Annotated in this window: 40 protein-coding genes, 2 tRNA genes, 6 rRNA genes, 2 pseudogenes and 1 other annotated feature; of the genes and pseudogenes, 13 read left to right on the top strand and 37 right to left on the bottom strand. The window is 38.5% G+C overall.

Annotation, left to right across the window (positions count from 1 at the left end; all coding sequences use genetic code 11):
* Nucleotides 1-420 precede the first annotated feature (420 nt).
* The 3 genes from MHB44_RS00250 (at nucleotide 421) to MHB44_RS00240 (ending at nucleotide 3,889) form a co-directional block, all read left to right on the top strand.
* On the top strand, nucleotides 421-1,347 hold the full coding sequence (locus MHB44_RS00250) for an ATP-binding protein (RefSeq protein ID WP_341301115.1): 927 nt from the start codon (nucleotides 421-423) through the stop codon (nucleotides 1,345-1,347).
* A gap of 298 nt (nucleotides 1,348-1,645) precedes the next feature.
* Nucleotides 1,646-2,524: a response regulator gene (locus MHB44_RS00245; RefSeq protein ID WP_053995242.1), complete on the top strand. Its 879-nt coding sequence runs from the start codon at nucleotides 1,646-1,648 to the stop codon at nucleotides 2,522-2,524.
* A 90-nt stretch (nucleotides 2,525-2,614) separates the two neighbouring features.
* Nucleotides 2,615-3,889 carry a cation:dicarboxylase symporter family transporter gene (locus MHB44_RS00240; RefSeq protein WP_053995243.1) on the top strand — a complete coding sequence of 425 codons (1,275 nt, stop codon included), beginning with the start codon at nucleotides 2,615-2,617 and terminating at the stop codon, nucleotides 3,887-3,889.
* A 71-nt stretch (nucleotides 3,890-3,960) separates the two neighbouring features.
* Here MHB44_RS00240 and MHB44_RS00235 read toward each other — a convergent pair.
* The 3 genes and pseudogenes from MHB44_RS00235 to MHB44_RS00225 all read right to left on the bottom strand — a co-directional run.
* Nucleotides 3,961-4,362 (bottom strand): annotated as a pseudogene (locus MHB44_RS00235) (IS3 family transposase); the annotation flags it as partial.
* 447 nt (nucleotides 4,363-4,809) lie between these two features.
* Nucleotides 4,810-5,778, bottom strand: a complete 969-nt coding sequence (locus MHB44_RS00230; RefSeq protein WP_053995244.1) for an alpha/beta hydrolase — start codon at nucleotides 5,776-5,778, stop codon at nucleotides 4,810-4,812.
* Nucleotides 5,771-6,865 (bottom strand): MFS transporter, encoded by a 1,095-nt coding sequence (locus MHB44_RS00225; RefSeq protein WP_327037022.1) that lies wholly within the window; start codon nucleotides 6,863-6,865, stop codon nucleotides 5,771-5,773. The genes MHB44_RS00230 and MHB44_RS00225 overlap by 8 nt, the downstream gene beginning before the upstream one ends.
* Nucleotides 6,866-7,319: 454 nt before the next feature.
* Between MHB44_RS00225 and MHB44_RS00220 the strand changes: the two genes are divergently transcribed.
* The 7 genes and pseudogenes from MHB44_RS00220 (at nucleotide 7,320) to MHB44_RS00190 (ending at nucleotide 12,510) form a co-directional block, all read left to right on the top strand.
* Complete coding sequence (locus tag MHB44_RS00220) at nucleotides 7,320-7,907, top strand: hypothetical protein (RefSeq protein ID WP_341301114.1); 588 nt, start codon at nucleotides 7,320-7,322, stop codon at nucleotides 7,905-7,907.
* A 129-nt stretch (nucleotides 7,908-8,036) separates the two neighbouring features.
* Nucleotides 8,037-9,161, top strand: a complete 1,125-nt coding sequence (locus tag MHB44_RS00215; RefSeq protein WP_053994495.1) for an IS4 family transposase — start codon at nucleotides 8,037-8,039, stop codon at nucleotides 9,159-9,161.
* A gap of 231 nt (nucleotides 9,162-9,392) precedes the next feature.
* Nucleotides 9,393-9,794, top strand: a complete 402-nt coding sequence (locus tag MHB44_RS00210; protein ID WP_341301113.1) for a hypothetical protein — start codon at nucleotides 9,393-9,395, stop codon at nucleotides 9,792-9,794.
* Between the two features lie 62 nt (nucleotides 9,795-9,856).
* Nucleotides 9,857-10,895, top strand: a protein-coding gene (locus MHB44_RS00205) for an IS630 family transposase (protein ID WP_152927960.1) whose coding sequence is annotated in 2 segments (ribosomal slippage) — nucleotides 9,857-10,354 and nucleotides 10,356-10,895 — 1,038 coding nt in all. Because the reading frame shifts where the segments join, the coding sequence is not laid out codon by codon here.
* A 27-nt stretch (nucleotides 10,896-10,922) separates the two neighbouring features.
* On the top strand, nucleotides 10,923-11,255 hold the full coding sequence (locus tag MHB44_RS00200; protein ID WP_341301112.1) for a hypothetical protein: 333 nt from the start codon (nucleotides 10,923-10,925) through the stop codon (nucleotides 11,253-11,255).
* Between the two features lie 153 nt (nucleotides 11,256-11,408).
* A pseudogene (locus MHB44_RS00195) lies at nucleotides 11,409-11,771 on the top strand (cation:dicarboxylase symporter family transporter); the annotation flags it as partial.
* Between the two features lie 373 nt (nucleotides 11,772-12,144).
* Complete coding sequence (locus tag MHB44_RS00190; RefSeq protein WP_341301111.1) at nucleotides 12,145-12,510, top strand: hypothetical protein; 366 nt, start codon at nucleotides 12,145-12,147, stop codon at nucleotides 12,508-12,510.
* Nucleotides 12,511-12,565: 55 nt separating this feature from the next.
* On the opposite strand, the gene MHB44_RS00185 is transcribed toward MHB44_RS00190, so the two are convergent.
* From MHB44_RS00185 to MHB44_RS00150, 8 genes are all read right to left on the bottom strand, one after another.
* Nucleotides 12,566-13,186, bottom strand: a complete 621-nt coding sequence (locus MHB44_RS00185; RefSeq protein WP_341301110.1) for an RraA family protein — start codon at nucleotides 13,184-13,186, stop codon at nucleotides 12,566-12,568.
* A 125-nt stretch (nucleotides 13,187-13,311) separates the two neighbouring features.
* Complete coding sequence (locus MHB44_RS00180; RefSeq protein WP_341302894.1) at nucleotides 13,312-13,845, bottom strand: TIGR00730 family Rossman fold protein; 534 nt, start codon at nucleotides 13,843-13,845, stop codon at nucleotides 13,312-13,314.
* 68 nt (nucleotides 13,846-13,913) lie between these two features.
* A complete protein-coding gene (locus MHB44_RS00175; RefSeq protein ID WP_053995254.1) occupies nucleotides 13,914-14,582 on the bottom strand; it encodes a deoxynucleoside kinase in 669 nt (222 codons plus the stop codon).
* Nucleotides 14,579-15,217: a deoxynucleoside kinase gene (locus MHB44_RS00170; protein WP_341301109.1), complete on the bottom strand. Its 639-nt coding sequence runs from the start codon at nucleotides 15,215-15,217 to the stop codon at nucleotides 14,579-14,581. Before MHB44_RS00170 ends, MHB44_RS00175 begins: the two co-directional genes overlap by 4 nt.
* Nucleotides 15,218-15,490: 273 nt before the next feature.
* Complete coding sequence (locus MHB44_RS00165; RefSeq protein WP_341301108.1) at nucleotides 15,491-17,902, bottom strand: heavy metal translocating P-type ATPase; 2,412 nt, start codon at nucleotides 17,900-17,902, stop codon at nucleotides 15,491-15,493.
* A gap of 81 nt (nucleotides 17,903-17,983) precedes the next feature.
* Nucleotides 17,984-18,190 (bottom strand): copper chaperone CopZ, encoded by a 207-nt coding sequence (gene copZ / locus MHB44_RS00160; protein WP_341301107.1) that lies wholly within the window; start codon nucleotides 18,188-18,190, stop codon nucleotides 17,984-17,986.
* 14 nt (nucleotides 18,191-18,204) lie between these two features.
* The gene (locus MHB44_RS00155; protein ID WP_341301106.1) at nucleotides 18,205-18,537 is read right to left on the bottom strand and encodes a metal-sensitive transcriptional regulator; all 333 of its coding nucleotides are present in this window, start codon (nucleotides 18,535-18,537) and stop codon (nucleotides 18,205-18,207) included.
* A gap of 78 nt (nucleotides 18,538-18,615) precedes the next feature.
* Nucleotides 18,616-18,909, bottom strand: coding sequence for a hypothetical protein (locus tag MHB44_RS00150; RefSeq protein ID WP_053995259.1), 294 nt, complete (start codon nucleotides 18,907-18,909; stop codon nucleotides 18,616-18,618).
* Nucleotides 18,910-19,176: 267 nt separating this feature from the next.
* On the opposite strand from MHB44_RS00150, the gene MHB44_RS00145 reads away from it, so the two are divergent.
* Nucleotides 19,177-19,653: a hypothetical protein gene (locus tag MHB44_RS00145; protein WP_341301105.1), complete on the top strand. Its 477-nt coding sequence runs from the start codon at nucleotides 19,177-19,179 to the stop codon at nucleotides 19,651-19,653.
* 260 nt (nucleotides 19,654-19,913) lie between these two features.
* Here the strand turns inward: MHB44_RS00145 and MHB44_RS00140 are convergent, their stop codons facing one another.
* The 4 genes from MHB44_RS00140 to MHB44_RS00125 form a co-directional block, all read right to left on the bottom strand.
* Nucleotides 19,914-20,855 (bottom strand): cation diffusion facilitator family transporter, encoded by a 942-nt coding sequence (locus MHB44_RS00140; protein ID WP_341301104.1) that lies wholly within the window; start codon nucleotides 20,853-20,855, stop codon nucleotides 19,914-19,916.
* Nucleotides 20,856-20,869: 14 nt separating this feature from the next.
* Nucleotides 20,870-21,175 (bottom strand): metalloregulator ArsR/SmtB family transcription factor, encoded by a 306-nt coding sequence (locus MHB44_RS00135; protein ID WP_053995262.1) that lies wholly within the window; start codon nucleotides 21,173-21,175, stop codon nucleotides 20,870-20,872.
* Nucleotides 21,176-21,560: 385 nt separating this feature from the next.
* Complete coding sequence (locus MHB44_RS00130; RefSeq protein ID WP_341301103.1) at nucleotides 21,561-22,583, bottom strand: beta-carotene 15,15'-monooxygenase; 1,023 nt, start codon at nucleotides 22,581-22,583, stop codon at nucleotides 21,561-21,563.
* Nucleotides 22,580-23,011 carry a MarR family transcriptional regulator gene (locus MHB44_RS00125; protein WP_341301102.1) on the bottom strand — a complete coding sequence of 144 codons (432 nt, stop codon included), beginning with the start codon at nucleotides 23,009-23,011 and terminating at the stop codon, nucleotides 22,580-22,582. Before MHB44_RS00125 ends, MHB44_RS00130 begins: the two co-directional genes overlap by 4 nt.
* Nucleotides 23,012-23,130: 119 nt before the next feature.
* Here MHB44_RS00125 and tadA point away from each other — a divergent pair, with 119 nt between their 5' ends.
* A complete protein-coding gene (gene tadA, locus MHB44_RS00120; RefSeq protein WP_341302893.1) occupies nucleotides 23,131-23,658 on the top strand; it encodes a tRNA adenosine(34) deaminase TadA in 528 nt (175 codons plus the stop codon).
* 148 nt (nucleotides 23,659-23,806) lie between these two features.
* On the opposite strand, the gene serS is transcribed toward tadA, so the two are convergent.
* From serS to pdxS, 3 genes are all read right to left on the bottom strand, one after another.
* Nucleotides 23,807-25,087 (bottom strand): serine--tRNA ligase, encoded by a 1,281-nt coding sequence (gene serS / locus MHB44_RS00115; RefSeq protein ID WP_053995266.1) that lies wholly within the window; start codon nucleotides 25,085-25,087, stop codon nucleotides 23,807-23,809.
* A gap of 56 nt (nucleotides 25,088-25,143) precedes the next feature.
* Nucleotides 25,144-25,358: a binding site (T-box leader), on the bottom strand.
* A 49-nt stretch (nucleotides 25,359-25,407) separates the two neighbouring features.
* Nucleotides 25,408-25,971, bottom strand: coding sequence for a pyridoxal 5'-phosphate synthase glutaminase subunit PdxT (gene pdxT / locus MHB44_RS00110; RefSeq protein WP_053995267.1), 564 nt, complete (start codon nucleotides 25,969-25,971; stop codon nucleotides 25,408-25,410).
* A gap of 1 nt (nucleotide 25,972) precedes the next feature.
* Entirely contained in the window at nucleotides 25,973-26,857 is an 885-nt protein-coding gene (gene pdxS, locus MHB44_RS00105) for a pyridoxal 5'-phosphate synthase lyase subunit PdxS (RefSeq protein ID WP_341302892.1), read from the bottom strand.
* 104 nt (nucleotides 26,858-26,961) lie between these two features.
* Here pdxS and MHB44_RS00100 point away from each other — a divergent pair, with 104 nt between their 5' ends.
* On the top strand, nucleotides 26,962-28,386 hold the full coding sequence (locus MHB44_RS00100) for a PLP-dependent aminotransferase family protein (protein ID WP_341301101.1): 1,425 nt from the start codon (nucleotides 26,962-26,964) through the stop codon (nucleotides 28,384-28,386).
* Nucleotides 28,387-28,409: 23 nt separating this feature from the next.
* Here the strand turns inward: MHB44_RS00100 and asnB are convergent, their stop codons facing one another.
* The 19 genes from asnB to dnaA all read right to left on the bottom strand — a co-directional run bounded on the left by asnB (nucleotide 28,410) and on the right by dnaA (nucleotide 57,671).
* Nucleotides 28,410-30,245 (bottom strand): asparagine synthase (glutamine-hydrolyzing), encoded by a 1,836-nt coding sequence (gene asnB, locus MHB44_RS00095; RefSeq protein ID WP_341301100.1) that lies wholly within the window; start codon nucleotides 30,243-30,245, stop codon nucleotides 28,410-28,412.
* A gap of 101 nt (nucleotides 30,246-30,346) precedes the next feature.
* On the bottom strand, nucleotides 30,347-31,678 hold the full coding sequence (locus MHB44_RS00090) for a D-alanyl-D-alanine carboxypeptidase family protein (RefSeq protein ID WP_341301099.1): 1,332 nt from the start codon (nucleotides 31,676-31,678) through the stop codon (nucleotides 30,347-30,349).
* 141 nt (nucleotides 31,679-31,819) lie between these two features.
* The gene (guaB, locus tag MHB44_RS00085; RefSeq protein ID WP_341301098.1) at nucleotides 31,820-33,283 is read right to left on the bottom strand and encodes an IMP dehydrogenase; all 1,464 of its coding nucleotides are present in this window, start codon (nucleotides 33,281-33,283) and stop codon (nucleotides 31,820-31,822) included.
* A gap of 232 nt (nucleotides 33,284-33,515) precedes the next feature.
* Nucleotides 33,516-33,631, bottom strand: a 5S ribosomal RNA gene (rrf, locus tag MHB44_RS00080).
* A 69-nt stretch (nucleotides 33,632-33,700) separates the two neighbouring features.
* Nucleotides 33,701-36,629: ribosomal RNA gene (locus MHB44_RS00075) — 23S ribosomal RNA — on the bottom strand.
* Between the two features lie 281 nt (nucleotides 36,630-36,910).
* Nucleotides 36,911-38,462 (bottom strand): 16S ribosomal RNA (locus MHB44_RS00070).
* Together the 16S, 23S and 5S rRNA genes form the textbook arrangement of a ribosomal RNA operon.
* A gap of 310 nt (nucleotides 38,463-38,772) precedes the next feature.
* Nucleotides 38,773-39,666, bottom strand: a complete 894-nt coding sequence (locus MHB44_RS00065) for a patatin-like phospholipase family protein (protein ID WP_341301097.1) — start codon at nucleotides 39,664-39,666, stop codon at nucleotides 38,773-38,775.
* Between the two features lie 1,487 nt (nucleotides 39,667-41,153).
* Nucleotides 41,154-41,269: ribosomal RNA gene (rrf, locus tag MHB44_RS00060) — 5S ribosomal RNA — on the bottom strand.
* 69 nt (nucleotides 41,270-41,338) lie between these two features.
* A 23S ribosomal RNA gene (locus MHB44_RS00055) occupies nucleotides 41,339-44,267 on the bottom strand.
* A 212-nt stretch (nucleotides 44,268-44,479) separates the two neighbouring features.
* Nucleotides 44,480-44,555, bottom strand: a tRNA-Ala gene (locus tag MHB44_RS00050).
* A gap of 12 nt (nucleotides 44,556-44,567) precedes the next feature.
* Nucleotides 44,568-44,644 (bottom strand) — tRNA-Ile (locus MHB44_RS00045).
* Between the two features lie 99 nt (nucleotides 44,645-44,743).
* Nucleotides 44,744-46,295: ribosomal RNA gene (locus tag MHB44_RS00040) — 16S ribosomal RNA — on the bottom strand.
* Between the two features lie 1,502 nt (nucleotides 46,296-47,797).
* Entirely contained in the window at nucleotides 47,798-48,880 is a 1,083-nt protein-coding gene (locus MHB44_RS00035) for an HD-GYP domain-containing protein (protein ID WP_341301096.1), read from the bottom strand.
* 142 nt (nucleotides 48,881-49,022) lie between these two features.
* Nucleotides 49,023-51,488: a DNA gyrase subunit A gene (gene gyrA, locus MHB44_RS00030; RefSeq protein WP_341301095.1), complete on the bottom strand. Its 2,466-nt coding sequence runs from the start codon at nucleotides 51,486-51,488 to the stop codon at nucleotides 49,023-49,025.
* Nucleotides 51,489-51,512: 24 nt separating this feature from the next.
* Nucleotides 51,513-53,450, bottom strand: coding sequence for a DNA topoisomerase (ATP-hydrolyzing) subunit B (gene gyrB, locus MHB44_RS00025; RefSeq protein ID WP_341301094.1), 1,938 nt, complete (start codon nucleotides 53,448-53,450; stop codon nucleotides 51,513-51,515).
* Nucleotides 53,451-53,542: 92 nt separating this feature from the next.
* Complete coding sequence (gene recF, locus MHB44_RS00020) at nucleotides 53,543-54,658, bottom strand: DNA replication/repair protein RecF (RefSeq protein WP_341301093.1); 1,116 nt, start codon at nucleotides 54,656-54,658, stop codon at nucleotides 53,543-53,545.
* Between the two features lie 3 nt (nucleotides 54,659-54,661).
* Nucleotides 54,662-54,886 (bottom strand): S4 domain-containing protein YaaA, encoded by a 225-nt coding sequence (gene yaaA, locus MHB44_RS00015; RefSeq protein WP_341301092.1) that lies wholly within the window; start codon nucleotides 54,884-54,886, stop codon nucleotides 54,662-54,664.
* 128 nt (nucleotides 54,887-55,014) lie between these two features.
* Nucleotides 55,015-56,151, bottom strand: a complete 1,137-nt coding sequence (gene dnaN, locus MHB44_RS00010; protein WP_341301091.1) for a DNA polymerase III subunit beta — start codon at nucleotides 56,149-56,151, stop codon at nucleotides 55,015-55,017.
* 170 nt (nucleotides 56,152-56,321) lie between these two features.
* The gene (dnaA, locus tag MHB44_RS00005; protein ID WP_341301090.1) at nucleotides 56,322-57,671 is read right to left on the bottom strand and encodes a chromosomal replication initiator protein DnaA; all 1,350 of its coding nucleotides are present in this window, start codon (nucleotides 57,669-57,671) and stop codon (nucleotides 56,322-56,324) included.

The following is a 57,671-nucleotide window of genomic DNA, read 5'->3' as shown; positions in this document are numbered from 1 at the left end:
TACTACTGAATAGGATGTCTTAATTTAGCAACAATTGATTTATACTAACAAAGGAGGGATTAGATGCATCTACCTAGAATATTTCTATCAAAAGCTTCCCTATTGTGGATAGTAATAATTGCTGTATTATGTGCTATTGCTGGAGAATTGAAATTTTATCCATTCAGCACTACGACCCTTCGATTCGGTCTCGGCAGCATTATGTTTTTTTTATGTATTTTAATTAAACCAACACCCATATTGGTTGCTGGTTTTGTTACAGGTGTGAGTACAATTCTATTTCGTATGGGGCTTGATTACTTTACACACTCTAGCTCTGTGTGGGCTAGTTTCTTGTCTCACTTACCTTCAGCTGCTTTTTATATCCTATTTTCTCTTTGTTTACATCTCTTAAAAATTGAGAAGAATCGGGAAAAACCTTTGAAGTTAGGAATTCTTGTTGCACTAAGTGAAGTTAGTAGTAATATCACTGAACAATTGGTACGTTTTTTTATCCAAACTCATACGTTCCTAACAATGTTTGACTTGCTTATTTTTTTTGTCGTTGCCTTTTTAAGAAGTTTTTTTGTTGTAGGAATTTACAGCTCTATTCTAATCGCAGAACAGAAAAAGCGTGTACGTGAAATGTTAAATATAGGATCAGACTTATATGTAGAAACACTTTATTTGAAAAAATCCATGAACCATATTGAAGCAATTACAGCTAATGGTTTCGATCTATATCGTCAATTAACAACTCAAGGGTTACGCAAAGAAGGATTACAAGCACTTCATATTGCCCAGGAAATTCATGAAGTAAAGAAGGATTCTCAGCGTATTTATGCTGGGATTTCTAAAATTGTTGGTGAAAAAAACTTTGGCACCTTTTATTTATCTGAATTATTACATTATATAGAGGATGGCAATCAAAAATATAGTGCTTCACTTGGTAAAGAAATTGATTTTGATATTAAATATGATTATGACTTTCAAACGAATGAACATATTTCCTTACTTGCCCTTTTAAACAATTTAACCGCTAATGCCGTTGAGGCTAGTACTGGACATGGTACGATCTCTATTGAGGTTCAACATAGAGACAATAACACCACCTTTATAGTTTTAGATAATGGACAAGGGATTCCACAAGAAGAGCAGTCTATTATTTTTGAGCCAGGCTATACCACAAAATATAGTGCTGAGGGTGTTGCCGCAACAGGTATCGGCCTTTCACATGTTGCGACATTAGTTGCAAAACTAAATGGTACTATTTCTGTCCAATCTACTTTTGGAAAAACAATATTTACTGTTCATATTCCTACAAAGGCCATTCATTTAGGAGTATCAGCATTAGAGGACTTGAAATAAAGGAAACCCTCTAGTATGATGCTTGAGTGTAACAGACAATTGACTCATACATTTCCAGAAAGTGCTTATGTTACGAGCTCTAGTAGGCGACATCAGCCATATTGCCAAGCATAAATATAGCGCTTGCACTATCGATGATTGAAAACCTATGCTTAAAAATCACTTCCTTATATTTATCCGCTATGCGTTGCGAAAGATTATTAAATCAATTCATGTAAAATTATAATGGATGTACATGTTGAAAAAAATTTTCTGATACTCAAAAAATGTATCAGCATTTATAAAGGGAGAGACTTAAATGAGGTATTTTATTGTAGATGATGATCGTGCAAGTCGTGTTATGCTAAAGCAAATTATTGAAGATAGCGGATTAGGCACAGTGATTGGTGAGGCGTGTAATGGTGAAGATGCCATACCGCAGATTTTAATGACACAGCCAGAGTTTGTGTTAATTGATTTACTTATGCCAAAGCTTGATGGAATTGCAACAGTTGAACAGCTTATGCAAAATCGCTTTGAAGGGTTATTTATTATGATTTCCCAGGTTGTCAACAAGGAAATGGTTGGCGAGGCATATGAGAAAGGAATAGAATTTTTCATTCATAAGCCAATTAATCGTATTGAGGTTGAAAATGTGTTAAAAAAAACAACTGAGCAATTTCGCCTTAAAAATTCCTTGTTAGTCATACGTCAATCACTTACCAATATTGAGCTAAGTGAACAAAAGGCTCATAAAGCAACAGCGCGAGACCATATTCAATCTATTTTAAATGATATGGGGATTGTCGGTGAAATTGGTAGTGAGGATATTGTTGCCATTATTGAAACATTACTAGCGCACCAACACAAAATTGCACCACTCCCTCCTTTAAAGGAGCTTTATGAGGAAATTGCTGCTATTACAAAAACAACACCCGATGAAATATTAAAGGAAAGTAAGGCTATCGAGCAGCGTATTCGTCGCACAATATTAGCTGCTATGATTAATCTTGCTAACTTAGGCGTTGTTGATTATACAAACTCAGAATTTGAATATTATGCCCCTCGTTATTTTGATTTTAAAGAAATTCGTCAGCTCATGACTCAGATTGAAGATCATAAAAATCGTAAAGCAAAGGTAAATATTAAGAAGTTTATTCAAGTATTATATTCAGACATTTTAACAAAAGTAAATTAATTTTATCGGATTTTGTCGGATTCCATAAGTCCTCCGTATTATTAAAATAAGGCATGTCCTAAAAATTTAATAATAGGGGGTACGAGGGACTTGAAAAAGAAATTTAAAATTAGTTTAGCCACTCAAATTTTACTTGGTTTAGTTTTAGGGATCATCGTTGGTGGTATCTTTTATGGAAACCCCAAGATTGAAACATATTTACAGCCATTAGGGGATATCTTTTTACATCTAATTAAAATGATTGTTGTACCGATTATTATTTCAACACTAATCGTTGGTGTAGCTGGTACTGGGGATATGAAACAGCTTGGACGACTGGGCGGAAAATCAATTATTTATTTTGAAATTATTACAACAGTAGCGATTGTCGTTGGACTACTTTCCGCCAACTTATTCCAACCTGGTGCAGGGCTAAACATGAACGAACTATCTCAAGGGGATATTTCAAAATATGTCACAACAACAGAGGAAGTTCAGCATGAGGGACCCTTTGATATTATTGTAGGCATTGTGCCAACAAATATTATTCAATCTATGGCTGAAGGCAATATGCTTGCGATTATCTTCTTCTCTGTTATTTTTGGTTTAGGGGTTGCTGCAATTGGTGAACGAGGAAAGCCAGTCTTAGATTTCTTCCAAGGGGTAGCAGATGCAATGTTTTGGGTAACAAACCTTGTGATGAAATTTGCTCCATTTGGTGTATTTGGGTTAATTGGTGTAACCGTTTCCAAATATGGGTTTGCTTCATTAATACCACTTGGTAAACTAGCGATTCTTGTTTATGCAACAATGCTATTCTTTATCTTTGTTGTGCTTGGACTTGTAGCAAAATTTGCTGGCATTAGCATCTTCTACTTAATTAAAGTCTTGAAGGATGAGTTAATTCTAGCCTTCTCAACAGCAAGTTCTGAAGCTGTATTACCACGTATTATGATGAAAATGGAGAAATTAGGTGCACCAAAGGATATCGTTTCCTTTGTTATACCAACAGGGTACTCCTTTAACTTAGATGGTTCAACGTTATACCAAGCCATTGCCGCATTATTTATTGCGCAAATGTACGGTATTCACCTAAGCATTGGTGAACAAATTACGTTAATGCTTGTATTAATGGTTACATCTAAAGGTATTGCAGGTGTACCAGGAGTGTCATTCGTCGTTCTTTTAGCAACATTAGGTACTGTTGGCATTCCACTTGAAGGTTTAGCATTTATCGCAGGTATTGACCGTATTCTCGATATGGGACGTACAGTCGTTAACGTAATTGGTAACTCATTAGCATCATTAGTGATGGCTAAATGGGAAGGCCGTTTCGATCAGGAAAAAATGAAAAATTACTTTAAAGAGAATGAAAATTTAGCGTAATTTAAAAAAATCCTCAAGATGTTGGATGGCATCGTGAAGTGATCCCTAAAAGTTAGACACGGTTATTTCATTTAGGCTGCTTGGGTAAGCTGAGTTCGGTATTGTACCGGACTCAGTTTTAATTTTGCCTTAATTCGTTTCGTGTTGTAATACGTTATATAGTTTTCGAGTTCCAATTTAAAATGCTCAACACTTTCGAACTCCTTCAAATAAAGGAATTCCGATTTCAAAATCCTAAAGAAATTCTCCATCACTGATTTGTCATAACAGTTGCCTTTACGTGACATACTTTGCACAATGCCTTTTCATGCAAGTGCATGACGGTATTGCTTCATTTGATAATGCCCGCCTTGATCGGAATGCATCAGTAATTGGCGTTCTTCTGGTAACTTCTCTAATGCTTTCTCCAACATTTCTGAAACAAGTGAATACGTTGGTCGATAACCAATTGTGTAAGTAATAATCTCTCCGCTGTTTGTAAATATCATATGTTAAAGGCGAAAATATGAATAAACTTTGCATTGTAAAATCAATTTAATTCAAGTGATCCGTTAATTTTCATTGAAAAATCATATTAGAATGTATTTTAGATGGTACGAAAGAGTTAAAAACCTATATCCTCATTTTTCGGTCCTATAACATGTTCATCATTTTCTTCTAAAATTTCTACGGGAATAGTATTAATCATAAATATATCTCCTAAAATAATATTTATATTAAGTTCTCTCACATATATGTTTTGTCATTCTAATAAGTTTTTCTTCAACTATAAAACCAGACTTACTAAAAAGTCTTTTGGTCCTTCATCACTTCTAATTGTTGATAAATACATTTGATTTATCTCAATGTTGTTTAAATTTTTTCTAATTCAAATTGAACAAAAAAGATAGTGGCAATATTTCTTTTATAAAATACACTCTTTAATTGAAGCTATCAGCCTCATGTGTTGATTGAATAAAATTAATCAATGCCTTTAAAAATTCTTTTGGTTGATCCGTCATTGCTTTGTGTCCTGCATTTTCTAAAAGAACTAGCTCCTTTTTAGGTGCGCTAATATCGTTAAAGAAGTTAATTTGATGTTGAACAGGAACAACCCAATCTTTTTGCCCCAATATTAAACAGAATGGAATCCTATAATTTAAAGAATAATTATAAGCACTGAACATTCCTAAAAATTTAAAAATTTCATCTTGATTAGAACTAACTCTTTTTTGAATTGTCAAATCTTCAGGAATATATATTGGACTGTTAAGTAATTCTTCCTTCTTGCTCATTCCGGAATTGGAATTTTCAAAAAACATTCCGTAGTCTTCTATATACTGATGAAATTTATCTAATTTCTCTCTAATATTCGATAAATTTTTACCTGGATAATCCTTTCCTAATTCAGATAATTTTTTTAATCCCTCTGCATTTTTTTCTTTAAGTAATCTTTTATGCAATTCTTGATAAACAACGTGTTCGTCTTTCTGAGTATCTATGAGTTGTCCAGTTCCACAATAAAATAAAATATCTTTAGGAAAATGATTTACATAATATAACCCCGGAACAGTCCCCCAAGATCTTGCTATAATTCCTATCTTTCCCTTATTAAACTTTCGCTTTAAATATTCAATAAGTGATTTCAAACTATCAATAATGTATTCAAAAGTTGGAATAAAATCTGGATTTTTTATAGCCGTCCTTCCAGCACCTGGTTGGTCCCAAAACACTACGTTAAAATGCTTAAACCACTCTTTAAATATATATGAGCGTGTACCATATGCAGCTCCTGGCCCCCCATGTAAAAATATAATTAACGGTTGTTCACTATTTTTACCATTGATTGAAATAAATTGTTCTATTCCATTTAATCGTATGTATTTATTTTCATTAATAGTATTATCCAATTAAATTCCCTCTCTTTGTATCCCATATTTTTATAATTATAACTGTAACTAATCCGAAGGCTCCTATTACAAATAAGGCATATTTAACTAGTGATGCTAGTATCAAAGGAAATAAAAGCTGTCCGAGTGGTGTTAAAACACCAGCAATTAAAAAAACAACCCCAAACACTTTGCTAATATTATCCTCTTCAACACTCAATTGTAATTTTGTGAAAAATTCAACATCAAAAATTGTTGTACTTAACCCTATAATAAATCCTCCTGTTATACAACCAATCATAGAAAAAGAACTAATAATAATACCGGTCATTATCAATAATACTGGAGTCCATAACGGAATAGATATTTTTTTCTTATCAAAAAATTGAAGTAATAAAGGAGCTATTAAAGCACCAATAGCAGTAGTTGTAAGAATCATACTATACCCAAAATCAGAACCCATATACTCAATAACAAACATAGGCATAAAAATGTCATACCCTCCAATAAAAATATTGGCGATGCTAACTAATATTAATGTGTTGATAATCAAAGGGCTATTTTTAATTACTAAGAAACCTTGCTGTAATTGCTCTATAAAAGTTGAAAAACTTAACTTACTTTTAATCTTATTACTAGTAGAATACTTAAAATTCATTTCGAGAATTGCAGAAACTAAGAAAGAAATACCATTAAATAAGAAAAATAATTCCGGTTTAATATATAAAATTAATATATTTGCTAAAACTGGAGATATTAACTTAATTATTTGTTTTAGTATCGCTTGAACTCTATTAATAGATTTTATTTCTGAATTTTCGAAAATATTCTTGAAAATTCCTTTACTAGCTATAGCATATAATGATTTAATTAATCCCAAAACTAAGCTAGTAATAGCAATAACTATTAAAGAAAAGCCATATTCAATTAATATTAGAAATGCTGCAAAACATGCTGCAGAACTAATTAAATCTGTAATAATCATTATTTTCTTTTTATTGAAGATATCAGCTAAAACGCCTGGAATAAAGGATAATATTGCTATAACCATAGCAGGTATACCTATAATCGCACCCAGAATTTGAGCATCGCCAGTTTCTTTTACAATCCACTATTTCACAACGAAATCAAACATTTGAGTTCCTATCATTGTAATAGAAAAGGCCAAAATAAAATATTTTCTATTCATAAAAAGCTCCTTTAATATTGATTTATAGAATTTTACCATAAAAAACGTAAGAATTTTTATTTATTTAAAAAAATTCCAAAAAAAAATATAAATACTAAAAAAAGTATTTACTTTTTTCGTAAATTATTGGTTAAATTTTAATTAAGAGAATTATTAAAGTAATTTTCTGTATATTTAAAAAGGGGGTTGTCGCTATGTCTTTCGATAATTTATTAGAAGATTTAAACAAAGCTTCAGAAACTACATTAGAACAAACTGCTTCGCTTTGTTCAGTCTAACTATTAAAGTTAGTCAACTAATCTAAAACAAAAAAGTACCGATTCAAGGATGTCTTCACTTTGAATCGGTTTCTTATTGTAGAAAGGAATAATATATGACATCTAATATAGAGAATGAAATCGGTTTTATTCTTCCAGATGCTAATTTTTTTTCTGAAATTTGTGATTGGAAGGGAGAGGAATTCGGAGGCTGGATTTCACCTTTTGTTGTTCAAAGATCTTCGGTATTTTTAGACACAAAAAATTTCAAATTATATAGAAATAACAAAGTTTTATCTTTAGTTACAAACGCTAGCTTAAAAGAGCCTAATATGAATAAAGTTATGTTTAAAATCGGTAAATACGAAGACAATTTCAGGAAAGAATTTAATGTTTTCTTTAAAAGAGGTAAGGACATAGACGACTATTTAAATGAAATTTTTTTGCTTGCTGGAGAAGAAAATTTAACTAAAAATTTAATTTCTCAACTTGTTATGAAACAGAAAAGGTATAAAAGATATTTCATTGAAGATAATACAAAAATTTTTATAAGCATAGATTCCATTTCTTATTTTAGGCCTGAGGATTTAAATAATATCATCGGAACTATATATATTTGTGAAATAGAAACCGCTGAGATTTCTGTATCTGTATTCGTTGAAGAAAAAATTAAAGAGCTTATAAATATTATAAAAACTCACTAGTGTCGCATTAAAATGATTCACCTTTATTGAATAAATTAAATTTTCTGTAATTTTATTTATGCACAAAAAAATCCTTTATAATGGTTGGGCGGTAGTAAACCATCCAAATCCAAAATAAAGGACATACGCATGGATAAGTTTACACGAAAAACATCATTTGAACAATGGCTTTCGCCGATTTCCACTACACAATTAGAAGAACTGGTTGAAGCCCATCAATTAAATTACTATACAAAGAAGCTACACATCGCTTCATTTTTGAAATTACTCCTGTTTGCGCAGTTGAATGAAACAGAAAGTCTGCGTGCAGTCAGTGAGACATTGTTTTCAGATGACCTTCAAAAAGCAACAGAATTAGATTCCATCAGCTTTTCGCAATTAGGACGCCGATTAAATCAAGTGCCGACAGAGGTATTCCAACAGATATTTTTAGATTTAGTTATCCAAATTCATGAAAAGTCTCAGTATGAACAACGTCGTAAAAACACGACACCGCTGAAAATCATTGATTCGAGTACGTTACCATTGAATTTAAACAACCATAAATGGGCGGAGTTTCGCAAAACAAAATCAGGAATCAAGCTTCATTTGCGCCTTGTATACTTAGAAAAAGGCTGTTCCTATCCAGACAAAGCGGTTTTAACAAACGCGATTGAACATGATCGTGGTCAACTAGAGGTACTCGTTGATGACAAGGATTGCCTTTACGTTTTTGACCGTGGTTACTTAGATTATGAGCGATTTGACCGCATGACGGACGATGGTTATTTTTTCGTTTCGCGCTTACGAAAAAACGCGGTTATCCGTGTAATCGAGCCGTTTGAGCTGCCAGAAGATTCACTTGTTTCATCCGATGAAATGGTGATCATTGGCACAACACAAAATCGAGCAGAAAATGTCTTTCGTCTTATCAAAGTATTGGATTCAAAAGGAAACGAACTGCAGCTTATCACAAATCGTTTCGACCTAAGTGCGGATGAAATCGCTGAACTGTACAAATCACGCTGGGCAATTGAGCTGTTTTTCAAATGGCTAAAGCAGCACTTGAACATCAAAAAGTTCTACGCACAAAGCGAACAAGGCGTTCATAATCAAGTGTACATCGCGATGATTGTGTATTGTTTACATGTCCTGGCACAACTGAACACAAACAGCTCGAAAACGTACTTGAAAATCAGTCGTTTACTCAAAGCATCCCCGTGGAAATCGGCTCACTTATGGATACGAAAAATCGGTGGGAAAGTGGTCCCCTAAAGGTTTTTCCGCTTCTGTTACTCAGATTAAAGGTTATAGTAAAAAAATGGATGATTACTACCTCTGTTCAAGTGTCTTTGTTTTTCTTCTAAAATGGAAAATAAATAAAACAGAAAATTCAATTAAAATTCACGCGACGCTAGTGATAAAAACTAAATACAGAGGTATATCATCAAATAAGTCAAAATATGAACATGGATTGGCATTTTTGAGCACTCTGGAGGAAGCAAAATGACTATTCTAGATGAGTATAAATCTTTTATAAATTTATTAGAAGAATGCAAAACAAAATATGGTGAATTTAGTAATTCTACTCTTATCGTTAAATTATCTATTTATATCTTTTTAATTGAAAATAGTAATTTAAAGCCTTTTCAATATAGAATAGAATTACTTAACGATATAATCAAGCAATATAACGATGCTCCGTTATTATCTACACGTCCACCTGTGATGATTGATAATGATGGGGAGGACGCTTTTATTTTTATTCCTGATATAAATGATCAATATGATAGACATAAAAATGAAATTAAGACCCGTATCATTAATATGGACATGCCTGAGCAATTTAATAACATAAAAATTAATAATTGGTATATATACGTAACCACTCTATATAAATTGAACTAAAGCTTCTATCTCCTTCAAAATGGGTAAAGTATACAAACTTATTGTCGAAAGGATGATCCCACATGTTACGCAATGAACAACGAGAAGAACTTCAAACGGCGATGCGACAAACAAAGGATAAGCGACTATTTGAGCGGTATCAGACTGTATTTCTACACCTTGAAGGAAAAAATAACGTTGAAATTGCGATGATCATTCAACGCAATCGAGCAACTGTTGGTGAATATATTAAAGCCTATAAAAAAGAAGGCATAACAGGTTTACGCATGGGGATTTCTACAGGTAAACCACATCGTTTGACCATCGAACAACGTGCTGAGTTGGCTGAGATTGTCACAACGAAAACGCCTGCTGATGTGGGATTTGCACCGTATACGAATTGGACGCTCGCGTTACTCGTTTCACTCGTGAAACGTGAATGGGCTGTGTCCTATTCTTTACGTGGCATGTCTAAATTATTAGAACGCATGCAATTTAGTCATACGCGCCCTACCTATACGTTGGCGAATGCGGACCCAGAAAAGCAAAAAACATTTAAAGAAGAAACATTTCCTGCTTTAAAAAAAGCTATTGTATGAGGAAATCGATCACCTTCTCTTTCAAGATGAGTCCATGATTCGTGACTACCAAGCCATTCAAAAGTCATGGTTTCCAAAAGGGAAACAGCGTCAAATCCCCACATACGGTAAGCATCAAGGCGTGAAATTAATCGGTACGTTAAATTATGAAACAGGTGAAATCTTCTGCGTCGAAGAAGAGAAATACGATGCAGAAGTCTTCCTGCGTTTCTTAGAAAAAGTCATTGCTCATTACCCAAATGGAAAAATTGTCATGATCCTCGATAACGCTCGCATTCATCATGCGAAGCTCATTCAGCCTTTTTTAAAGCTGCATCAAAATCGATTACAACTGGTGTTTTTACCACCTTACAGCCCGCAATTGAATTTAATTGAGGGGCTATGGAAATGGTTGAAAGACAGCGTCATTCATAATGTCTTTTTTTCAAGTACATCGCAAATCAAACTCGCTGTTCGTGAATTTATCCGTTGTCAAAGTGAAGATACACAAGGTATAATCGACCGACTTTGTGTTAGGTTCTAAAGTTCAATCTATATAGATGATAAAATTTTGATTCTAGATAGTCCTCAAACTACCACAGAATTAATTACTGGTAGAAAAAACAATTTGTGGGGGGACGTACAACCTGAACATCCTCTTTTATTATGCGATTACGAAAATCTTATAGTTAAATCTGCTGGTGAAATGTTAGTAACAAATGATAAGGTAAGTGATGATATGCACATTCTAATCAACAATAAATCTGGCCATTTTAAACCTAATGTTTCTAGTATAAAAATCACAAAGACGTTAATAAAAAAATATTTAAATATCTTAGATGATAAGATTCATACAATTCCTTTTGATTTTGAAGATTCCTTTAAGAAAAAAAAACAAGTATAACTTACTGAACTAAAACCTGAATAAGTATACGGTAAGCCCGATATCAAAACACACATATTTTTTCGATACGCCTCCCAATACTATTAAGGTATAAATTCTAGGGAGGTTTTTCTTATGCCAACAAACAAAATGCATTTGCAAAAGAGGTCAATCAACCTAGATGGCTCAACGCTCTATCAAGCAATCGCTGCATTATTTATTGCGCAAATGTACGGTATTCACCTAAGCATTGGTGAACAAATTACGTTAATGCTTGTATTAATGGTAACGTCTAAAGGTATTGCAGGTGTACCAGGGGTGTCATTCGTTGTTCTTTTAGCAACATTAGGTACTGTTGGCATTCCACTTGAAGGTTTAGCATTTATCGCAGGTATTGACCGTATTCTTGATATGGGACGTACAGTCGTTAACGTAATTGGTAACTCATTAGCATCATTAGTGATGGCAAAATGGGAAAACCGTTTCGATCAAGTAAAAATGAAAATTTACTTTAATGATAATGAAAATTTAGCGTAAAAGATAAATATATTTTTATAGAGCTACCATCAAAAAGTCATTTTTATTACTTTTTGATGGTAGCTTATTTGGTAAAAAAGTAATATTTTGTATTCAAGAATTGTAAATGGATTTTTTTAGTGTTAATGTATAAATGTAGTAAATAAATATATACTATAGGAGTGGTAAAATTGAAGAGAAAAATACGTTTAACTACAGCAACTGTTTTATGTACAACAATGTTATCGATCCCTTTATTTTCACCAGTTTCTGCTCAAGTAAGTAACTCAAAAGATCGGTTTATTAATTTATGAAAAAAATATTTATTATAATCCTATTTTGTTTGATATTATCAGGATGCAGTCCTAAATTTGATCAGACTGAATCTGGTATTATGGATGATATAACATTTGAATTAATCTCAAAAAACATTAATTTAAACACTAGGGTAGAATATAACATTAAACTAACTAATAACAGTGATTATACAATCATCCAAAATAATGTATTATTTGGCTTTATCAATGACCCTGAAGAGCATGGAGAAACAACTAATCCGTTTAGAGTGCTTGCAGCAGGCAATCGCTTAAATATTAAATCCGGCGAAAGTGTGGAGCTATCAGTTTCCTTTTCACCTACTTTCTATAAAGAATTTACAGAATCTGAGGTAAGAATAGCGAATATTTATATCGTTGGCTATGTAGATCGTTTAAAAGAGGGAAATCGCTTTGAATTTACTACAAGCTTAGCATTACAATAATTTACGTATGAATAAAAATGCCCAAGTGTTAACCAAACACTTGGGCATTTTTATTTTATTTCGCTAATGCTTTATCTAAATAAGCAATAATGGATTCCTTGCCATTTGCATGTGCTTCCTGTGCGCGCTTGTCATCCTTATCGACCTTTGCCTCAGCAGCCTCAACCACTTTTTCTGCATCCTCTTGTGGTACAACAATAACGCCGTCTATATCTCCAATAATATAATCTCCAGGCTGAACGGTTACGCCACCTATAGCAATCGGCACATTTACTTTACCACCGCCATTTTTATTGCCAGCCGCTACAGTTGTACCTAGCGCAAATACAGGGAAATCCAGTTCACGAATGGCCGCAATATCACGAATTACCCCATCCACAACAAAGCCCTGTACGCCAATCCCCTTCGCTAAGGATATTACAAAATCTCCAGCCACAGCTCGATTTGTATTACCCTTTGCATCAATAACTAAAATATCTCCTTCATTGGCAGCTCGAATTGCTTCTAGCACTGCTCCATTTTCGCCATCTGGCAAACGTACTGTTACTGCTCGTCCAGCAATTTTAAAATGATCTGCTAATGGCTTAATATCACTGCGTAAATTGGTATGCCCACCTGTTGCATCTGAGATTGCTGTTGTTGGTAAATGCTGAAAACTTACTTCCACCTTTGTCATACATTACACCCCTATTATGATTAATATAAGTCTTACACTATAATTGTAAATAAAACACAGTCACTATTTCAATACATCTCCAAAACTAAATCGCACCAATCAAAAATAGATGGTGCGACCATTTATTACTTATATACCTTTAATAAATGTAATAGCTTATCTGCTGTAGTGGCTACCTGAATAAGCGCTTGTTGCTCAGTACGTATAAAACCTTCCTCTAGCATTCGCTTAAAATGCTGTAAAATTGCATCATAAAATCCTTGTACATTATATAAAATAATCGGCTTTTCATGCAGCCCAATCTGTGCCCATGTAAATACCTCAAAATATTCATCTAATGTACCTGCACCACCTGGAAGAGCGATAAATGCATCAGCAAGCTCTACCATTTTTGCCTTACGAATATGCATGGAATCGACAAAATGAATCTCTGTTAATGAGGCATGTGCCAATTCTCGCTTCTGTAAATGGGTTGGCATCACACCGATTACTTCTCCTCCTGCAGCCAGCACAGCATCAGCCACCTTCCCCATTAATCCTGTTTTTGAGCCACCATAAACAACACCATGACCATTTTGAGCAAGCAATGTGCCTAGCTCAGCCGCTTTCTCCGCATAGATTGTATTTTTCCCTAAACTAGAACCACAATAAACAGCGATTTTTATAGTAATCCCTCCTATTCAAAAAACGTGAAACAATCAGCTATATATTGTTCCACGTCTTGTAGTTATTTTTGTAAATGGCTTGTTTGTTTTAACATATGACTGATGCGGCTTACAATTGATTCAATGGCATCTGGATTTTTTAATAAATCATAATCATTAATATCTAAACGTAACACTGGACAGGCATTAAAATTATTAATCCAATGTTCGTAGCGCTCATGCATTTCTATCCAATAATTATTTGGAGTTTGCTGCTCCATTGCACGTCCACGCTCTTGAATACGTCCAATCACCGCATCAATTGGGCCTTCCAGATAGACTAGTAAATCAGGATGTGGAAAATACGGCGTCATCACCATTGCATCAAATAAATTTGTATATGTTTCATAATCTGTTGGACTCATTGTGCCTTTATCATAATGCATTTTCGCAAATATCCCTGTATCTTCATAGATGGAACGGTCTTGAATAAAGCCTCCACCATATTCAAAAATACGCTTTTGTTCTTTAAAGCGCTCCGCTAAAAAGTACACTTGTAAATGGAAGCTCCATTTTTCAAAGTCCTCATAAAATTTATCTAAATATGGATTTGTATCGACCTTTTCGAATGATGTACGAAACTGCAATGCCTCCGCTAATGCCTTTGTCATCGTTGATTTCCCGACCCCTACAGTACCCGCAATCGTAATAACTGTTTGTGGAGGAATATCATATTGCTCTCTTAAATTCATGACTGCAAACTCCTTTGTTGTAACGTATCCTTAATTGTTTGTAAAACATAACTTAAATCATCTGAATTTTTTACAAAATCAAGCTGATCCCCATTAAAGCGAATAACGGGAATTTCAGGATGCATCTTTTCAAAATGCTCAATAAATGAATGATAATCTACCACAAGCTGCTCCATATAATCGCGTGAAATCATTTTTTCAAATGCTCGACCACGCATCGCAATACGCTTCATTAATGTATCAACGCTTGCGTATAAATAGACCACTACATTGGGTACAGGCATATCCTTCGTTAAAATTTTATAAATTTCTTCGTATTTTTCGTACTCTGTCGGTGCTAAAGTACGCTTCGCAAAAATTAAATTTTTAAAAATATGATAATCCGCTACAACAGGCTTGGCATGTGCTAATCGAAATTTTTGAATATCGGATAATTGCTTATAGCGATTGCAGAGGAAGAACATTTCCGTTTGGAAGCTCCATTCCTCTATATTTTCATAAAACTTATTTAAAAAGGGATTTTCGTCTACTATTTCTTTCAATAGATGGTAATTAAATGTTTTTGCTATCTCTTTCGATAAAGAGGTTTTCCCAACACCAATCGGACCTTCTACCGTAACAAATGGAACCGTCACAAGAGGCCCCTCCTTTATGTTTAAAAATAAATCAGTGCTTTTCATTGTATCATATCGTGAACATGAAAAATAGAATTACCCGAATGGTTGGTTTAGTTTAAGTTTGTTACTTGCGTCAAGTGAAAAATACCTAAATAATAATTCACTAAAAATAAAGACCATAATAGGAAAAATCATAATAATGAAAATATCCAACATACACTATTTATTAGAATAATTCCTAAAAGCAAAATGAACTGCATCCCTATCAATAGGTCTACAGTTCATCATTATTTATAATTTTACGCGCTGTAAACGCAATGCATTTAAGACAACAGATACGGAGCTAAACGCCATCGCTGCGCCTGCCACCCATGGAGCTAGTAAACCAATTGCAGCAATCGGAATACCTAATGAGTTATAGGCAAATGCCCAAAATAGATTTTGCTTAATATTACGCATTGTTTTACGGCTCATTAAAATAGCATCTGCAATACTATTTAAGTCACCACGAATTAATGTAATATCTGCCGCTTCCATTGCAACATCTGTACCTGTACCAATCGCCATTCCAATATTCGCCGTAGCAAGTGCTGGTGCATCATTAATGCCATCACCCACCATCGCTACTTTTTTACCAGTAGCCTGCAATTTTTTTACTTCCTCTGCCTTGCCCTCTGGTAGAACCTCAGCAATAACACGATCAACGCCAACCTCTCTCCCAATTGCCTGAGCTGTACGTTCATTATCTCCTGTCATCATAATGACTGTAATGCCCATTTCCTGTAGTCGATGAATCGCTTCTTTTGATGTATCTTTTACTGTATCAGCAACTGCTACTAAGCCTGCATATTGACCGTTAATTGCTGCTAGCATAGCTGTTTTACCACTTCGTTCAAGCTGCTCCATTGCTGGTAAAATATCTTCGATCGAAATATTGTATTGCTGCATTAATTTCCGTGTACCAATGATAACACCTTGACCAGAAACAGTTGCCTGTACACCATAGCCTGGAATTGCCTCAAAAAATTGAACATCTCCTAGCTCAATACCAAGCTCCTCAATCCCTTGGACAATTGCCTCTGCTAATGGGTGCTCTGACTGTTTCTCTGCTGCCCCAATTAATGATAAAAAGCGTGCTTCCTCCTGTCCCGAAGCTACTAACACATCTGTTAAAACAGGCTTACCATGGGTTACTGTACCTGTTTTATCGACAACCACTGTATCAATACTTTGCGTTTGCTCTAAGTGTTCGCCACCTTTAAATAAAATACCAAATTCAGCAGCACGTCCTGACCCTGCCATAATAGATGTTGGTGTAGCTAGCCCAAGCGCACATGGACAAGCAATCACAAGCACTGCAATTAATACTTCTAACGCAGGTGTAAACTCTCCTGGCTGCACCCAAATCAGCCACACTAAAAATGTGACAAGCGCAATACCAACAACAATTGGTACAAAAATACCTGAAATTTGGTCTGCCAAACGTTGAATAGGCGCCTTTGAGCCTTGTGCATCCTCTACCACTTTAATAATTTGTGCTAAAGCTGTATCACGACCAACCTTTGTAGCCGTCATTTTAATAAAGCCGTTTTTATTGATTGTAGAACCAAATAATGGATCACCTTGTTTTTTATCAACTGGCAAACTTTCACCTGTTAACATGGATTCATCAACGGCTGTTGTACCTTCTATTACTTCGCCATCAACTGGAATTTTTTCACCCGGTTTAACGAGAATTGTATCGCCAATAATAACCTCTTCTAAAGGAACTTCCTTTTCCACGCCATTACGTACAACAATGGCTGTTTTGGCTTGTAGCCCCATTAGCTTTTTAATAGCCTCTGATGAGCGGCCCTTCGCCTTTGCCTCAAATAATTTACCTAATAAAATTAATGTAATTAAAACGGCACTCGTTTCAAAATAAAGATGAGGACCATGATGTGAGCCTGCTGTGACAATTGCTTGATAGACACTATAGAAATAAGCAGCTGATGTGCCCATAACAACAAGGACATCCATATTGGCACTGCCATTGCGCAATGCTTTATAAGCGCCTACATAAAACTGCTTCCCAATAATAAATTGCACAGGTGTGGCTAATAGCATTTGTATCCATGGATTCATCAAAAATTCTGGTACATATAAGAACGATGTAAATGAAAAATGCCCAACCATCGTCCAAAGTAATGGCAACGAAAGAATAGCAGATAAAATAAATTTTTGCTGCTGCTGTTTAATCGCCTTTTCCCGATGATCTACTGTTTCCTGTTCATCTACCTTTTGATGCGCCCCATAGCCTAGCTTTTCCACCCTTGCAATAATATCCGCCATGCTTACCTCTGAAGGGTTAAACTCAATCATCGCTTTTTCAAGTGCTAAGTTAACATTAGCAGTAGATACACCGCTAAGCTTATTCAGTCCTTTTTCAATACGAGTCGCACAAGCTGCACAAGTCATTCCTGTAATATCAAGCTCTGCCTTTTGCTTCACAACGCCATAGCCAAGCGCTTCAATTTTCTGCTCAAAATCTGCTTCACTTAGCTTTGCCGGATTATACTTAATAGATGATTTTTCAAGCGCTAAATTAACGGTTGCTTGCTCTACACCATCCATTTTATTTAAGCCTTTTTCTATACGTGTGGCACAGGCTGCACAAGTCATTCCTGTAATTTGCAAGTTTGCTTCTTTTATTTCAGAACTCATCTATCTTTCACCTCTCCTTATACCTATAGGGGGTATAAAATTTTAAAAATAAGAGAGTGCTTATAGAAGCACCCTACAATATTATTTTACATCATAGCCTTGGTCATCAATTGTTTCTTTAATTTGCTCAACTGATACTTGTGTATCATCGAAAGCTACATCGACTGAACCTTCCGCTAAATGAACGGTTACTTGCTCTACACCAGCTAAAGCACCTACACTTTTTTCCACCGCATTGACACAATGACCACATGACATTCCCTGTACATTTAATGTTATATTTTGCATAATAAATCGCTCCTTTATTTTTTCATTAATTTTTGAATTGTTATAACTAGCTCATCTAATACTGCCTCATCGCCCTCTGATAGACGATCCACGACACAGCCCTTTAAATGACCTTCTAATAATATTTTTGCAACACTATTTAAAGCAGACTGTGTAGCAGACAGCTGTGTAATTACGTCATCACAATAAACATCCTTTTCAATCATCCCTTTAATGCCACGAATCTGACCCTCAATACGATTTAATCGAGTAGTTAAATCCTTTTTCACACGCTCAGGATGATGACTTTTGCGACAAGACGTAGCTTCCTCTGTATGACAAACATCCTCTTTTACGATATCCTCCATCACTACACCTCCGATTTCATATCTATCATACTATACCCAAGAAGGGTATGCAAGCGTTAAGGATTATTACTGACCGCTTTAATAGTATAGATTAGCCCATATTCCTTTAATCCAACCAATTATTTTTTTATAAGCCCATATTAAAATTTTAATCATGTAGTAAAAAAATATAATATTCACGATAAAGCCTATTCCAAGGAAGCTAAAGCCTCCATTAGTATATAAATATAACCAATCAGCAGGAAAGCCATAGATAGCTTTAATAAAATCTTCTCTACCATCTCTACTTCCACTAATAAAAGGTATACAAATTACTAAAACAATACTAATAATGATTATCCATATTTTATATACACTGGATTTATCTTGCATAATTATCCTCCCTCGTTTATGATAATAATGTATAAAAAAACAAATTTTGGGGGTTTTTAAAAAATAAAAAAATTAATTTTATCTCTTTTTCTTTCTCTTTTTGCAGTAAGCGCTATAGGAAGTACTGTTTTCGCATCACCAGAGGTTAATGAAGCTTCTAAAGAAATATTACCAAAAATAGAGTCTATTGCCAATAATTCGGATTATATTGATTTAATTGATATAAATGAATTACCTGAAGGGGCACCTGTTATTAACTTTGATACAGTGGAAGATTTCGAACAAGCTATCAAAGAATTAGAAAATGAAGATACAGAATTAAATTTATATGAAGACACAGAAAGCAGTTCTTTATCAACTCCTCTTATTACTACTATGGCTACTAGTTCAACAACTGACCGACTTGAAGTATGGGTAAAACCATCACTCAATCCTATTAAGAGCGCTACTCAACCAGTAACTGTTACTGTTGATTTAAGCTATCGTTATAACGGAAGTGGATCCAGCAAAACATTCTCATCAATAACGGGAGTTTCATCTTTTAGTTTAGCATTCCCAACAACTTGGGTACAAACTGGTTATAGTAGTTTTTTCTATAATTTTAATAAAGGAGTTACTATAGAACTATTAGGTTATAACCGGTTAGGTATAGTAATTGGCGAGCAACCTATAGGGGCACAAGTAAAGGATGAAATAACATTTAGCTATGCTTTAGGTGGCTCAAAAACTCTATTTGAAAAGTAAATATTGTTATATTATCTGTAGTTAAAAACGCTGAAAAATGAAATTTAATATATAAATAAAATACCTTACTAGGCTGTTTAATCCCCATATTTAATGAGAATTAAGCAGCCTCATTTTACTCTTATTCTTTCCTTATCTTTTCATTGGTCAACAAATAGTGCTTTACACAAGTAATAGATTGTAAAATCATAGGTTAGAAATGCCGATGTTTCAGATTTTGAAGAAAGCTTTTCTAGCAAGTTTAAAAAATTAGAACGTAATTAATGGTGATGATGCTCATTTTTCAATTGACATAAAATTGAATTATCGTGCTGATGGGAAGCTGTTTCTAGCTGAATTGTGACATGCTTAATGCCTTTATGCTCAAGATTATGTTCAACCTTTCGCAATATATGCTCGCTATCAGCTACTGTTAATTGCCCATCAACAACCGCATGACAGGACAATGCATTTGTACCACTTGTAATTGTCCAAATGTGTAAATCATGAATACTTTTAATGCCATTTGTTTGTTCAATCACTTCGACGATTTCTGTCACCTCTACATTCTTCGGTGTGCCCTCCATTAAAATATGAACAGCATCCTTTGTGACGTAATAGCCGCTTCTTAGCACCAGTAACGCTACAATGACACTAGCCAGTGGGTCCGCCCAGCCCCAGCCTAAAAACATGATTAATAATGCGGCAATAATAGCTCCTACAGACCCTAGCATATCACTAAGCACATGTAAAAAGGCACCACGCATATTTAAGTTATCCTTTGTATCACTACCACGCATCATAATCCATGCGACTAAAATATTTACGAAAAGCCCGATTGTACTAATAATAAGCATCCCAGTTGTCGCTACTGCTGGTGGATTGGCAAAGCGTTCAATCGCCTCATAACAAATAAATAATGCGATAACGATTAATGTTACACCATTTAACACAGCCGCTAAAATTTCAAATCGTTTATAACCATAAGTTTTACTATAGCTAGCAGCCTTTTCCCCCATAATAAAAGCTAATAGGGCAATACCTAAAGAAATAGCGTCACTTAACATATGTCCTGCATCTGACAGAAGTGCCAAGCTATTTGTAACAAAGCCACCGATTGCCTCAATAATCATATAGCTTGTAATAATAATAAATGATAGTAATAATACTTTTTTATTTGCACCATGTGTATGGTCATGTCCATGATCGTGATGATGTCCCATTAGTATCCCTCCATTTAATGATGTGCTGCATGGTCAATTGCTTGTTTCAATAAATTCATAACATGGTCATCATCCTTTGAATAGTATAGCGTTGTGCCCTCTCGTCGAAACTTCACCAAGCGTAAATTTTTTAAAAAACGCAATTGATGTGAAACGGTTGATTGACCTAAATCTAATATTTCTGCAATATCATTGACGGAATGTTCGTCTGTACATAGTAAATTTAAAATACGAATACGTGTTGGATCACTTAATGCTTTAAATGTTTGCGAAACTACAAACAATGTTTCCTCATCTAAATGCTGATTGCCATTACTCATAAAAGCTCACTCCTTTTATATATGAACATATATTCATATATAAATATATATTGTCTTCTTATTATTGTCAAATGCTTTAGAAAATATAAAATGCCATGCTTCCACTAAGAGGAGACATGGCATTTTAAAAGCTCCAAAAAGAGCCAATACGATTATAAATGAAACAACAGATGATCCCATCATTAAAGATTTTGAATCCTTAATTATACTCGATTTTCTTACTAACAGCCCAAATGTCCACGTGCCAATAATAATTATAAACATTCCTAAATGAACTGCCCATAGCACTAAAAATTAATACTTTTAAAGATAAATATAAAAATAATATTAAACACAAGTTATAGGAAATCACCACTATCTAATTTTTTCAAAATCTCGCCTCGATTTAAACTTTAGTTAAAGCTGCTTTTAGCTCTGTAGGATGATCAGATTTTATAGCTATATACTGGTACTTCTTTTCAATCCCTATCATAAAGGTTACGGTAACGGGCTGCTTTAATTGCACAATAAAATCAGGCTGGACGCTTTCAAAATCACGCAAAATAAAATCAATCGTTTCCTTTGAGCGTTTTTGAGCAAGTAGCTCTGGATCATCTATAATCGCTGCAATATTATCAAGATCAATTTTGGCACGCTTTATTAATCCTAATGATAGATACATGGATTTTTTATCTATAAAAATTGGATTTAGACGCATCGCCTGTAAATCTGCTAAGAAAAAAATAACCGAATAAATATTAAAAATTAATAACACAATGGAGACAATTGGCGCTTTGGTATGTAGCCAATAATGTATGCCAATGGTTTCTACAATAATGGCATGAATTATCATAATTTGAAATGCCATATAATTTGATTTTTTATATAATGTAAGCCCTTTAGGAACTGCTTGTCGCCAGCTGCCAAAAGCATAATATAGGACAAGCATTTCTGAACAAATCACTTGAATAATTGGATGCTGCTTCACATATTTCCCTACAGCCTGTGAAAATGCAAATAATGTTGGTAGCTGATTCTCTTTCACATCATGGATAATCTTCGGCATATAGCGTAGCAATGTTACAATCAATAAACATTCCACCAATACAAGACAGCCCTCAACGACAATGCCACTCCATGTTATCATCGCATACGGTGCTAATAATTCTGTTGGCACTATTAATCGAAGCAAGATACAGCCAAATGCCACAAGTGCAATCAATGCCTTCAGTGAAAATTTATTGCGGTAAAGTATCATAAACAGCGGGAAACAAATCATTAAATCTAATAATGATCCTAACACAACAGCCTGTGCCTCATCAGGTAATAAGTTGATTCCTAGAGATGTTTGATACAGCATATAATTACCACTTAACACAAATAGCACTAAAATCAGCCATATAGGTTTTGACTTTTCAATCCAGCTCATGTTTTACTCCTCCTGATAATTGTTAATAAATTTTCTAAAATACGTACTAAATGTTGTAAATCTTCTGATGGTAATTGACCATAAATAGCAGAGGCAGTGTCTTGCTCAAATTGCTTTAGTTGATTAAAATATTGCTGTCCTTTTTCTGCTAGTTCTAGTTTAATTTCACGTCGATTTTCTGGGTTAATCGTTCGATGAATATATCCTTTGCCCTCCAGCTTATTTAAAAGCTGACTGACAGCGCTAGTTGTTACATGTAATGTAGTGGCAATATCCTTTGTAGTTGTTGCCCCTGCACGAATTAGTTCCAATAGTAATACTTGCTTAGCTGTTAATTGATTATCCAGCATCGTCTCATATTGAACGGCCATCTGAATATTTAATTGATCCTGCAAACGATTAATTTTTTCGATTATATCCATTGTCATTGATGATCACCTTTATAGTTAAGATATCTTTATTATAAAGGTATCTTAATTAAATAACTATCTTAAAATTTTGATATTGCTAGTAAAGCAAGCTAAACTGGGAGTAAGGAGCGATGAGTATGACGATAGATCAGCAATTTATGCAAGAAGCCTTAATAGAGGCTAAAAAAGCAGAGGCTCTTGGAGAAGTACCGATTGGCGCTGTTGTTGTTTATAATGGCGAAATTATTGCACGTGCCTATAATTTACGGGAAACTTCACAAAATGCTACAACTCACGCAGAATTAATAGCCATTCAAGAAGCCTGTAAAAAAGTAGGAAGCTGGCGTTTAGAGAATACAACACTTTATGTGACACTTGAACCTTGTCCAATGTGTGCTGGTGCTATTCTACAATCTCGTATTCCTCGTGTTGTCTATGGAGCAAGAGATCCTAAAGCTGGCTGTGTAGATTCTTTATATCGTTTATTAAATGACGCTCGCTTCAATCATGAATGTGAGGTAACAGAAGGAATTTTAGCAGCAGAATGTGGGCAAATTTTAACGGATTTTTTTAAGGCTTTACGAGAGCGTAAAAAAGCTGAGAAAAAGGCAAGAACGGCTTTAACAATTACAGAAGCCGCATCCAACTGTACAAATTGGAAGTAAGACAAAAGCTATTTTAGATTTTCCTTAAGCAAGGTATCTAAAATAGCTTTTGTTGTTTATTTTGGTGTGATTATTTCTTTGCCACCGAATTACTATACTTCCTTAGGTTGCATCTGCCGCTTCTCTTTCAGTGCAGAGCCGACCTTGTTTAGTTTGGCGCAATTATTTCCTTGCCACCCATATATGGTCTTAGTACCTCTGGGATTACTACGCTTCCGTCGGCTTGCTGGTAGTTTTCTAAGATGGCTGCTACTGTACGGCCAAGGGCAAGACCTGAGCCGTTTAATGTATGCACATATTCTGGCTTTGCATTTGGCTCACGACGGAAGCGGATATTTGCTCGACGTGCTTGGAAGTCCTCAAAGTTAGAGCATGAAGAAATTTCACGGTACATATTTTGAGCCGGAATCCAAACCTCTAAGTCGTATTTCTTCGCTGCTGTAAAACCTAAATCTGCTGTACACATTTTTAATTTACGGTAAGGTAATCCAAGTAATTGTAATACTTTTTCAGCATGGTTTGTTAAAAGCTCTAGCTGCTCGTATGATTCCTCTGGCTTTACAAAACGAACTAATTCTACTTTGTTGAATTGGTGCTGACGAATTAAGCCACGTGTATCACGCCCTGCAGAACCTGCCTCTGAACGGAAGCATGCACTATATGCTACAAAGCCTTTTGGTAATGCTTCATTTGGTAAAATTTCATCACGATAGAAGTTCGTAACTGGTACCTCTGCTGTTGGAATCATAAAATAATCTATTTCCTCTAGCTTAAAGACATCTTCCTCAAATTTTGGAAGCTGGCCAGTACCTGTTAAGCTATCGCGATTGACAATGACAGGTGGTAGCATTTCCTCATAGCCATGCTCCTCTGCGTGTAAATCCATCATAAATGTCATTAATGCACGTTCTAAACGAGCGCCAAGACCACGATAGAATAAGAAACGACTACCCGTTACTTTCGCACCGCGTTCAAAATCAACAATATTTAAATCCGTTGCAAGATCCCAGTGTGCTTTTATGTCAAAATCAAAAGTGGGCACTTCACCCCATGTATACTCCTCAACATTGTCATCCTCTGTTGCGCCTACTGGCACAGATTCATGTGGTATATTTGGTAAACGCATCATCATATCTTTAAAGCGGTCTTCTACCTCATTTAATTGGCTATCTAGTGCTTTAATTTCATCACCAACTTGACGCATACGAGCAATAACTTCATCCGCATTTTCCTTATTGCGCTTCATTATAGAAATTTGCTCAGATACTTTGTTACGTTCCGCCTTAAGCTCTTCCGTTTTAGCAATTAACGCACGACGCTTTGCATCTAACTCCTCAAAGTCATCCAGGTTTCCTAAATCCTCATTACGTGTTAATAGCATTTCTTTAATTTCCGCGAAATTATCGCGCACACGTTTAATATCTAACATAATTCATACCTCCAGTAAATGATTGAAATTAGAACACAAAAAAGCCCCCATCCCCTAAAAGGGACGAGAGCTACCCGCGTTGCCACCCTAATTGACTAGGCATATGCCTAATCCGCTTATTTCATAACGGCATTTCAGCCGGCTACAGCCTACTTATTGACTTCGACTGTGCAACTCCAGGACGGATTCACAAGTGCTTTTATCAGCTTCCACCAGCCGCTGACTCTCTAAAAAAAACGTGCTTGTTACTACTTCCTATCATCGTGTTCAGTTATTTAAAATTTAACCATACTGTACTATATGAAAACAGATTTTGCAAGTCATACTATAGATACTACAAAATATTCGAGAATACGTGTGTCTGCTGTTAATTCGGGGTGGAACGAACAGCCTAATAAATGTCCATCCTGTGCTAAGATAATTCTTCCTTCATGCTGAGCAAGAACCTCAACATCTTGCCCCACTGCTTCAATATGAGGTGCACGTATAAATACTGCTGGAATTGCATTACCTATTTTAGGAATATCCACCTTTATTTCAAAGCTATCCACCTGACGACCATATGAGTTTCTTGCTACTGTCACATTCATAACAGCTAAGTGTGGTTTATCACCTACTAAATTATTCGCTAATAAAATTAATCCTGCACATGTTCCAAACATTGGTAAGCCTTGCTGTGCGAGATTTTGTATTGGCTCCAATAGCTCAAAGCGATCCAGCAATTTGCGCATCGTTGTACTTTCTCCGCCGGGCAATATAAGACCATCAATTTTCATTAAATCCTGTCTATGCTTTACTAAAACAGCTTCACAGCCAAGCGCTTCTAACATTTGAACATGCTCACGCACCGCTCCCTGTAACGCTAAAACGCCAATTCGTTTCATGCTACCAGCCTCGCTCCTGCATACGTTCGTTTTGCCCTAGCTGTGCAATGTCAATGCCCTTCATAGGTACACCAAGCTCTTTTGATATGTCAGCAATTAACTTATAATTTTTGTAATGTGTTGTTGCCTCTACAATCGCACGCGCGAATTTTTCAGGATTGTCGGATTTGAAAATACCTGAGCCAACGAATACGCCATCAGCCCCAAGCTCCATCATTAATGCAGCATCGGCAGGCGTAGCAACACCACCTGCTGCAAAGTTAACTACTGGTAATCGACCAAGACGTTTAATCTCTCTTAATAACTCAAAAGGCGCTCCCAGTGATTTTGCCTCTGTCATTAACTCATCCTCTGTCATACCTACTACCTTACGTACCTGAGCATTTACTTTGCGAATATGTCGAACTGCCTCAACAATATTCCCTGTTCCTGGTTCGCCCTTTGTTCGTAGCATCGCTGCACCTTCCCCGATACGTCGAGTTGCTTCTCCTAAATCACGACAGCCACAAACAAAGGGTACTGTGTAATCACTTTTTAATAAATGATACTCTTCATCTGCTGGTGTTAAAACTTCACTTTCATCAATATAGTCAACTCCCATTGCTTCTAACATACGAGCTTCCACAATATGCCCAATACGAGCTTTTGCCATTACAGGAATAGATACAGCTCCCATTACCTCTTCAACAATCCGTGGATCAGCCATACGTGCAACACCGCCCGCTTTACGAATATCGGAAGGCACTCTTTCTAATGCCATCACAGCTACTGCTCCTGCTGCTTCCGCAATTTTTGCTTGTTCAGCATTAATAACGTCCATAATAACGCCACCCTTTTGCATTTCCGCCATCCCGCGTTTTACCAATTCTGTACCTGTTTGTTTCATCATTCTAACCTCCACCTTTGTGATGGAATTTAGTATAATAGAAATTGACCATATAAAAATATCCAGTTTTCTAAATAATTATAAGGTCAGGAGGAATATAACCTATGGATATGCTATTATTTCAACTTGAAAAGGACAACGAGAAACCGCTTTATGATCAGCTTTATAACGGGATTAAAGAAGCCATCATTTCAAAAAAAATTGCTGTAGGAGAAAAATTACCATCCAAGAGGAAATTAGCAGATTTTTTAAATATTTCTCAAACAACAATCGAAATTGCTTATGCACAATTGCTTGCTGAAGGCTATATTATGTCCAAAGCACGTGTTGGCTATTTTGTCGAGGCAATTGATGAGTTACCATATATTCAGCAGGACACAATGACTCCCTTTATAGAGTATCCTAAGAAAAAAACATACAAAATTGATTTTAATCCTAGCTCTATTGATATTGACGCCTTTCCCTTTCAAACATGGCGAAAATATGCAAAAGACCTTTTTGACAATGCCTCAAAGGAGCTACTATTGACAGGGGAACCTCAGGGCGAGTTCTCTTTACGCACAGAAATTGCTAATTATTTATATCAATCACGCGGTGTTGTATGTAGCCCTGAGCAAATTGTGATTGGTTCAGGGACAGAGCAGCTTCTTCCAATGATTTTACGTCTTTTTAGCGAGGACACCTGCTTTGCATTAGAAAATCCAGGATACCCTGCTGTACATCGCATGTTTGCCCAACATAAACGCAAGGTCTATCCCATTGCAGTCGATGAAGAGGGAATTATGATTCAGACGCTTGAAAAAACCCATGCTCATGTTGCTTATATTACGCCATCACATCAATTCCCAACAGGTGCAGTATTATCTGCTACCAGACGGGCACAGGCTTTAAATTGGGCAGCACAAAGCTCTTCACACTATATTATTGAAGATGATTATGATTCAGAATTTCGTTATACTGGAAAACCAATCCCTGCACTACATGCTTTAGATAGAAATGATAAAGTCATTTATATGAGCACCTTTACAAAATCATTAATGCCATCGTTGCGTGTAGCTTATTTTGTACTGCCGCCTAAATTACTTGCTACCTATAATGATGTCTTTAATTATTATTCATCAACAGTACCTCGTTTCGATCAGCATATTGTAGCAAATTTTATGCGCGATGGTCATTTTGCCAAGCACCTCAATCGAATGCGCAAAATTTATCGTAAAAAACATGATAAGCTAACTACTATTTTAGAAAAATATTCAACATCCATTAAAATTACGGGTGAACAAGCAGGAATGCATATTTTATTAGATGTTCAACACACATTAACAGAAAAACAATTACAGCAGCTTGCCTCTCAAGCAGGAATAGGTATCTACCCATTATCGGATTATCGATTAGACTCTTCTGAACCATCAAAGGCTCAATTTTTACTAGGGTTTGGCGGTATACCTGTCCAAGCAATTGAACCATCTATTGAACACCTAATGGATTGCTGGAGCATACAAAAAAATCACCCATCTATTACGAAATAAAGTGAGTAGATGGGTGACTTCCATTACGTTTCGATTAATTGAATCTGATAATGTTCAAACCATACGTGTATTTGCCCTAAATACGCCAAGAGCTGAGGACCTGCCATTAATTGACCATACCATGGAACCTTAAAGGAGCTACCACCAGATTCAATCAATTCCATTAGCCTTTTTTGATCAAATAGTTCATGTAAAATAGAATTTTTTTCTTTGAGAATCTCTTTTAACCATTTTTGTACACCTGCCGTATAGGCTGGATGATAGGTTTTAGGATAAGGATTTTTCTTTCGATACAATACTTCATGTGGCAATAAATGGGCCATTGATTTTCGCAGCAGTCCTTTTTCCATGCCATCTAAATTTTTTATTTCCCACGGAATATTCCATGCATATTCTACAAGACGATGATCTGCAAAGGGAACACGTACCTCTAAGCTTGCACCCATACTCATTCGATCCTTACGCGTTAGCAATGTTTGCATAAACCATTGCATATTCAAATAAAGCATTTCACGATGACTTGATGTTGCTGAACTTTCCCCATCTATTAATGGTACTTCTGCTATTGTTTGACCATATAGCTGTTGGGCGTAGTTTTCAATTTTTAATTTCTTCTGCCATTTATCTTGCAGCAAGGCATTTCTCTCTGGCAATGATCGGATCCAAGGAAAGCCTGACATTTTTTCTTGAAACCATGGGTAGCCTCCAAAAATTTCGTCTGCACACTCACCTGATAGTGCTACAGTAAAATCTCTTTTGATTTTACGGCAAAACCATAATAATGATGAATCAACATCTGCCATACCAGGGGAATCTCTTACAATTACGGATTCCACTAATAAGTCGATTAGCTGCTGTGGAGAAATTTCCTCTGCATGGTGTGTCGTTTGAAACGCCTCGATCATTTTTTGAATCCAATACGTATCTGTTGATGTTTGGAAAGCATGTGAGTGAAAAAAGCGTTCATTATCTTCATAATCGATAGAGTACGTATGCAACTTGTCATCCTGCTGTTGAAATCGTTTTGCAGCAATTCCTGTGATAATACTAGAATCTAGTCCACCTGACAGAAATGTACAGATGGGTACATCCGAAACAAGTTGTCGTTCAATAGCATCTGTTAACAGGAAACGAACATGTTCAATCGTATCTTCCACTGATTCTTCATGTTGATGACTTTGGAGCTGCCAATATGGCCATTTTCGTAAACCTTCTCGAGAGAAACGCATAGCGTAACCAGGTCGTAGTTCTTCAATATTTTGGAAAGGTGTCGTACCAGGTGCTTTAGAAGGTCCTACAGCCATCATACTTGCTAGCCCTTCTCTATTGACGGCTGCTTGCACCAGTGGATGTACCAATAATGCTTTGATTTCAGAGGCAAACAAAAGCTCACCTTGTTGCTCAGTATAATACAAGGGCTTTACACCAAGTCGATCCCTGCACAAAAAAAGTGATTGCATGTGTTCATCCCAAACACTAAAAGCAAAAATGCCATTTAAAAAATCTACACACCGCTCTTTCCATTCAATATAAGCTGTCAATAACACCTCTGTATCTGAATGTGTTAAAAAATGATATCCTCTTTTTTGAAGTTCTTTTCGTAATTCCTCTGTATTATAAAGTTCGCCATTATATGTAATGACATAGTTGACGCCATCATGTAGTTTTGTCATTGGTTGCTTACCACCAATCAAATCAATAACAGCTAATCGTCGATGGCCAAATGCAACATGCTTACTACACCAGATATTTTCATCGTCAGGCCCTCTCTTATTCAAAGTTTGTGTCATTGATTGTAAGATCATATCACTTGTTCTTAAATCTTTTTGAAAGCTAGCCCACCCTGTAATCCCACACATTTAGCCACATCCTTTCGCCTATTAGCGTATGCAATACTACCTGAAAATGTGAAAAAGCACATGAATGTTTAAAAACAATCATGTGCTCTGCTTATTAATTATTAAAATAGACCTCCAACAAAGTCAGAAATGCCTCCCCACAAATTACCGAAGAAGTTACCAACGCCTTGGAAGAATAATGAGATGCCACCAGCACGCTCTACAGCCGCTGTTGTTACAACATCAGATGAAATGTCCTTTCCATCAATAAAACCGTAATCTGCGCCTTCTGTGCGTTCAATAACAACCTTCCCTACAACAGTATCTTTTTTTACACCTGCCTCTAAACTCTTTTTTTCTAAAACGAGTGTAGGCTTATATAGATCCTTGTCAGAAGATTTAATCATAAACGAAATAGGCTCTTTTACAGCAATCTCTACTTCATCTTCTTTTCCCTTTGTAACTTTTACTGTTTTTTGATCTTTAAATGTATAATTGGCTGGTAAAATTTCTTCTTTTGAGAATTGTGAAAAGCCATAGTTAAATAATTTTGCTGTTGCATCAAAACGTGCTTCATACGAGCCCACACCATTGGCATCAACAGCTTTCATAACCACTGCAATCAAACGTGTACCATTGCGCTGTGCTGTCCCTGTAAAACTATGACCTGCAAAGTTTGTTGTACCTGTTTTTAAGCCATCTACGCCTTGATATTCATATATTAATCCAGGTAGCATAAAGTTCCAGTTAGACATTTCAATAGCGTCCTCTGTGCCTGCTCGGAAGGTCTTTTTTGCAATACTGGACGTTTCTAACACCTTTGGATGATCCTTTAATAAATGATATGCCAGTTTTGCTACATATTTCGCCGGCATGACATTTTCATCCTCTGGCCCTGTACCTGATGGATGCATACCAAATAAATCAGCATTATTAAGACCTGTCGCATTGACAAATTTATAGCCTTCTAAGCCCAGCTCTTCTGCCTTTTTATTCATTAACTTTAAAAACTCAGTCTCAGAACCCGCAATGGTTTCCGCAATAGCCACTGTTGCTGCATTTGCCGAATAGATGACCATCGCCTCATATAATTCACGAATCGTATACGAACCATCTCTACGTAAAGGTACATTACTTAATGCACGATTTTGGGACATACGATACGTATAATCTGTTACCTGATATTCCTGATCCCATTTAACTGTCCCTGCATCAATCGCGTCCAATAACAGGTATTCAGTCATCATTTTTGTCATACTTGCAATACCTAGTGAAGTATCTGCATTTTGTTCATATAAAATTTTTCCTGAGTCTGCGTCAATTAAAATCGCAGCATCCACTGTTAATCCTAACTCTGTTTCTGCATTTGCCTGTGCAGGAATACCTGCAAACACGCTTAATACTAAAACAGGAAATAGGAGTAAGCGTAATACGGTGCTCATTTTCTTTTTCACCTTTAAAGCCCTCCAAAAAATAATCTTGTCCTCGACATTTTATCATAGATAGTCACCAACGTGTTGACTCTCTGCCATAAAAAAATGCTTTCGCGCCATCTTTGTAGACGAAGCGAAAGCATAAAAGTTGCAAGCAATATATTACATGGAATAGTTTGGTGATTCTTTTGTAATTTGAACATCATGTGGATGAGATTCACGTAGACCAGCACCCGTCATTCTAACAAATTGCGAATTTTCTCTTAGGTATTCAAGGTTTGGTGCGCCACAGTAACCCATACCAGCACGAATACCGCCAATTAATTGGTAAACTGTATCAGCTAAAGGCCCTTTGTATGGAAGGCGTCCTTCAATACCTTCAGGTACTAACTTCTTCGCATCTTCTTGGAAGTAACGATCCTTTGAACCTTTTTCCATTGCTCCAATCGAACCCATACCACGGTAAACTTTGAAGCGACGACCTTGGAAGATTTCTGTTTCTCCTGGAGATTCAGAAGTACCTGCAAGCAGGGAACCAAGCATCACGATATTTCCACCAGCTGCTAACGCTTTTACGATATCACCAGAGTATTTAATACCACCATCAGCAATAATCGTTTTACCAAGCTCACGAGCTACTGTAGCACAATCATAAACAGCTGTAATTTGTGGTACACCTACACCTGCCACTACACGTGTAGTACAAATAGAACCAGGACCAATACCAACTTTCACAACATCTGCACCAGCTTCAAATAATGCACGCGCACCTTCTGCAGTTGCTACATTCCCAGCGATAATTTCTAGCTCTGGGTAAGCCTCATGGATTGAACGGATTGTTTGTAATACACCTTCGGAATGACCATGAGCTGTATCGATCACGACAATATCAACTTGTGCTTCTACAAGCTTCTCGATGCGTACCATTGTATCCTTTGATACACCAACCGCTGCACCTACAAGTAAACGACCATGTGTATCTTTAGCAGCATTCGGGAATTCAATAACTTTCTCGATATCTTTGATTGTGATAAGCCCAGTTAAGCGGCCCTCTTCATCAACAATCGGAAGTTTTTCGATTTTATATTGTTGAAGAATTTTTTCAGCATCCTCTAAAGTCGTTCCAACAGGAGCTGTAATTAAATCTTCTTTCGTCATGACATCTTCAATTTTTAAAGAGTAATCTGAGATAAAACGTAAATCACGGTTTGTAATGATCCCTACTAGTTTTTGATTTTCCATACTATCAACAATAGGCACACCAGAGATTCGGTATTTACCCATTAAATGCTCAGCATCGAAAACTTGATGAGTCGGAGTTAAGAAGAATGGGTTTGTAATAACACCATTTTCAGAACGTTTTACTTTTTCTACTTGTTCAGCTTGCTCATCGATCCCCATATTTTTATGGATAATGCCAATACCGCCTTGACGTGCCATAGCGATTGCCATTTTAGACTCTGTTACTGTATCCATACCTGCACTGACCATTGGAATGTTTAATTTAATCTTTGGTGTTAGTTGAACAGATAAATCAACATCTTTTGGTAATACTTCGGAATGAGCTGGTACTAATAATACATCATCAAAAGTTAAACCTTCTTTGGCAAATTTAGTCTCCCACATTTTCGTAACTTCCTCCTATAGGTAAAAGAATATTAATTGTAAGATTAACAACGTGGACTGCTACTGTCAAGAAACTTCTAAAAGAAAGACAATTCAGACTTTTAAATATAACAAATCTAAGTCAAAATTCCAACTAAACAGCAATATAACAAATTATTTTATCTCAGAATTAAGTAAGTTTTGCAGTAATATAAAAAAACAACAGTCAGCTAGATGCTGACTGTTTTTGTTGGCCTAGCGATGTCCTACTCTCACAGGGGGAAGCCCCCAACTACCATCGGCGCGAAAGAGCTTAACTTCCGTGTTCGGGATGGGAACGGGTGTGACCTCTTTGCCATTATCACTAGACTTTGTATATTGTTGAAAGGGTTATTCTTTCAAAACTGGATAAACGATGCATTGAATGATTCAAACGTTTTGGTTAAGTCCTCGATCGATTAGTATTCGTCAGCTCCATGTGTCGCCACACTTCCACCTCGAACCTATCTACCTCATCGTCTTTGAGGGATCTTACTTACTTGCGTAATGGGAAATCTCATCTTGAGGGGGGCTTCATGCTTAGATGCTTTCAGCACTTATCCCGTCCACACATAGCTACCCAGCGATGCCTTTGGCAAGACAACTGGTACACCAGCGGTGTGTCCATCCCGGTCCTCTCGTACTAAGGACAGCTCCTCTCAAATTTCCTACGCCCACGACGGATAGGGACCGAACTGTCTCACGACGTTCTGAACCCAGCTCGCGTACCGCTTTAATGGGCGAACAGCCCAACCCTTGGGACCGACTACAGCCCCAGGATGCGATGAGCCGACATCGAGGTGCCAAACCTCCCCGTCGATGTGGACTCTTGGGGGAGATAAGCCTGTTATCCCCGGGGTAGCTTTTATCCGTTGAGCGATGGCCCTTCCATGCGGAACCACCGGATCACTAAGCCCGTCTTTCGACCCTGCTCGACTTGTAGGTCTCGCAGTCAAGCTCCCTTGTGCCTTTACACTCTACGAATGATTTCCAACCATTCTGAGGGAACCTTTGGGCGCCTCCGTTACCTTTTAGGAGGCGACCGCCCCAGTCAAACTGTCCGCCTGACACTGTCTCCTGCCCCGCTTAGGGGCATGGGTTAGAATTTCAATACAACCAGGGTAGTATCCCACCGACGCCTCCTTCGAAGCTGGCGCTCCGAGATCTCTGGCTCCTACCTATCCTGTACAAGTTGTACCAAAATTCAATATCAGGCTACAGTAAAGCTCCACGGGGTCTTTCCGTCCTGTCGCGGGTAACCTGCATCTTCACAGGTACTATAATTTCACCGAGTCTCTCGTTGAGACAGTGCCCAGATCGTTACGCCTTTCGTGCGGGTCGGAACTTACCCGACAAGGAATTTCGCTACCTTAGGACCGTTATAGTTACGGCCGCCGTTTACTGGGGCTTCAATTCGCAGCTTCGCTTGCGCTAACCACTCCTCTTAACCTTCCAGCACCGGGCAGGCGTCAGCCCCTATACGTCACCTTACGGTTTTGCAGAGACCTGTGTTTTTGCTAAACAGTCGCCTGGGCCTATTCACTGCGGCTCTCTCGGGCTTTCACCCTATCAGAGCACCCCTTCTCCCGAAGTTACGGGGTCATTTTGCCGAGTTCCTTAACGAGAGTTCTCTCGCACACCTTAGGATTCTCTCCTCGACTACCTGTGTCGGTTTGCGGTACGGGCACCTCTCACCTCGATAGAGGCTTTTCTTGGCAGTGTGAAATCAGGAACTTCGTCCATACGGACTCGCCATCACAGCTTGGCGTTACAGTGTGCGGATTTGCCTACACACACGCCTATCTGCTTGGACGCGCATATCCAACAGCGCGCTTACCCTATCCTCCTGCGTCCCCCCATTTCTCAAACGGTGAGGAGGTGGTACAGGAATATCAACCTGTTGTCCATCGCCTACGCCTATCGGCCTCGGCTTAGGTCCCGACTAACCCTGAGCGGACGAGCCTTCCTCAGGAAACCTTAGTCATACGGTGGACGGGATTCTCACCCGTCTTTCGCTACTCATACCGGCATTCTCACTTCTAAGCGCTCCACCAGTCCTTCCGGTCTGACTTCAACGCACTTAGAACGCTCTCCTACCACTGACATCGTAGATGTCAATCCACAGCTTCGGTGAATCGTTTAGCCCCGATACATTTTCGGCGCAGCGTCACTCGACCAGTGAGCTATTACGCACTCTTTAAATGATGGCTGCTTCTAAGCCAACATCCTGGTTGTCTGTGCAACGCCACATCCTTTTCCACTTAACGATTACTTGGGGACCTTAGCTGGTGGTCTGGGCTGTTTCCCTTTTGACTACGGATCTTATCACTCGCAGTCTGACTCCCGTGTATAAATATCTGGCATTCGGAGTTTGTCTGAATTCGGTAAACCGGGATGGCCCCCTCGTCCAAACAGTGCTCTACCTCCAGTATTCTCATCACGAGGCTAGCCCTAAAGCTATTTCGGAGAGAACCAGCTATCTCCAGGTTCGATTGGAATTTCTCCGCTACCCACACCTCATCCCCGCACTTTTCAACGTGCGTGGGTTCGGGCCTCCAGTAAGTGTTACCTTACCTTCACCCTGGACATGGGTAGATCACCTGGTTTCGGGTCTACGACCACGTACTATTTCGCCCTATTCAGACTCGCTTTCGCTGCGGCTCCGCCTTCTACAGCTTAACCTTGCACGTAATCGTAACTCGCCGGTTCATTCTACAAAAGGCACGCTATCACCCATTAACGGGCTCTAACTACTTGTAGGCACACGGTTTCAGGATCTCTTTCACTCCCCTTCCGGGGTGCTTTTCACCTTTCCCTCACGGTACTGGTTCACTATCGGTCACTAGGTAGTATTTAGCCTTGGGAGATGGTCCTCCCGGATTCCGACGGAATTTCACGTGTTCCGCCGTACTCAGGATCCACTCTGGAGAGAACGAACTTTCGACTACAGGGCTGTTACCTGCTCTGGCGGACCTTTCCAAGTCGCTTCATCTAACTCGCTCTTTTGTAACTCCGTATAGAGTGTCCTACAACCCCAAGAGGCAAGCCTCTTGGTTTGGGCTCTTCCCGTTTCGCTCGCCGCTACTCAGGGAATCGATTTTTCTTTCTCTTCCTCCAGGTACTTAGATGTTTCAGTTCCCTGGGTCTGCCTTCAAGACGCTATGAATTCACGTCAAGATCCTACGCGATTAAACGTAGTGGGTTCCCCCATTCGGAAATCTCCGGATCAAAGCTCACTTACAGCTCCCCGAAGCATATCGGTGTTAGTGCCGTCCTTCATCGGCTCCTAGTGCCAAGGCATTCGCCGTGCGCCCTTAATAACTTAACCAAGTTATTAAGCCTATAAAAAAACTTAAAAAATAAATGTGTTTGTTGCTGTCGCTGCGCTTTCGCACAAAAACAGCTTGTTACAATTTCAATGTCGTTTTATCCAGTTTTCAAAGAACAAAGCTACTGCCTGCTTCTACTTCTTCGCAGCTTTGCGACGAAAGTGTAGCGACAGGAGCACATATATGAAGTGTTTCATTCAGAAAGAATGAACCTTCAAAACTGAACGCAAAACGTAATCATTGTTTCATCCTCGATGAAACCTTCCGTAAATATCCTTAGAAAGGAGGTGATCCAGCCGCACCTTCCGATACGGCTACCTTGTTACGACTTCACCCCAATCATCTATCCCACCTTCGGCGGCTGGCTCCAAAAGGTTACCTCACCGACTTCGGGTGTTACAAACTCTCGTGGTGTGACGGGCGGTGTGTACAAGGCCCGGGAACGTATTCACCGCGGCATGCTGATCCGCGATTACTAGCGATTCCGGCTTCATGTAGGCGAGTTGCAGCCTACAATCCGAACTGAGAACGACTTTATCGGATTAGCTCCCTCTCGCGAGTTGGCAACCGTTTGTATCGTCCATTGTAGCACGTGTGTAGCCCAGGTCATAAGGGGCATGATGATTTGACGTCATCCCCACCTTCCTCCGGTTTGTCACCGGCAGTCACCTTAGAGTGCCCAACTAAATGATGGCAACTAAGATCAAGGGTTGCGCTCGTTGCGGGACTTAACCCAACATCTCACGACACGAGCTGACGACAACCATGCACCACCTGTCACCGTTGCCCCCGAAGGGGAAACTATATCTCTACAGTGGTCAACGGGATGTCAAGACCTGGTAAGGTTCTTCGCGTTGCTTCGAATTAAACCACATGCTCCACCGCTTGTGCGGGCCCCCGTCAATTCCTTTGAGTTTCAGTCTTGCGACCGTACTCCCCAGGCGGAGTGCTTAATGCGTTAGCTGCAGCACTAAGGGGCGGAAACCCCCTAACACTTAGCACTCATCGTTTACGGCGTGGACTACCAGGGTATCTAATCCTGTTTGCTCCCCACGCTTTCGCGCCTCAGCGTCAGTTACAGACCAGAAAGTCGCCTTCGCCACTGGTGTTCCTCCAAATCTCTACGCATTTCACCGCTACACTTGGAATTCCACTTTCCTCTTCTGCACTCAAGTCCCCCAGTTTCCAATGACCCTCCACGGTTGAGCCGTGGGCTTTCACATCAGACTTAAAGGACCGCCTGCGCGCGCTTTACGCCCAATAATTCCGGACAACGCTTGCCACCTACGTATTACCGCGGCTGCTGGCACGTAGTTAGCCGTGGCTTTCTAATAAGGTACCGTCAAGGTACAGCCAGTTACTACTGTACTTGTTCTTCCCTTACAACAGAGTTTTACGATCCGAAAACCTTCTTCACTCACGCGGCGTTGCTCCATCAGGCTTTCGCCCATTGTGGAAGATTCCCTACTGCTGCCTCCCGTAGGAGTCTGGGCCGTGTCTCAGTCCCAGTGTGGCCGATCACCCTCTCAGGTCGGCTACGCATCGTCGCCTTGGTGAGCCATTACCTCACCAACTAGCTAATGCGCCGCGGGCCCATCCTATAGCGACAGCCGAAACCGTCTTTTAGTCTTTTACCATGAAGCAAAAGAGATGATTCGGTATTAGCCCCGGTTTCCCGGAGTTATCCCAAACTATAGGGTAGGTTGCCCACGTGTTACTCACCCGTCCGCCGCTAACGTTGAAGGAGCAAGCTCCTTCTCTGTTCGCTCGACTTGCATGTATTAGGCACGCCGCCAGCGTTCGTCCTGAGCCAGGATCAAACTCTCCATAAAAAGAAATTTGATTTGCTCAAATTGTTTTGCTGGCATCAATTTTGATGTCCAAAATTTTTGTTTTGTTCACTAGCCAAAGCTAGCTACTTAAAACTTGATTGATTACGTTTTGCTTGTTCAGTTTTCAAGGTTCATTATTCTTTATATTTTGCGTCATCTCTTTGTTAAGAGTTAACTTTTATATAATAACATGTTTTATATATATTGTCAAACAGTTATTTTATTTTTATATTCTAGTAGTTACTGTTTCAGTAGCAACTTTTATATAATAACACCTTATTTATTAATGGTCAATAGCTTTATATATATTTTATAATCTAAACCTCGGCCAATTTCTTAAAAATTGAATTGTACGATTTCTCCCTATTTCTAATAGTGTTTCTTTCGTTTCTTCATTCAGATCAAATTGTGTTGCACTATAGTCTTCCACAGGAATAAAAATAATATCTCTCTCATGTCGTCTGGAAATATACCTTTCATCATGTGCATCTTTCATAGTTGAAAATAATGCTTCAAATAAATTTAAACCATTTTTAATTTCATGTGGACATTGCTCTTCTCTTCGTCTGCTAAGTTTTAGACCTAAAATTGGGCGTACTTTTCTCCCCTCTCTATCATCGAAAATCCATAATGGGAAATTACTTAGAACACCTCCATCAACAATTATTGATTCACCTCTACCATTTTTTAAAGTAACTGGTTCAAAAAAGAATGGTATACCACAGCTCATACGTAATGCACAGGCAACAGAGAAGTTTTTTGCATCAATATGATATTTGTGTAAGTCATCTGGTAACACAATCATTCTGCCATTTGTTAAATCTGATGCTACTAGTTTTAATGAATCTTTTGGTAAATCTCCAAAAGTATATACACCCTTTTTTGATAATTTTTGAAAAAACCATTTTTCTAATGCTTTTCCTTTGTACAAACCTAAATGATTATACACATTTATCCATTTCATAAAAGGAAAAGGCAATAATGTTCTTCTTGGATCTAATAATGAAGGTATATCCAATTCCTCTAGCATCATTTCAATTTCTTTTCCGCTATATCCTGCAGCAATAAATGCAGCTAAAATTGCACCTGCACTTGTACCAGCCACGCGTTTAAACCGAAAATTCTCCGCTTCTAACACCTGATACGCTCCAACCAATGCAAATCCCTTCAAACCTCCACCAGAAAACACACCATCAATCCACAAAATTCCCTCTCCTTTTTCGCGTAATCTTTACAATATAAGAATGGATAATGGTGATTAGAACTAAATTTTGTACTTTATTGTCATTTCTTATAATTAGATAAAAGCTTGATATCGATACTTTAGCAGTGGTAGTTAATTGAATAATTTTAGAAAAAGAGAAAGGCTAATTCATTATAAATAAAACACTTATAAGTTTTTTCCTCCCATAACCAATATGAAAATCAGTTCTTCCTGTCCATAAAGATCGGGACAGAAAAAGGATGAAAGATGTGTCTTTTTCAATAGCTTACAATTTAGAAACATTACTGTTTGCGCGAATACTGCGTTAAATTTCTTATTAGCTATACCTGATAGTAGGATAATTACATATAAAAAATGCTTATTTTTAAATTCACCTACTATTTGTGATCTTCTTATTTGGAATGATTATGCTTGGATTTTAGGGAACCTAACGATGAAAACATTTTTAACCCTTATCTGAAACTTATTTCGTCTGTTGGAAAGGCTAGAAAGCTATGGAGTCACACAGATTATGATAAAGAGTATCGGTCTATATTGAAAATCTCTGTGGAATGTTTGAAAAATTTTTTAATATAACAATTGCAAATGGCAACGAGCCAAATTTTTTTAGGAAAAAATGGAGTGTTTGATGCGGGATAAATTGAGGAATTATTACAATATAGCTTGATTAAAAAGAGTTTTGTTCCCCTAATTAAGATTATAAGATCTTTGGGAGTTAATTAGACTTTGAAAATTAGAATATATAAAATATTGACTATTATTGATTATAGAGATTGAAGAATAGTTCTGGTTATCAAAACGTTATTATAACAGTAATTCCAGCAGAAATCAGTAAAATATAGAGCTGTTTCCTCCAACACATCATTTTGCTTCATAGAAGGATATATCTCCCAGTAATCACCAACACGTAAAAATACACAAATTATAAATTAGTTATTATGTAAGATTACTTGAGCTATTTCAACATATCAGACTGAATAAGTACTGGACAAACATAGTGAGAATAGGTTAAGTAAAAAGTCCACATTGTGATAGAGAAGCGTGTCTATTTTATTTGGAGTGGTCAAACATGATACCTTAATTTTGGCGTTTAATCTTTATTGCTATAACTTTAATGAGGAAATTATGCCTGCTAAGTTCTATATAAATTCTACCAAAAACATGCTATTACGTTTATCTTGACTAAGAAATGGCTCAAATTTCCCGGTGTAAAGGGACACACATTTCAAGTGCAAAATACGATTTTCCTTATTGTTGGTACATTTACAAATTTATTACATAAATTTCCTATGTTGTGGACTCATTGACTATTTATACAGACATTTAAAGTCAAGCAACTAACTTTCCCTTAGAGATTAGTTGATGTGTATATTCTAATAAGGATTTTTAACATCTGGATAGCCTACTATATTATATACACCACACATACAAAAAAGCAGTCAGCTAGATGCTGACTGTTTTTGTTGGCCTAGCGATGTCCTACTCTCGCAGGGGGAAGCCCCCAACTACCATCGGCGCGAAAGAGCTTAACTTCCGTGTTCGGGATGGGAACGGGTGTGACCTCTTTGCCATTATCACTAGACTTTGTATATTGTTGAAAGGGTTATTCTTTCAAAACTGGATAAACGATGCATTGAATAGTTTAAACATTTTGGTTAAGTCCTCGATCGATTAGTATTCGTCAGCTCCATGTGTCGCCACACTTCCACCTCGAACCTATCTACCTCATCGTCTTTGAGGGATCTTACTTACTTGCGTAATGGGAAATCTCATCTTGAGGGGGGCTTCATGCTTAGATGCTTTCAGCACTTATCCCGTCCACACATAGCTACCCAGCGATGCCTTTGGCAAGACAACTGGTACACCAGCGGTGTGTCCATCCCGGTCCTCTCGTACTAAGGACAGCTCCTCTCAAATTTCCTACGCCCACGACGGATAGGGACCGAACTGTCTCACGACGTTCTGAACCCAGCTCGCGTACCGCTTTAATGGGCGAACAGCCCAACCCTTGGGACCGACTACAGCCCCAGGATGCGATGAGCCGACATCGAGGTGCCAAACCTCCCCGTCGATGTGGACTCTTGGGGGAGATAAGCCTGTTATCCCCGGGGTAGCTTTTATCCGTTGAGCGATGGCCCTTCCATGCGGAACCACCGGATCACTAAGCCCGTCTTTCGACCCTGCTCGACTTGTAGGTCTCGCAGTCAAGCTCCCTTGTGCCTTTACACTCTACGAATGATTTCCAACCATTCTGAGGGAACCTTTGGGCGCCTCCGTTACCTTTTAGGAGGCGACCGCCCCAGTCAAACTGTCCGCCTGACACTGTCTCCTGCCCCGCTTAGGGGCATGGGTTAGAATTTCAATACAACCAGGGTAGTATCCCACCGACGCCTCCTTCGAAGCTGGCGCTCCGAGATCTCTGGCTCCTACCTATCCTGTACAAGTTGTACCAAAATTCAATATCAGGCTACAGTAAAGCTCCACGGGGTCTTTCCGTCCTGTCGCGGGTAACCTGCATCTTCACAGGTACTATAATTTCACCGAGTCTCTCGTTGAGACAGTGCCCAGATCGTTACGCCTTTCGTGCGGGTCGGAACTTACCCGACAAGGAATTTCGCTACCTTAGGACCGTTATAGTTACGGCCGCCGTTTACTGGGGCTTCAATTCGCAGCTTCGCTTGCGCTAACCACTCCTCTTAACCTTCCAGCACCGGGCAGGCGTCAGCCCCTATACGTCACCTTACGGTTTTGCAGAGACCTGTGTTTTTGCTAAACAGTCGCCTGGGCCTATTCACTGCGGCTCTCTCGGGCTTTCACCCTATCAGAGCACCCCTTCTCCCGAAGTTACGGGGTCATTTTGCCGAGTTCCTTAACGAGAGTTCTCTCGCACACCTTAGGATTCTCTCCTCGACTACCTGTGTCGGTTTGCGGTACGGGCACCTCTCACCTCGATAGAGGCTTTTCTTGGCAGTGTGAAATCAGGAACTTCGTCCATACGGACTCGCCATCACAGCTTGGCGTTACAGTGTGCGGATTTGCCTACACACACGCCTATCTGCTTGGACGCGCATATCCAACAGCGCGCTTACCCTATCCTCCTGCGTCCCCCCATTTCTCAAACGGTGAGGAGGTGGTACAGGAATATCAACCTGTTGTCCATCGCCTACGCCTATCGGCCTCGGCTTAGGTCCCGACTAACCCTGAGCGGACGAGCCTTCCTCAGGAAACCTTAGTCATACGGTGGACGGGATTCTCACCCGTCTTTCGCTACTCATACCGGCATTCTCACTTCTAAGCGCTCCACCAGTCCTTCCGGTCTGACTTCAACGCACTTAGAACGCTCTCCTACCACTGACATCGTAGATGTCAATCCACAGCTTCGGTGAATCGTTTAGCCCCGATACATTTTCGGCGCAGCGTCACTCGACCAGTGAGCTATTACGCACTCTTTAAATGATGGCTGCTTCTAAGCCAACATCCTGGTTGTCTGTGCAACGCCACATCCTTTTCCACTTAACGATTACTTGGGGACCTTAGCTGGTGGTCTGGGCTGTTTCCCTTTTGACTACGGATCTTATCACTCGCAGTCTGACTCCCGTGTATAAATATCTGGCATTCGGAGTTTGTCTGAATTCGGTAAACCGGGATGGCCCCCTCGTCCAAACAGTGCTCTACCTCCAGTATTCTCATCACGAGGCTAGCCCTAAAGCTATTTCGGAGAGAACCAGCTATCTCCAGGTTCGATTGGAATTTCTCCGCTACCCACACCTCATCCCCGCACTTTTCAACGTGCGTGGGTTCGGGCCTCCAGTAAGTGTTACCTTACCTTCACCCTGGACATGGGTAGATCACCTGGTTTCGGGTCTACGACCACGTACTATTTCGCCCTATTCAGACTCGCTTTCGCTGCGGCTCCGCCTTCTACAGCTTAACCTTGCACGTAATCGTAACTCGCCGGTTCATTCTACAAAAGGCACGCTATCACCCATTAACGGGCTCTAACTACTTGTAGGCACACGGTTTCAGGATCTCTTTCACTCCCCTTCCGGGGTGCTTTTCACCTTTCCCTCACGGTACTGGTTCACTATCGGTCACTAGGTAGTATTTAGCCTTGGGAGATGGTCCTCCCGGATTCCGACGGAATTTCACGTGTTCCGCCGTACTCAGGATCCACTCTGGAGAGAACGAACTTTCGACTACAGGGCTGTTACCTGCTCTGGCGGACCTTTCCAAGTCGCTTCATCTAACTCGCTCTTTTGTAACTCCGTATAGAGTGTCCTACAACCCCAAGAGGCAAGCCTCTTGGTTTGGGCTCTTCCCGTTTCGCTCGCCGCTACTCAGGGAATCGATTTTTCTTTCTCTTCCTCCAGGTACTTAGATGTTTCAGTTCCCTGGGTCTGCCTTCAAGACGCTATGAATTCACGTCAAGATCCTACGCGATTAAACGTAGTGGGTTCCCCCATTCGGAAATCTCCGGATCAAAGCTCACTTACAGCTCCCCGAAGCATATCGGTGTTAGTGCCGTCCTTCATCGGCTCCTAGTGCCAAGGCATTCGCCGTGCGCCCTTAATAACTTAACCTACGGCTTTCGATATACGTCGTTATACAGCGTCAGCTTCATTCACTCGTTCAGTCACGTACAGAGGTACGCTCCTTCACTCACTCAATCGCTTCCTTGCCTAACTCGTATCTCAAAACCCTTAAATTATTAAGCCTATAAAAAAACTTAAAAAATAAATGTGTTTGTTACAATTTCAATGTCGTTTTATCCAGTTTTCAAAGAACAAAAAAATGGTGGAGCCTAGCGGGATCGAACCGCTGACCTCCTGCGTGCAAGGCAGGCGCTCTCCCAGCTGAGCTAAGGCCCCAAGAGGTATATATGGTGGGCCTAAATGGACTCGAACCATCGACCTCACGCTTATCAGGCGTGCGCTCTAACCAGCTGAGCTATAGGCCCTCTTGGAAGTTTTATATAATTATTCATAAACCTTCAAAACTGAACGCAAAACGTAATCATTGTTTCATCCTCGATGAAACCTTCCGTAAATATCCTTAGAAAGGAGGTGATCCAGCCGCACCTTCCGATACGGCTACCTTGTTACGACTTCACCCCAATCATCTATCCCACCTTCGGCGGCTGGCTCCAAAAGGTTACCTCACCGACTTCGGGTGTTACAAACTCTCGTGGTGTGACGGGCGGTGTGTACAAGGCCCGGGAACGTATTCACCGCGGCATGCTGATCCGCGATTACTAGCGATTCCGGCTTCATGTAGGCGAGTTGCAGCCTACAATCCGAACTGAGAACGACTTTATCGGATTAGCTCCCTCTCGCGAGTTGGCAACCGTTTGTATCGTCCATTGTAGCACGTGTGTAGCCCAGGTCATAAGGGGCATGATGATTTGACGTCATCCCCACCTTCCTCCGGTTTGTCACCGGCAGTCACCTTAGAGTGCCCAACTAAATGATGGCAACTAAGATCAAGGGTTGCGCTCGTTGCGGGACTTAACCCAACATCTCACGACACGAGCTGACGACAACCATGCACCACCTGTCACCGTTGCCCCCGAAGGGGAAACTATATCTCTACAGTGGTCAACGGGATGTCAAGACCTGGTAAGGTTCTTCGCGTTGCTTCGAATTAAACCACATGCTCCACCGCTTGTGCGGGCCCCCGTCAATTCCTTTGAGTTTCAGTCTTGCGACCGTACTCCCCAGGCGGAGTGCTTAATGCGTTAGCTGCAGCACTAAGGGGCGGAAACCCCCTAACACTTAGCACTCATCGTTTACGGCGTGGACTACCAGGGTATCTAATCCTGTTTGCTCCCCACGCTTTCGCGCCTCAGCGTCAGTTACAGACCAGAAAGTCGCCTTCGCCACTGGTGTTCCTCCAAATCTCTACGCATTTCACCGCTACACTTGGAATTCCACTTTCCTCTTCTGCACTCAAGTCCCCCAGTTTCCAATGACCCTCCACGGTTGAGCCGTGGGCTTTCACATCAGACTTAAAGGACCGCCTGCGCGCGCTTTACGCCCAATAATTCCGGACAACGCTTGCCACCTACGTATTACCGCGGCTGCTGGCACGTAGTTAGCCGTGGCTTTCTAATAAGGTACCGTCAAGGTACAGCCAGTTACTACTGTACTTGTTCTTCCCTTACAACAGAGTTTTACGATCCGAAAACCTTCTTCACTCACGCGGCGTTGCTCCATCAGGCTTTCGCCCATTGTGGAAGATTCCCTACTGCTGCCTCCCGTAGGAGTCTGGGCCGTGTCTCAGTCCCAGTGTGGCCGATCACCCTCTCAGGTCGGCTACGCATCGTCGCCTTGGTGAGCCATTACCTCACCAACTAGCTAATGCGCCGCGGGCCCATCCTATAGCGACAGCCGAAACCGTCTTTTAGTCTTTTACCATGAAGCATAAGAGATGATTCGGTATTAGCCCCGGTTTCCCGGAGTTATCCCAAACTATAGGGTAGGTTGCCCACGTGTTACTCACCCGTCCGCCGCTAACGTTGAAGGAGCAAGCTCCTTCTCTGTTCGCTCGACTTGCATGTATTAGGCACGCCGCCAGCGTTCGTCCTGAGCCAGGATCAAACTCTCCATAAAAGAAATTTGATTTGCTCAAATTGTTTTGCTGGCATCAATTTTGATGTCCAAAATTTTTGTTTTGTTCACTAGCTGAAGCTAGCTACTTAAAACTTGATTGATTACGTTTTGCTTGTTCAGTTTTCAAGGTTCATTTTCTTTGTATTTCATCATCACCTCTTGGCGACTTATTTATAATACCAAGATACTAAAATAATGTCAACACTTTCTCTAAATATATTTCAAAAAATATATTTAGAGTCTTCTTCTCCAACTAAACAAATAAATAAGTTTCTCTTACTCGAGAGTACTCATGATACAAGCAGAATGGATAACATGATTTCTAAAGACAGCCTAGCCTTTGAAAATAAAACCTTTTGTGTGTATTTGCTGTTCCTTTCACTGTTAACCTTTTTTGTTAGTTGGAATAACTACATAATAGAAAATACTTAACTTCAAATTCACTCACTGATTTATAATCTTCATAATAGGGTATCGATTGAGGACTGTGTATTGAAAGCTTTTAGAGGATTTTTAGGCAGTACCTTCGTGAGGAAAAAGCAAATATTTTAGATACAGGATGAATTAAAAAATGATAAGGACATAGTTTAAATCGAAAAGATTTTTATTCCAACGATGGCAGAGCTATTTGACATTTTAAAAATAAGTTACTTTATCAAGCAATGGAGATGTTAAAAAATATTCATAAAATATTAACTCTAAAAAAAATGTTTATCGATTCCTATTCGCTCTACTCTTGATGATAAATTGAAAGCTTAAAACCATTGATTTTAGAAAATGGGGATTAGATATAACAACTGGTGCCTCCTTACTAAGAACATCTCCAATTATTGATTACCATGCAGCATATAAAAAATTACCCCAGTGATATTAGCCAAAAACAGTAACTATATAAGAGTATCGTAGTATCTTCTTTCATTGCTGGGTGTTTTTCTAAATAATCGCGCTCATTCACAACTTGAATTGTCTATATGTGAACTTCCAGAAAATCAAAACTATTGTTTAATAAACAAATACTGCCGTCAACAAGCTAGAGTGATAAATCATTTATAATAGAATACTGTCCCTTATTATTTCATCTCCATACTAGAATTAATCACAATTCCTTTATTTGATTGGAGCACATAAATAGCTGGTGCTGCTGATGCCTGAAGGTCTTTCCAAAATAAATAATTGAAGTGTACCAATTATTTCTTTGCACAATACTCTAATCAAGTACGTCGAATCTTTTAATACTTAATTTTGAACTGACTACCATATATTATTAACCATACTAACCTTTCAAATTAACAAACAAAACGATACATGTGTAAGACACAAATTATGGTGACCTTGGATTTTTGTCGAATCATATACGAAGGTTAGTCATTTAATTTATGTAAGTTAGCTAAACGCTTAGCATATTTAGTTAGCTGCTAAATTATAAAACACCCACCTACTATCGCTTAATTATTGATAGTAGGTGGGTGTATGGTTTCTTTTATAATGATTCTTATACCTTCTTACATATTGGTGATGATTCGTGAGATATAAAAGGTACGATTTTTGCTTAAATCAAAAATCTCTCCTGAATGAAGTAATTTAATAAGTGGTCGTGTGGGTGCAAATTTATTAACAAACATGACTTCACCGCGCTCTAAATTAGAAAGTTCAACAATTGTGCCAATAGGTAAGTCTGCCACAATATCAATTAATGCGCGTACTACTTTAATATCAAACTTACCAAATTCCGATTCATTAATCATTTCTATTACTTTAAACGAGGATTGCCTAGACCTATATACCCGTTCACAAGTCATAGCATGGAAAACATCAGCCACAGCAATAATTTGCGCAAAAATAGAAATATTAGCAATTTTTTCACCTTTCGGATAGCCACTTCCATTTAAACGTTCATGGTGTTGAAAGATGGCTTCTTTCATTGTCTCCTTTAGAATCGTTAAATCTTTCACCATATTATGGCTATAAATAGGATGCTTATAAATTTCATCAAATTCCTGCTCTGTTAAAGGTGACTTTTTATCACGAATACGTGGGTGTACTTTCGCCATGCCACAATCAGCCAGTAAACCACCAATCGCTACTTGAATGGTCATGCCTCTATCATATCCTAACTTTTGAGCTATAACAGCAGAAATTAATGCAGTCGCTACACAATGATGATATAAATAATCTTTGGGATTTGAATACTCATTTAGATCAAAAACAATAGTACGATCATCTAGTACCATTTCTACTAGGGGTAAAATAATCGTTCTAGCCTTCGCAATATCTACCTTAGCACCCGCTTCCCAATTTTTAAATTCCCTTTTAAATTGTTCGACTGAACGATTATAAACTTTTCTAAAAGCGGGGATTTCTTCTATCATAACCTCTACATTCGTTTCTTTCTTTTCAGCTTGAGTATCACTCTGCCCTTTATAAACGGGTACATGAGAAATATTAAATGCATGAAAGACTTGCAAATGTACATAGGAAATCATCGTGTCTTTAAAAATGATAGGATATTGTGTATTGGCAAAAATATCCTCAGAAATTACTCGACCAACGCCTAACTCTGAAATCGGTACATGTATAGTTTCCACGAAATAAACACCTCTTCACTATTTAGCTTGTTTCATTGAAGGTATTTCCATTTTATCACGGAATTCAAAATAGTTACTTATTTTTCATAATTTATAATGAAAAACCGATGAATGACTCTTCATGGTCATCATCGGCTTTTCATCATTCCTCTATATTTTCTTCATCTTCATGAGAATCTTCTTCTTTTTCAATTTTGGCCACTGTTGCCACCAGCTCATCATCTCCTAAGCGGATTAAACGAACACCTTGCGTACTACGGCCAATTAATGAAATATCATTAACATCCATACGGATCAACATTCCATTAATTGTAATAAGCATTAAATCCTCAGAACCATCCACTGTTTTTACAGCAACCATTGGACCGTTTTTATCGGTAATATGGATTGTTTTTAACCCGACTCCGCCACGGCTTTGTAAACGATATTCCTCTTCAGCAGTACGTTTACCATAACCTTTTGCCGTAACAACTAAAATTTCTTGGCCTGGTTCAACAATTTCCATTCCTACAACCTCATCACCATCACGGAGCTTAATACCACGTACCCCGCCTGCTGTACGGCCCATAGAACGAATATCCTCTTCTTGGAAACGAACAAGCATACCATCACGTGTACCAATAATAACTTGCTTATTGCCATCTGTTAATCGTACCGAAATAAGATCATCATCTTCTCGTAAGCTAATGGCAATCAGCCCATTTGTTCGGATATTGGCAAATTGAGATACAGGTGTACGTTTGGTAATACCGGTTTTCGTTGTAAAAATAAAGTACGCATCCTCAACAAATGAATCCACACGAATCATGGCTGTTACTTTTTCATCTTTTTCAATATTGAGCAGATTAACCATTGGCAAGCCTTTAGCTGTACGACCAAACTCCGGAATTTCATAGCCTTTTGCTCTAAATACTTTACCCTTTGATGTAAAGAATAGAATCGTGTCATGAGTGGAAGTATTCATAAGGTGCTCTACAAAATCGTCTTCATTTGTACCCATACCTTGTACACCACGGCCACCACGTTTTTGTGAACGGTATGTATTGGCAGCTAGACGCTTAATATAACCGTTATGCGTCAATGTTACGACTGAGTTTTCTCGTGGAATTAAATCTTCATCCTCAATCATTTCAAGGCCACCAGCAGTAATTTCTGTGCGACGCTTATCATTGTAACGCTCTTTAATTTCAAGCATTTCCTTACGAATTATTTCAAGTATCTTTGCTTCATCCGCTAAAATTGCCTTTAATTCTCCAATTAATCTTTGTAACTCCTGGTATTCGGCTTCGATTTTTTCACGCTCTAATCCACTTAAACGAACAAGACGCATATCGAGGATTGCCTGTGCTTGTCGTTCACTTAAAGTAAAGCGCTCCATTAAGACAGGCTTCGCTTCTTCACCACTACGAGAGCCGCGAATAATGGCGATAATTTCATCGATATGGTCAAGTGCGATACGTAAACCTTCTAAAATATGTGCACGCTCTTCGGCCTTACGTAGTTCAAACTCCGTGCGGCGAGTAATGACTACTTTTTGATGCTCTAAATAATGATACAGCGCCTCTTTTAAGCTTAAAATTTTTGGCTGACCATCTACTAGTGCGAGCATATTTACTCCAAAGCTCGACTGCATTGCCGTTTGCTTATATAAATTGTTCAGTACGACATTTGCATTCGCATCACGACGTATTTCAATGACGACACGCATCCCACGACGGTCTGATTCATCGCGTAAATTAGTAATGCCATCGATTTTTTTATCACGTACAAGCTCGGCGATTTTTTCGATTAATTTCGCTTTATTTACTTGATAAGGCAGCTCATGAATTAAAATTGTTTCTTTACCGCTACTATTTTGTTCAATTTCTACCTTTGCGCGAATAATAATAGAGCCACGACCTGTTTCATAAGCTCGACGAATACCAGAGCGACCAATAATTAAACCTCCTGTTGGGAAGTCTGGTCCTGGTATAATCTCCATTAACTCTTCTGTCGTAATTGCAGGATTATCAGATAAAGCCAGTACGGCATCAATCGTTTCACCAAGCTGATGTGGGGGGATATTTGTTGCCATACCTACCGCAATACCAGAAGCACCGTTTACTAGTAAGTTTGGATAACGAGATGGTAATACTTTTGGCTCTCGCTCACTACCATCATAGTTTGGCTCATAATCAATTGTATCTTTATTAATATCACGTAGCATTTCCATGGCAATTTTCGACATACGAGATTCCGTATAACGCATCGCAGCTGCACCATCACCATCCACAGAGCCGAAGTTTCCATGTCCATCTACTAGCATATAGCGATAACTAAAATCCTGTGCCATACGAACCATTGCATCATAAATAGAAGAATCACCATGTGGATGGTATTTCCCCATTACATCCCCTACGATACGAGCACTTTTTTTGTACGGCTTATCTGATGTATTGCCTAGCTCCTGCATTCCATATAAAATTCGACGATGCACAGGCTTTAAGCCATCTCGTACATCTGGTAAAGCACGCGATACAATAACACTCATCGCGTAGCTTAAAAATGATGTTTTAATTTCAGTCGTAATATTTCTTCCTTGAATATTTTCATGTTCGATCTCAGACAAAATATAGACCTCCCTTCCAAACGATTAAATATCTAAATCTTGAACATACACAGCGTTTTCTTCAATGAAATGACGGCGCGGTTCAACGTCATCGCCCATTAGTTGGTCAAAAATTCGATCTGCCTCAATTGCATCGTCTAGTTCAACGCGAATTAATGTACGATGTGCTGGGTCCATTGTTGTTTCCCATAGCTGCTCCGCATTCATTTCACCTAAACCTTTATAGCGCTGCACGTTTGGCTTTGGTATGCTTGATAATCGATTTAAAATTTCATCTAATTCCTCATCTGAATAGCAGTACTCTACATGCTTCCCTTGCTTTACTTGATATAATGGGGGCTTGGCTGCATAAACATAGCCTGCCTCGATAAGCGGACGCATAAAGCGGAATAAAAATGTTAACAGTAGCACTCGAATATGTGCACCATCGACATCAGCATCTGTCATAATAATGATTTTATGATAACGGGCCTTTTCTAAATTGAACTCTTCCCCAATTCCAGTACCAAAGGCTGTAATCATGGCGCGAATTTCAGCATTTGAAAGAATACGATCTAAACGTGCCTTTTCAACGTTTAAAATTTTCCCACGCAAAGGTAATATGGCTTGGAAATGACGATCACGTCCACTTTTCGCAGAACCGCCAGCTGAATCACCCTCAACAATATAAATTTCACAGTCAGCTGGATTTGTCGAAGAACAGTCAGCTAATTTACCTGGTAAACTAGATACTTCAAGTGCACTTTTGCGACGAGTAAATTCACGTGCCTTTTTCGCAGCCACACGTGCACGAGCTGCCATTAAGCCTTTTTCGATAATCTTACGTGCAACAGTTGGATTTTCTAACATAAAACGTTCAAAGCCATCTGAGAATAATGAGTTTGTAATTTGGCTTACCTCTGAATTCCCTAACTTTGTTTTTGTTTGTCCTTCAAATTGAGGATCTGGATGTTTGATAGAAACAATAGCAGTTAATCCTTCACGTACATCCTCACCTGTAAGATTGGCATCAGCTTCTTTTAATAGCCCATTTTTACGTGCGTAATCATTAATAACGCGTGTAAGTGCGGTTTTAAAACCAGACTCATGCGTACCACCTTCATACGTATTAATATTATTAGCGAACGAAAAAATATTGGATGAAAATCCAGCATTATATTGCATAGCAATTTCAACTGAAATACCATCCTTTTCTCCAAGTACATCGATCGGCTCATGAATAGGATCTTTCGATTGGTTAAGATGCTCTACATACGAACGAATACCACCTTCATAGTGATATGTAGTAGAACGCTCCTCTTCTCCGCGTTCATCTGTAATTGTAATTTTGATACCACGGTTTAAGTAAGCTAATTCTCGAATACGGTGTGCTAGAATATCGAATTCATAAATAGTTGTTTCCTTAAAAATCTCCGGATCGGCTTTAAAGCGAGTAGTTGTACCATTGTGATTGGTCTCACCGATAACCGTTAATTTTTGAGCTGTTTTTCCGCGCTCAAATTTAATTTCATGGATCTGTCCTTCACGATGCACCTGAACAATTGTCTCAACAGAAAGAGCATTCACAACTGAGGCCCCCACACCATGAAGACCACCAGATACCTTGTAGCCTCCACCGCCAAATTTACCTCCAGCATGTAAGACAGTCATAATAACTTCAACAGCGGGCTTACCCATTTTTTCTTGAATGCTTACAGGAATCCCACGCCCGTTATCTTCTACGCGAATCCAATTATCTTTTTCAATTGTCACTTTTATATCTGTACAAAATCCTGCAAGGGCTTCATCGATACTATTATCAACAATTTCCCATACTAGATGGTGAAGACCCTTTGAGCTTGTTGAACCAATATACATCCCTGGTCTTTTACGTACTGCTTCTAAGCCCTCTAAGACTTGTATCTGATCGGCCTCATAAGCTTGGTTTTGTAAACCTTCGTTCTCTATAGCCACGGCTTTCATCTACTCCTTCATAACATCATTGTGTGTAAATGAATGAACAGTCAACCGAGCTGACTATTACCATTCTTTTGTAATCTAAAAAACTACCCTGGCTAACTTTCTTCAATCGCTCCTTGTTTCACGTGGAACAGTTCAGCCTGCTCCATTGTTTCATGATGAATTCCATCAACGTTTGTCGTTGTAACAAAGGTTTGAACTTCACCTTGAATAGTGTTTAATAAGTGCGATTGGCGATAATCATCGAGTTCCGATAATACATCATCTAAAAGTAGGATGGGTGTTTCGTTTGTTTCTTGTTTAATTAATTCAATTTCAGCAAGCTTTAAAGACAATGCAGTTGTACGTTGCTGTCCTTGTGAGCCATAAGTTTGAACATCATAACTATTTACCAAAAACTGCAAATCATCGCGATGTGGTCCAATTAGTGTGACACCTCTGTCAAATTCACGCTCTCTCGCTTCCATCAATTTTCGATGTAAAATATTTTCAATTTCGTCAATATTATGTTCTTTTTCAATACCAGCTACTGTACGATATTTTATAATCAGTGTTTCCTTTCCTTGTGATATCCCTGCATGTATAGGCTCAGCCCACTCCTGCAATAAATCCATAAATTGAAATCTTTTACGAATAATTTGGATGGCTGCTTGAATATATTGTTCATTGTAGACCTCATACATCACATCATTTGATATAGATTTGCCTTGATTCATCTTTAAGAAATGGTTACGCTGTTTTAAAATTTTTTGAAAGGTCAATAAATCATGTAAATAAACAGGCGAAATTTGCCCAATCTCCATATCAATAAAACGTCGGCGTATTTGCGGACTGCCTTTTACGACATTTAGATCTTCAGGTGCAAACATAACAACATTCATTTGACCAATATAATGACTGAGGCGACTTTGCTCTATATGATTTATCTTGCCCTTTTTACCCTTCTTTGTAATCGTAAGTTCTATTGGTAAAATACCGTGCCTTTTTTGAACGGCCCCTTCTATTTTACCATAGTCTGAATCCCAACGTATCAATTCTTTATCGTTCGTTGTACGATGAGATTTAGCCATTGCTAATACGTAGATGGATTCCATAACGTTTGTTTTTCCTTGAGCATTTTCACCAATGAAAACATTAATTTTAGGAGAGAAGTTTAAATCTAAGGCATCATAGTTACGGTAATTTGTTAGTTGTAATTGCTCAATATGCATACTTTACTGTCCAGCTGGTCCTACAATTTGAAAGCGACCACATCCAGGAATGTTTATAATATCTCCGTCACGTAGTTTACGACCTCGGCGATCATCTACTTCACCATTTATATAAACAGCGTTTTCTTGTAAAAACCACTTGGCCATTCCACCTGAACTAATGGCATCTGTTACTTTTAGTAGCTGTCCCAGCGTAATAAACTCCTCATTAATTTTAATGTCCTTCATAGTGTGTTCCCCTCCGAATACAGACTTTCTTTCTCTCTATCATACCTAAAATTTCACTATAAGTAAAAAAAGATAGTCGCAATAAGCGACTACCCTAGCTTTTTAATCTATATAGATTTTCAAATCTTTTAGTAAGTTCGTACAGGTAAAATTAATTGTAGTATAGCATCATCATGAACAGAGCGTAAAATAAATGGTCTCATTGCCCCTGTAAATTGAATTACTACGTCTTGACCATCAATAGCCTTCAACGCTTCCATCATATATTTTGCGCTAAAAGAAATTTTTAGATTTTCCCCTTCTAGTGATTCGACAGGAATTTCTTCTTGTACTTTCCCAATTTCAGGTGAATTAGAGGAAACTTCAACAGCTTCATGATCTAATATTTCAAAGCGTACAACATTATTACGGTCGCCTCGTGCTACTAATGATGCACGGTCAATGGCTTGTAATAAAGCTTTACCATTGATCGTTACATTTGTTTGATATTCTTCTGGAATTAAGCGTGATGTATCGGGATAATTTCCTTCAAGTAAACGAGAGAAAAATAGTACATCATCAGCTTTAAATAATACTTGCTGGCTTGTAATAACAATTTGTACAGGATTTGTTGAATCTTCTAATACTTTATTAAGCTCATTTAAACTTTTTCCTGGAATAACAACGCTATGCTCAACTTCTGGTAAATTTTCCAGATGAACTTTACGTCTTGCTAAACGATGGCTATCTGTTGCAACACAGCTTAATGTCTCATTTTTAATTTGCCAGTTTACACCTGTCAACACTGGTCTGCTTTCTGAAGTGGCCACAGCGAACACTGTTTCACGGATAATTGTTTTTAACAAATCAGCAGGAATAGTAAATTTTTGATCCTCTGTTAGTTCAGGCAATAATGGATATTCAGTAGCATCAGAGCCGATTAAATGGAATTCAGATTTACCTGAACGGATATGTGTTTGGAAACCAGATGTTACATGAATTTCAACATCATTTGTTGGTAATTTACGTACAATTTCATTAAACATACGAGCTTGGACAACAATTGAGCCTGTTTCATCAATCTGAATAATTTGTTGCCCATCTTCTTCAGCTGGAATAAAAGTTTGGATCGTAATATCCGCATCACTACCTGTTAAACGAATACCTTCCTCTATCACATCAATTTTAATGCCAGTTAAAATTGGAATAGTTGTTTTGGAGCTTACAGCCTTCATAACATCATTTAGGCCCTCTAATAAACGGTCACGTAAAATATTAAATTTCATTCATTTTCCCTCACATATATATATTATTTATTTATATAAAATAAAGAGATATAGTAATAGGCCTTGTGGATTTGTGGATAAGTATATTTAAAGCGAATAAAATCAGTCTATCCACATGTAGATAGACTGTGCATAAGTTTGTGTTTAAATATTGGATTTGTCCACAGCCATTACTTCCCTAGCATGCTACGAATTTGTTTAATATCTTGTTGGAGCTGAACGTCATTTTTCAACAAAGAAGATATTTTTTCGTGCGCATGGATAACGGTTGTATGGTCACGCCCCCCAAATTCTTCACCAATTTTCGGCAGTGAGAAATCCGTTAATTCGCGTGATAAATACATAGCAACTTGGCGCGGAAAAGCAATTAATTTTGTACGTTTTTTTGCAGCGAAATCTTCTAAACGAATACTAAAATGCTCTCCTACTGCATTTTGAATATCTAGTATGGTTACAGTGCGTGGCTTTGAATTTGGAATAATATCCTTCAATGCTTCAGCAGCCAATGTTGCTGTAATATCTTTATTAACTAGTGATGAATAGGCAACGACGCGAATAAGCGCACCTTCAAGCTCCCTAATATTGGAGTCAATCTGGTTCGCGATATAAAGCATTACCTCATTTGGTACCTCTAAGCCATCTGCCTTTGCTTTTTTACGTAGGATCGCAATACGAGTTTCCAAGTCAGGTGGCGCAATATCAGTGATTAAGCCCCATTCAAAGCGTGAACGTAGCCGATCTTCCAACGTTGGAATTTCCTTTGGCGGTCGGTCACTTGATATAACAATTTGTTTTGATTCTTCGTGCAATGTATTAAACGTGTGAAAAAACTCTTCCTGTGTTGATTCTTTTCCCGCGAGGAATTGAATATCATCAATTAGTAGCACATCTACGTTCCGATATTTATTGCGAAAATCAAGTGCTTTGTTATCACGAATAGAGTTAATAAACTCATTGGTAAATTTCTCAGATGATAAGTAAACTACTTTGGCATTCGGATTATGTTCCAATACATAATGACCAATCGCATGCATTAAGTGTGTTTTACCTAGCCCAACTCCCCCATAAATAAAGAAGGGATTATATGCCTTCGCAGGTGCTTCAGCGACAGCTAGTGAGGCAGCATGTGCAAAGCGATTACCAGAGCCAATAACAAACGTATCAAAAGTATACTTCGGGTTTAACATACCTGGTGAAATATCATGGTGATCGTTATTTTTTGCTTGGATAATCGGCGCCGGCAAATCGAAATCGTCCGAACCCTGACTTTTTTGAACAACAAATTTAATAAGCAAGTCTTCGCCTGTAAGCTCCGTTAATATACCTGTAATCAAATGAATATAATGATTTTCAAGCCAGTCTCGAGCAAACGAATTGGGCGCAGCAATTGTCACAGTGGAACCACTACCATTGTAAGATAGTAATTTTGTAGACTTTAGCCACGTTTCAAAGCTTGGTTTAGAAATTTTTTGTTCTACCTGAGCCAGGACATTATTCCATAGTTCTTCTAAATGTTCCAA

Origin of the sequence: Lysinibacillus sp. FSL H8-0500, from assembly GCF_038051955.1 — a bacterium.
Classification (GTDB): domain Bacteria; phylum Bacillota; class Bacilli; order Bacillales_A; family Planococcaceae; genus Lysinibacillus; species Lysinibacillus macroides.
This window is presented reverse-complemented; position numbering and strand designations above follow the sequence as displayed.

Excerpts from the sequence above, each read along its gene's own strand:
- dnaN (WP_341301091.1), bottom strand. The coding sequence starts at position 56,151 with ATGAAATTTAATATTTTACGTGACCGTTTATTAGAGGGCCTAAATGAT.
- MHB44_RS00135 (WP_053995262.1), bottom strand. The coding sequence starts at position 21,175 with ATGAGTAATGGCAATCAGCATTTAGATGAGGAAACATTGTTTGTAGTT.
- MHB44_RS00215 (WP_053994495.1), top strand. The coding sequence starts at position 8,037 with ATGGATAAGTTTACACGAAAAACATCATTTGAACAATGGCTTTCGCCG.
- MHB44_RS00130 (WP_341301103.1), bottom strand. The coding sequence starts at position 22,583 with ATGAGCTGGATTGAAAAGTCAAAACCTATATGGCTGATTTTAGTGCTA.
- serS (WP_053995266.1), bottom strand. The coding sequence starts at position 25,087 with ATGTTAGATATTAAACGTGTGCGCGATAATTTCGCGGAAATTAAAGAA.
- MHB44_RS00100 (WP_341301101.1), top strand. The coding sequence starts at position 26,962 with ATGGATATGCTATTATTTCAACTTGAAAAGGACAACGAGAAACCGCTT.
- gyrB (WP_341301094.1), bottom strand. The coding sequence starts at position 53,450 with ATGAAAGCCGTGGCTATAGAGAACGAAGGTTTACAAAACCAAGCTTAT.
- MHB44_RS00125 (WP_341301102.1), bottom strand. The coding sequence starts at position 23,011 with ATGACAATGGATATAATCGAAAAAATTAATCGTTTGCAGGATCAATTA.
- recF (WP_341301093.1), bottom strand. The coding sequence starts at position 54,658 with ATGCATATTGAGCAATTACAACTAACAAATTACCGTAACTATGATGCC.
- MHB44_RS00175 (WP_053995254.1), bottom strand. The coding sequence starts at position 14,582 with ATGAATTTAAGAGAGCAATATGATATTCCTCCACAAACAGTTATTACG.
- MHB44_RS00245 (WP_053995242.1), top strand. The coding sequence starts at position 1,646 with ATGAGGTATTTTATTGTAGATGATGATCGTGCAAGTCGTGTTATGCTA.
- tadA (WP_341302893.1), top strand. The coding sequence starts at position 23,131 with ATGACGATAGATCAGCAATTTATGCAAGAAGCCTTAATAGAGGCTAAA.
- MHB44_RS00140 (WP_341301104.1), bottom strand. The coding sequence starts at position 20,855 with ATGGGACATCATCACGATCATGGACATGACCATACACATGGTGCAAAT.
- MHB44_RS00210 (WP_341301113.1), top strand. The coding sequence starts at position 9,393 with ATGACTATTCTAGATGAGTATAAATCTTTTATAAATTTATTAGAAGAA.
- MHB44_RS00150 (WP_053995259.1), bottom strand. The coding sequence starts at position 18,909 with ATGCAAGATAAATCCAGTGTATATAAAATATGGATAATCATTATTAGT.
- MHB44_RS00155 (WP_341301106.1), bottom strand. The coding sequence starts at position 18,537 with ATGGAGGATATCGTAAAAGAGGATGTTTGTCATACAGAGGAAGCTACG.
- pdxT (WP_053995267.1), bottom strand. The coding sequence starts at position 25,971 with ATGAAACGAATTGGCGTTTTAGCGTTACAGGGAGCGGTGCGTGAGCAT.
- MHB44_RS00190 (WP_341301111.1), top strand. The coding sequence starts at position 12,145 with ATGGATGATATAACATTTGAATTAATCTCAAAAAACATTAATTTAAAC.
- copZ (WP_341301107.1), bottom strand. The coding sequence starts at position 18,190 with ATGCAAAATATAACATTAAATGTACAGGGAATGTCATGTGGTCATTGT.
- MHB44_RS00220 (WP_341301114.1), top strand. The coding sequence starts at position 7,320 with ATGACATCTAATATAGAGAATGAAATCGGTTTTATTCTTCCAGATGCT.
- pdxS (WP_341302892.1), bottom strand. The coding sequence starts at position 26,857 with ATGAAACAAACAGGTACAGAATTGGTAAAACGCGGGATGGCGGAAATG.
- guaB (WP_341301098.1), bottom strand. The coding sequence starts at position 33,283 with ATGTGGGAGACTAAATTTGCCAAAGAAGGTTTAACTTTTGATGATGTA.
- MHB44_RS00185 (WP_341301110.1), bottom strand. The coding sequence starts at position 13,186 with ATGACAAAGGTGGAAGTAAGTTTTCAGCATTTACCAACAACAGCAATC.
- yaaA (WP_341301092.1), bottom strand. The coding sequence starts at position 54,886 with ATGAAGGACATTAAAATTAATGAGGAGTTTATTACGCTGGGACAGCTA.
- MHB44_RS00165 (WP_341301108.1), bottom strand. The coding sequence starts at position 17,902 with ATGAGTTCTGAAATAAAAGAAGCAAACTTGCAAATTACAGGAATGACT.
- asnB (WP_341301100.1), bottom strand. The coding sequence starts at position 30,245 with ATGTGTGGGATTACAGGGTGGGCTAGCTTTCAAAAAGATTTAAGAACA.